The following is a 55,069-nucleotide window of genomic DNA, read 5'->3' as shown; positions in this document are numbered from 1 at the left end:
GCCGACCCACCGGTTCCAGTCGACGGAGTCGGCCGCGACGCACACCTGGTAGGTACCCGGCGTCGAGGCCGGCGTCGTCGCTCCGAAGCCGTGGGCGCGGCCGGCGGCCGGGTAGTCGCCCGGGATGTCGCCGCGGTCGCCGTTCGCAGTCTGCGTGCGAATCGTGCGGCTGCCATCCGGGGCGATGACGGTGACCGTGGTCCTCAGTGCGGCCTGCTGCGTGGTCGGGTCGACCACCCAGCCGGACACGCTGAGGGTGCTGCCGGAGATGCGTGGCGCATCGACGCGGCCGGCGGGCGCGATTCCGGCGTTCGCCAGAGTCCCGTTCGGGTTCCAGTCGCTGAACAGGTACCAGAAGTTGATGTTGCCGTAGGTCGCACAGTTCGCATCGCCGGAGTTGGTGAGCGCGTACGTGTTCGGCTGGTACGGCGTGTAGTAGTAGAGGTCGGCCGTGGCCTGGTTGCGGATGGTGACCGGCGAGGAGCCGCACGCGGTGCTCGGGTTGTACTGGATGTTCGGCGTCGTACCCGGAGCGAAGGCGGTGAAGTTCGAGCCCGAGCCGGGCGGGTTCGCGTAGCGCTTGAACTGGCGGGCCGCGCTGTAGACCTGCGTGAAGAAGCCGGCGGAGCCGGGGTCGCAGGCCGCGGTGTCCGGGCAGTTGTACCCGGTCGCCTTGGCGTAGTCGGCGGGGCCGGGCCTCGTCGTAGTGACGAGGCTCCGCTCCTTCTGCACAAGGACGACGAGCGCCAGCGGGTTGATCCCGCAGGCCGCTCCGACGCGCGTGAAGATCGCAGCCGACGACTCGCTGCCCGAGCCCTGGTAGGCGCTGCACATGGCGTCCGGCGCCTTCGACGGGGTCGCCTGCGAGAAGTTCTTGAGGCAGGGCGTGCCTGCGCCGGTCGTGCACCGGCTGCCCTTCTCGTTCAAGAGCGACTGCACCTGGCCGGCGCTCAGTGCGTCGCCATCGAAGAACTGTGCGTCGCTGATGATGAAGCCGGCGCGGAAGCTCTTCGTCTGCGCGGCGTCGTACTGCGTCGACTGGTCCGGGACGCCGTGGTCGGCTCGGTCGAGCGCCGGGTCGAGGGAGCCAGTCTCGACTGAGACGCTCGACGGCGCGTCCTCGGCGGCGGAAGCGGCGGTGAGCGGGACGACGGCGGTGCCGAGCCCGACTGCGAGGGCGAGCGCGGCGGTGAGCAGGCGCGGTGATCGACGATGATTCCCCATGATCGCGAAGTCTACGAGGCGGTGGAGCGACCCCGTGTCCCTCATTTGGCGGGCATAGCACGGCGATCCGAGGATGTCGGAGGTCCATGATGTCATCGGCGGCATGGATGTCTCCTTCGCCCTCGGTCTGGTGGTCGGCGCGCTCCTCGCGGGAGTCGTCGCCGCCCTTCTCGCCCGCTCCCGCACACCCGACGCCGCTCTCGCCCTCGACCTCGCGACCGCTCGCGCCCGCGCCGAGGGGCTGGAGGAGCGCCACGAGGCCGTCGTCGAGCAGCACCGTGAGCATCTCGGATCCGCGCGCGATCAGATCCGTGAGCTCCACGAGCAGCTGCGCGTCGTCGCCGAGCGCGAGCGGCACGACGCGCGTATCCTGCAGACCCTCTCCCCCGTCGCCGAAAGCCTGCGCGGCATGCAGGAGGCGGTGAGCCGGCTCGAGCGCGAGCGCGCCGCCCAGTTCGGCGCGATCACCGAGCAGCTGGAGGGCCAGCGGGCGGCGGGCGAGCAGCTTCGCTCGACGACCGAGACCCTCGCCACCGCGTTGCGCTCCACCACCAGCCGCGGCGCGTGGGGTGAGACTCAACTCCGCAACGTCGTCGAGGCCGCGGGGCTCACACAGCGGGTCGACTTCGACGTGCAGTTCGGGCTCGAAGGAGAAGCGGGTCGCGGCCGGGCCGACATGGTGGTGCGCCTCCCCGGTGGCAAGGCGATCGCGGTCGACGCCAAGGTCCCGTTCGACGCATACCTCGAGGCCAGCGCGATCCCGGCCGGGGCCGTCGGTGAGGAGGAGGCGCGGCGGGCGGCACTCCTGCGCGCCCACGTCCGCGCGCTTCGCGGCCACGTGGACGCGCTTGCCGCCCGCTCCTACTGGACGGGGCTCCCGGCGAGTCCCGAGTTCGTCATCGCATTCGTACCCAGCGAGCCACTGCTCGCCAGCGCGCTCGATGCCGACCCGAGCCTGCTCGAGTACGCGTTCCGCAAGCGCGTCGCGCTCGCCTCGCCGGTCACCCTCTGGTCCGTGCTCAAGACCGTCGCCTACACCTGGCAGCAGGATGTGCTCACCGACGACGCACAACGCCTGCTCGACCTCGGCAAGACCCTCTATGCGCGCCTCGGCACACTCGCCGACCACGCCGAGGGCCTGCGCCGCTCCCTCGAGAAGACGGTCGACTCCTATAACGCCTTCGCCGGCTCGCTGGAGAGTCGCGTGCTCGTCACCGCGCGCCAGTTCGACTCCCTCGACGAGTCCAGGGTCATCGCCCCGGTCGCGGGAGTCACCTCCTCCCCGCGCCGCCTGACCGCGGTCGAGCTGCTCGCGGACAAGACGGACGGGGAACGGAGTGCAGAGGGAGGCCGGGCCGCCCGAGCGGCGGGGCTCAGACCCACTTCTCCGCGAGGTGCTGAGCAGTGACGCGGCGGATGGTGCCCGAACGCGAACGCAGGACGATCGACTCCGTCGTGATGACGTGACCCTCCTTGCGCACGCCCTTCACGAGCCCGCCGTTCGTCACACCGGTTGCGACGAAGTAGGTGTTGTCGCTGCGGACCAGGTCGTTCGCGTGCAGCACGCGGTCGAGGTCGTGGCCGGCGTCGAGAGCGCGCTGGCGCTCGTCGTCGTCCTTCGGGCGCAGGATCCCCTGAATGACCCCGCCCAGGGCGCGGATGGCGCACGCCGTGATGATGCCCTCTGGGGTGCCTCCGGTACCGACGCACATGTCCAGACGCGAGTCGTGGCGCGCCGCATTGATGCCGCCCGCGACGTCGCCGTCGAGCAGCAGCCGGGTTCCGGCTCCGGCAGCGCGGATGTCCTCGATGAGCTGAGCGTGCCGGGGACGGTCCAGCACCGCGATCCGCATCTCCTCCACAGGTTTGCGCTTGGCGCGGGCGAGCGCACGGATGTTCTCGCCGATCGGTCGCTGGATGTCGATGATCCCGACGCCCTCGGGACCGGTGACGATCTTCTCCATGTAGAACACGGCGGAGGGGTCGAACATCGCGCCTCGGTCGGCCACCGCGATCATCGACAGCGCATTCTGCCGCCCGGCGGCGGTCAGCGAGGTGCCGTCGATCGGGTCGACCGCAATATCGGCGGCGGGCCCCGAGCCGTTGCCGACATGCTCGCCGTTGAAGAGCATGGGCGCGTTGTCCTTCTCGCCCTCGCCGATCACGACGACGCCGTCGAAGTTCACTGTCCCGAGGAAGGTGCGCATCGCATCGACGGCAGCACCGTCGGCGGCATTCTTATCACCCTTGCCGATGAACGGTACGGCGCGGATCGCGGCGGCCTCCGTAGCACGGACGAGCTCCATGCCGAGGTTGCGGTCGGGGTGGAGGTAGAGCGAGTCGTTGTCAGTCAGGTCGTGATCAGTCACTGAGCGGAGTCCTTCGTCGTCGAGTTCGTGCACGTCGTCGCAGGACCCGCGGAGCGGATCCCCATCCCACGGGAAGCCTAGTCCAGGGCCTTCCCGCCGCAGGAGGGAGTGCGCAGGGGCGCCTCGGTAGACTCGTCCGCGACGCGGGCCTCGCCCGACCCCCTTCGTTCATCCGTCAAAGGAGATGCCATGCCCGTCGCTACCCCGGACCAGTACGCAGAGATGCTCGACAAGGCGAAGTCGGGCGGCTTCGCCTACCCGGCGTTCAACGTCTCGTCGTCGCAGACCATCAACGCGGTCCTCCAGGGCCTGACGGAGTCGGGCTCGGACGGCATCATCCAGGTCACCACCGGAGGCGCGGACTACTTCGCCGGTCACACCGTCAAAAACCGTGCGGCCGGCGCAATCGCCTTCGCGAAGTTCGCAACCGAGGTCGCCAAGAATTACCCGGTCACCGTCGCGTTGCATACCGACCACTGCCCGCAGAACGCGCTCGAGGGCTTCGTCTACCCGCTGATCGCCGCCTCGGAGGAGGAGGTCAAGGCCGGTCGCGAGCCGCTGTTCCAGTCGCACATGTGGGACGGCTCCGCGGTCCCGCTCGACGAGAACCTCGCGATCGCGAAGGAGATCCTCCCCCGCGTCAAGAACATCAACGCGATCCTCGAGGTCGAGATCGGCGTCGTCGGCGGCGAGGAGGACGGCGTCTCGCACGACGTCAACGAGCACCTCTACACCACCCTCGACGACGCGATCGCAACCGTCGAGGCGCTCGGCTTCGGCGAGCAGGGCCGTTACATGGCCGCCCTCACCTTCGGAAACGTCCACGGCGTCTACAAGCCCGGCAACGTGCGCCTGCGCCCGGAGCTGCTCCGCGAGATCCAGGACGGCCTGCAGCAGAAATACGGCACCGACGCGCTCCCGCTCGACCTCGTCTTCCACGGCGGATCGGGCTCGACCGACGAGGAGATCGCCGAGGCGGTCCGCAACGGCGTCGTGAAGATGAACATCGACACCGACACCCAGTACGCGTTCAGCCGCTCGATCGCGGACACCGTACTGAAGAACTACGACGGGTTCCTCAAGGTGGACGGAGAGGTCGGCAACAAGAAGGTCTACGACCCGCGTTCCTGGGGCAAGATCGCCGAGACCGCGATGGCCGCACGCGTCGCCGAGGCCACCCGCCAGCTCGGTTCGGCCGGGAACTCCGGGAAGTAGGGCACCGCTCCGTGACGAATGCACACGATCAGCCGGGCGCCGGACGTCCGGAGCCGCAGTACGGCGAGTACGCGCCGCCCGGCTGGTCGTGGCAGCCGCCCGAGGACGCAGTTCTCGTCCCCGATCCGCGCGGCTCCGAGACCGATCCGCGCCCCGCTACCTCTCCGTCCGCGAAGGCCGTCGCGCACCCCGTCGACCGCCTGCTCACCGTCGTGCTGCTCGCACTCGGCGTGTTCTTCGCCGTACCGACGCTGCTCGACCCGTCCAGCTTCGCCACGACGCTGCAGGAGCTCTATCGCACCCAGGGCATCGGCACGTACGCGTCGCCCGAGCTCGCGCGCATCCTCGGCGTCGTCGTGGCGCTCGCCCAGTCGCTGATCGTCGCCTTCGCGGTGTGGATCTCGATCCGTCGCCTGCGGGCGGGCAAGCAGGCAGTGCTCGTGCCGATCCTCGGGATCGCAGCGACCGTGCTGCTCTCGCTGATCATCGCCGCGATCGCCATCCTGGGCGATCCGACGTTCGCCGACTACGTCACCCGCATGTCCTCCGGGCAAAGCGGCGCCACGACTGGCGCCTGAACCCCCGAGGCGACCGCTCGCGGACTCCGGCGCCGATCATCGTCGCGTCCTTGTGACGAGGTCCCGCTGCACAGTCTGAAGGGCAGGTCATCACTGTCGTGGTGGCCGTCGACGCCACTCAGGTGGAGGGCCTCCCCAGTGAGCGGCGACCACTTAAAGGAAAGCAAACAGACCCTCTAGAGGTTTAGCGGACACTGTACTGACCTGGACAGGAGCGCAACCATGACCGCAGACCTTCCCGCCGCAGTACGCGCCTCAGCGGTCGAGATCGGCGCCAACCTCGCCGGATGGCGGAAGATCCTCGGGCTGACCGCGGAACAGGTCGCGGACCGCGCGGGTGTGACCCGAGTGACTCTCCGGAAGGTGGAACACGGCGACCCGACCGTCGCCTTCCATGTCCTCCTCCGCGTCGCCCGTGCTCTCGGTGTTCGTGACACCCTCACCACTGCACTCGATCCCCTGAAGACCGATCTGGGACGCGCGCGCGCTGACCTCCTCCTGCGAAAGCGCGTCCGATGACCGCACACGACTCCCTCGACGTCCATGTCGAGATCGACGGCGCCACTGTGCTCGCAGGCCGAGCGCAGTTCCATCGCGGACGTACCGCGCTCTCGACGACGTCGACTTCCTGACGGGAGTCGCCGACACGACGAGGCAGGGCGCCCTCCGATTCCGTGGTTCTCACCCGGCCGCTTTCCTGAACCCGGACGACGGCGTACCGCGACTCCTCCAACTGCCCGCGCTGCTGTGCGCCGCCGAAGCCGTCACCGGCGACGAAGACGGATTCGAGTCGGTGAAGCTGCTCCTTGACGCGGGCGAGGCAGACGTCGATTGCAGGAGCGGACAACGGAGCGGATCAGGCGGAGGGTCTGGTCGTCCTCGCGGAACAGTGCCGACTCGCTCCCGATGAAGTGCGGGCAGAACTGCTCGCAGTGGTGGGAGCTCTCTCCGGCTGGCAGGACGCTGCTCGGTCGAACGGCGCACGCCCGGGCGACCTCGCACGCTTCGAGGAGGCGTTCGAGACGGGTCTTGGGACGCTGCGGGATGCGGCGCGTTAGGCGCCGGCTCCCGCGCTGATCCGGCCGCCGACTCCACGGGCATCGCGCTTGCCGGCGACGTCCTTGCGCAGCTCCTTGGGGAGCGAGAACATCAGGTCCTCTTCAGCGGTCTTGACCTCTTCGACCTCGCCGTAGCCGGCGGCGGCCAGGTCGTCGAGGACCTCCTGGACCAGCAACTCGGGCACTGAGGCGCCGCTGGTGACGCCGACGGTGCGGATGCCCTCGAGCCACTCCTGCTTGATCTCGCTCGCGTAGTCGACCCGGTAGGCCGCCTTCGCGCCGTACTCGAGGGCGACCTCGACCAGACGCACCGAGTTGGAGGAGTTGGCGGAGCCGACGACGATGACCAGCTCGGCGCCCGCGGCGACCTTCTTGATCGCGACCTGGCGGTTCTGGGTGGCGTAGCAGATGTCGTCGCTCGGCGGATCCTGGAGGTTGGGGAAGCGCTCGCGGAGGCGACGCACCGTCTCCATCGTCTCGTCGACCGACAGCGTGGTCTGCGAGAGCCAGACGACCTTATTCGGATCCTTCACCACAATGTTGGGCACGTCGTCGGGGCTGCCCACGAGGGTGACGTGATCGGGAGCCTCACCTGCGGTGCCCTCGACCTCCTCATGGCCTTCGTGACCGATCAGGAGGATCTCGACATCGTCGCGCGCGAACCGGACGGCCTCGCGGTGCACCTTGGTCACGAGCGGGCAGGTCGCGTCGATGGCCTGGAGGTTGCGATCGGCCGCGCCCTGCACGACCGCCGGCGAGACTCCGTGCGCACTGAAGACGATGTGCGAGCCCTCCGGCACTTCGTCGACCTCGTCCACGAAGATCGCGCCCTGGCTCTCGAGCGTCGAGACGACGTGCAGGTTGTGCACGATCTGCTTGCGGACGTACACGGGGGCACCGTAGTGCTCGATCGCCTTCTCGACGGCGACGACTGCGCGGTCGACGCCGGCGCAGTATCCGCGGGGGGCGGCGAGGAGAACGCGCTTTGCCCCGTCGACGGGGACGTCGCGCAGACGCCCGGTGGCGCGGGGCATGCGCGGCATGGGCAGGCTGATCGGGACGTGACTCACCCCCTGATCCTACGTGCTGTATCCCGTGCCCGGGGGGTCGCCGTGTCGGAGGCATCCCGTACCGTGGTCGGCGCGGGAGGGCACTTCCGCTCCCCCGTCCCTCCGAGCAGAGGCAGCGATGACCGACGCCCCACCCACCGCCGACGCCCCCTGGCAGATCGGCCTGCTCGCCAGCAAGATCAAGGGCTGGATCGAGCGGCTCGGCACCGCCTGGGTCGAGGGCGAGATCACCCAGTGGGGAGTCTCGGGCGGCAACGTCTACGGCAAGCTGAAGGATCTCTCCGGTGACGCGACGATCGGCTTCACGGTCTGGTCGTCGGTGCGGAGCCGACTCCCGTCCGACCTCAAGCAGGGCGACCGCGTCGTCGCACTCGTGAAGCCCAACTACTGGGTCAAGGGCGGCACGCTCTCGATGCAGGTGTTCGAGATGCGCCACGTCGGCCTCGGCGATCTGCTCGAGACGCTCGAGCGGTTGCGTCGGCAGCTCGCGTCGGAGGGGCTCTTCGATGCGACGCGGAAGAAGCCCCTGCCGTTCCTCCCGCACGGAATCGGCCTGATCACCGGGAAGGACTCGGACGCCGAGAAGGACGTGCTGCGGAACGCGCAGCTGCGCTGGCCCGCCGTGCGCTTCCGGGTCGTCCACTCCGCCGTGCAGGGCGATCGGACGGTGCCCGAGGTGCTCGCGGCGCTGAGAACCCTCGACGCCGACGAGAGCATCGACGTGATCGTGATCGCGCGCGGCGGCGGTGACTTCCAGAACCTCCTCGGCTTCAGCGACGAGGCCCTCGTGCGCGCGGTCGCCGCCTGCTCCACTGCGGTCGTCAGCGCCATCGGCCACGAGGCCGACCGCCCACTCCTCGACGACGTCGCCGATCTGCGCGCCTCCACGCCCACCGACGCGGCCAAGCGGGTCGTGCCGGACGTCTCCGACGAGCTGCTGCGGGTGCAGCAGGCCCGACTACGGATGACCGGGCGCGTGAGCGGACTGGTCTCGCACGAGATCGACCGGCTGTCGCAGCTGCGCTCGCGCCCTGTCCTCGCGCAGCCACGGGTCCTGGTGGATCGCCACTCCGAGGAGCTGACCCGATGGGTTGCGCGCGGCGCCGAGCTGGTTGAGCGCCGCCTCGAACGTGCGCACCTCGAGGTCGAGCGCCTCCACGGTCACCTGCGTGCCCTCTCCCCCCAGCACACCCTCGACCGCGGCTACGCGATCGTCCAGAACGCGACCGGTCACGTCGTCCGCGCTCCCGAGGACGCGCCCCCCGGCGGCGCGCTCGTGCTCACGCTCGCGGAGGGAGCCATCGGCGCCCGCTCCGAGGGCCCGGCCGGCGATCCAGCAGGCCGCTCCTGAGCACGCCGCACCCCACCTCCCCCCTCAGCCCCGATCGATAGGATCACCCCCATGTCCGACTCCCCCGACGCCCTGGCGACCGACTCCGACGTCTCGGGATTCTCGTACGAGCAAGCGCGCGACGAACTCGTTCGCGTCGTCTCCGAACTCGAGCAGGGCAGCTCGACGCTCGAGCGCTCGCTCGCCCTGTGGGAGCGCGGCGAGTCGCTCGCCGCCCGCTGCGAGGAGTGGCTGGTGGGAGCACGCGCCCGGTTGGACGCGGCCCGCTCGGGAGGGGCGAGCGCCGGATGAGCCGCAGCAAACCCGCACGGGTCGTCGCCGAGCTCGGACGTCCGGAGACCCCCGCAGAGACAGCCGCTCGCAGAGCAGAGAACTCCCGCCTCTACCGCCAGCGCAAGACGGTGAACAATCTGGTCTTCTCGCTGCTCGCCACCGTCGGCGCCGTGGCACTGATCGTGTTGCTCGTCCCCCGGGGCGACACCGTGGAGTTCTCCTCGGTCGATGTGTCACGCGTCGCCGCGCAGGTCCAGCTCGGCGAGCAGCAGACGCTCGCCGTGCCCGCCCTGCCCGAGGGCTGGAAGGCCAACGCGGCCGAGCTGCGCCGCGAGAACGGCACCGACTACTGGTACATCGGCCTGATCACCCCGAAGGCCGGCTACATCGGCCTGAGTCAGGGGCTCGACGCGGACGCGGCCTGGGTCGCGACGCAGCTGGACCGCCGCGCGGCGACGGGGGTTGAGACGATCGACGGCCGCGAGTGGACGGTCTACGACCATCGCGAGTCCGGTGGTGACACCGGCAACACGCCGTACGCACTCGAGACGACGGAGGGCTCCAGCACCTACCTCGTCTACGGCACGGCCCCGACGGACGAGGTCCGCCGGGTCGTCGACGCCATCAGCCCGCAGATCGGCCAGGAGGAGTCCCGATGAGCCTCGGCACCAGCAGCACCGTCCCCCGCGAGTCGCGACCGCCGGCGTGGGTCTGGAAGGAGATGCTCCGCGGCAACCAGCGCTTCGTCGCGGGCGAACCACGTCACCCCCGCCAAGACGTCGAGCGCCGCGCCGAGCTCGCCGCCGCTCAGGCCCCGCTCGCCGCGCTCTTCGGCTGCAGCGACTCCCGCCTCGCGGCCGAGATTATCTTCGACCTAGGGCTCGGCGACCTCTTCGTCGTCCGCAACGCCGGCCAGGTGATCGCCGACTCCATCATCGGCTCGCTCGAGTACGGGGTAGCCGTCCTCGGCGTGAAGGTGCTGCTCGTGCTCGGGCACGACGAGTGCGGAGCGGTCCGCGCGGCGATCCAGTCGCAGGCGCCCGGAGCCGAGCGGCTTCCTCCGCACATCGAGCACTTGATCGAGCCGATCATCCCCGCCGTGCGCCGCCACGTGGGCGCGCAGCCGGACGGCCGCGTGCTCGTCGACCCGTCGGCGACCGACGCGCTGGCCGTCGGCCGCGAGCACCTGCGCGACACCGTCGCCGAGCTGCTCCAACGCTCCCCGCTGATTGCGGACGCGGTCGCTACCGGGCAGCTCGCCCTGGTCGGCGCCAACTACCGACTCTCGGACGGCACCGTCATGTCCGACGTCGTGCTCGGGATCGAGCCGCCCGAGCTCAGCCCCTACGTCTCTGAGCTGGAGCGCGACTCCGGCTCGACCCCCTCCGCCGCTCCGAGCGCGGTGGGATCGGATCCCGCGTGAGCGGCTCCGGACAGCACAGCAGCAACCGATCAGATAAGGACGAACACAGCGTGGTGGATCACTCCCCGACCGACGACTCCGGCGACTTCCGGATCGAGCACGACACGATGGGCGAGGTGCGGGTCCCGCGCGACGCCCTCTACGCCGCGCAGACCCAGCGGGCGGTCGAGAACTTCCCGATCTCGGGTGCGGGACTCGAGCCGGCGCAGATCGCGGCCCTCGCCCGCATCAAGAAGGCCGCGGCGCTCGCGAACGCGGAGCTGGGCGTCCTCGACTCCGACGTCGCAACCGCCATCGCGGACGCGGCCGACCTGGTCGTCGGGGGCGGCTACGAGGCGCACTTCCCGATCGACGTCTACCAGACCGGCTCGGGCACCTCCTCGAACATGAACATGAACGAGGTGCTCGGCTCGCTCGCGACCACGGCTCTTGGCCGCACCGTGCATCCCAACGACCACGTCAACGCGTCGCAATCCTCCAACGACGTCTTTCCCACCTCCGTGCACGTCGCCGTCACCGGCGCGCTGATCGAGTCGCTGATTCCCTCGCTCGAGCAGCTCGCCGAGTCGCTCGAGGTCAAAGCGGAGCAGTGGGCCGAGGTCGTCAAGGCCGGTCGCACACACCTGATGGACGCCACTCCGGTGACGCTCGGCCAGGAGTTCGGCGGCTATGCCGCGCAGATCTGCCTCGGCATCGAGCGTGTGCAGTCCGCTCTCCCCCGCGTCGCCGAGGTTCCGCTCGGCGGCACCGCGGTCGGCACCGGCATCAACACCCCTGCCGGATTCCCGCAGAAGGTCATCGCGCGCCTCGCGGAGGAGACGGGCCTGCCCGTCACCGAGGCCCGCAACCACTTCGAGGCCCAGGGCGCGCGCGACTCGCTGGTCGAGGCCTCCGGCGCACTGCGCGTGCTCGCGGTGAGCCTGACGAAGATCAACAACGATCTGCGCTGGATGGGCTCAGGGCCGAACACCGGGCTCGGCGAGCTGCGGATCCCCGATCTGCAGCCCGGCTCCTCGATCATGCCCGGCAAAGTGAATCCGGTGATCCCGGAGGCGGTCCTCATGGTCTGCGCTCGCGTGATCGGCAACGACGCCACCATCGCGTGGGCCGGCGCCTCGGGTGCCTTCGAACTCAACGTCGCGATCCCGGTGATGGGCACGGCGCTGCTGGAGTCGATCCGACTGCTCTCGAACTCGGCCGTCCTGCTCGCCGACAAGACCGTCGATGGCCTCGAGGCCGACGTCGAGCACGCGCGGGCCCTCGCCGAGTCCTCGCCCTCGATCGTCACTCCGCTGAACAAGGTGATCGGCTACGAGGCCGCCGCCAAGGTCGCGAAGAACTCGGTCGCCAAGGGCATCACGGTCCGCGAGTCGGTCGTCGACCTCGGCTTCGTCGAGCGCGGCGAGGTGACACAGGAGCAGCTCGACAGCGCCCTCGACGTCATGTCGATGACGCACCCCGGCTGAGCCCGGCCCCCTGACGGCCCGTCCCTGCGCGTGCAGCGGGGCGGGCCGTCACAGCATCAACCAGAACGCCGCGAGCTGGAACGGGCCGAACGCGATCCGTCCCCGGCCGCGCAGCGCGAGCACCCACAGTCCGGCCAGCACGAAGGCGAGGGCCGGTGCTGTGGCGACCCGGTCGGGTCCGAGGGCGGCGAGCGGAGGCGCGAGCGCCGCTCCGAGCTTCACGTCGCCGAGACCCAACCCTCCCGCCGCGTGCAGCGTCCCGAGGCCCAGCGCTGTTGCGAGAACGGCGAGCAGTGTCCCCGGCGTCGGCGCCGACGCGACTCCCGCAGCCAGCAACGGCAGCGTGATCGCGTTCGGGAGGCGCCTCCCGCGCACATCCGCCAGCACCAGCGGCACACTGACGAGCGCCACTGGGACGAGGCCGGGCGCGTCTCCGAGGCGCGGTGCCGCGATGACGAGCAGCAGGGCGGCGCCGAGCAGGACGGCGGCGCGGTCGAGCAGGAGTCCGCGGATCATCCGCCGAGAGTAGAGCGCATCGCCCTCCGTCCGTCACCGTTCTCCACAGGCCGGGGGCAGCCCCGGGGACGGCGTCGACCGGGACGTTGGCGATCGCGCCCGCCGCCGGGCAGTCAGCCTCTCGGCGGCAGCGGTCCGAGCAGCAGCGCCGCCCAGGCACCGTGCGCCGAGGAGTCGTCGGAGGGGTGGAACTGCCCCGCCAGCACGTCGCGGTAGAGGCGGCCGAGCTCCGACCCGCGCGTGTAGGCCGAGCCGCCCGCGATCTGCACGGCGCTCTCGACCACGCGCAGCGCCGCCTCCGTGGTGCGGATCTTCACGCCCACGAGCGAGGGGAACCAGCGCGCACCCCGGTCGACAAGCGCGTCCACGTCGGCCGCCGCCGAGCGCAGTGGGGCTTCCACTCCGTCGAGCAGCATCCCGACCACGGCGACCCGGCGGCGCACGTCGGGGTCCTCGGCGAGCGGCCGCCCGCCCGAGCGGAGGGAGGTCCGGCGGTGCACCGAGGCGACGGCCACGTCCAGCGCCCGCTGCGCGACGCCGAGGTAGACCGAGGAGATCAGCAGCTCGAAGGCCGCGAAGACGGCGAAGACGAAGGGGTCGGCGCTCGGTCCGACGGGGAGCGAGCGGATCATCCGCTCGGCCGGGACGACCACTCCGTCGAGCACTGTCGTGCGACTCTGTGTCGCGCGCATGCCCAGTGTGTCCCAGTCGTCGCGGACCTCGAGTCCGGCGACGGGCGTCTCCGGGGTCTCCCGGTCGACGAAGCCGTGCACGAGGCGCGGCTGGGGGCCGCTGTCGTCGCGCCCGAAGACGCCGAGCCGCGTCCACGCGGGCGCGAGGGACGTGAAGACCTTCGTGCCGGTGAAGCGGTAGCCGCCGTCGCCGACCGGCTCCGCACGGGTCAGCGAGTCCGAGAGCACCAGATCGTTCCCCGCCTCACTGTTGCCGAAGGCGAAGACGTGACCCGCCGCAGCCTCGATGAGCACCGAGCGGAGGGAGTCGTCGCCACGGTCGAGCAGGAGGCGTGCGATCCCGGTCCAGACCAAATGCATGTTCACGGCGAGCGCCGTCGCCGGGGCCGCGGTCGCGAGGCGGGTCTGCTCATCGGCCGCCTGCTCGAGGCCCAGACCCGCGCCGCCGAGGTCCTCGGGAACGAGCAGCGCGAGGTAGCCGATCGTGCGCAATTCCTCCAGATCCTCGGAGCAGAACGCGTTGCGCTCGTCGTAGTCGGCCGCACGGACGCGGAAGCGCTCCAGGAGCGCGTCGTCGAGGATGCTCACCCGCCCCACGCTACGCCCCCGCGCCTCCGGCTCGCGGAACCGCATCCGGCTCGCAGAAACCAGCGGATTCAGCGAGCCGGACGCTCCCCGACGAGCCGGACGTCCGCTCAGGCGAGCTCGTGCGACTCCAGCATCTCGGTGACCAGCGCCGCGATCGCCGAGCGCTCGGAGCGGGTCAGCGTGACGTGCGCGAACAGCGGATGCCCCTTCAGCGTCTCGATCACGGAGGCGACTCCGTCGTGCCGACCGACCCTGAGGTTGTCGCGTTGCGCCACGTCGTGCGTCAACACCACCCGGGAGTTCTGGCCGACGCGCGAGAGCACCGTGAGCAGAACGTTCCGCTCCAGCGACTGCGCCTCATCCACGATCACGAAGGCGTCGTGCAGCGAGCGTCCACGGATGTGAGTGAGCGGTAGCACCTCGAGCATGCCCCGCTCGATCACCTCGTCGAGCACATTCTGTGAGACCAGCGCGCCGAGCGTGTCGAAGACCGCCTGCGCCCAGGGGTTCATCTTCTCGGCAGCGTCGCCGGGCAGAAAACCGAGGTCCTGGCCGCCCACCGCATAGAGCGGCCGGAAGACCATGATCTTCTTGTGCTGGCGCTTCTCGAGCACTGCCTCCAGCCCCGCGCAGAGCGCGAGCGCCGACTTGCCGGTGCCGGCGCGGCCGCCGAGCGAGACGATGCCCACCTCCTGATCCAGGAGCAGGTCGATCGCGAGCCGCTGCTCCGCCGAGCGCCCGTGCAGGCCGAACACGTCCTTGTCGCCGCGCACCAGCGTGATCTGCCGCTTCCCGGTCACCCGGGCGAGGGCGGAGCCGCGGTCGGAGTGGACGACGAGGCCGGTATTGACCGGAATGTCGGCCACGACGTCCGTGAACAGGCGCTCGCGGTCGTACAGCTCGCTCATCGCATCGCCGCCGAGCGTCACGTCGTCCATGCCGGTCCAGCCGGACTCGGGGGCCTGCTCGGCGAGGTACTCCTCGGCGGCGAGGCCGATCGACGCAGCCTTCACGCGCATCGGCATGTCCTTGGACACGACGGTGACCGTGGCGCCCTCGCCCTGCAGGTTGAGCGCGACGGCGAGGATCCGCGCATCGTTATCGCCCATCTGCAGCCCGCTCGGCAGCACCGACATGTTCGAGTGGTTCAGCTCGACCCGGAGTGTGCCGCCACGGCCGACCGCGATCGGGAAGTCGAGTCGCTCGTGCTGCACGCGCAGCTCGTCGAGGTGTCGCAGCGCCTGCCGCGCGAAGTAGCCGATCTCGGGGTCGTTGCGCTTGCCCTCGAGCTCGCTGATGACGACGATCGGCAGCACCACGGCGTGCTCCGCGAACCGGAACATCGAGGAGGGATCCGACAGCAGGACCGAGGTGTCCAGGACGTAGGTGCGCTGGAGCTGATCGGTCGGATCCGCGGAGCCGTGCTGCGCGTGGCGGTGGAGGCCGCCCTGCGCGCCGGTCTGCGGATCCATGCCCTGGGGAACTGTCACGATGACTCTCCACACTCCGGGGGCCGGAGCCCCCGGCTCATGTCCTCGAGCCGGCCTCTTCGGTGTCTGTCGTGCACCGCGCAGTATCCCTTCGGCGTCTGCGCGATGTCGAGCCGCGTCTGAGGCTGTCCCGACCAGGCGCTGTACCTGATGACTCGAACCTAACCCGGCGAATGACATCCGTGTGCTTCGCACCGCTACGAATATGTAACCAACACGTGAACGCGCGGAATCCGCAGCTCGTAGACGATGCTCGTCGCCGCAGAGATCAGGGCGGCCCGGAGCAGCGCGAGCGTCTCGTCGGTGGTGCCCGCGTGGGCGCTGAAGCGGACCGTGCCCGGCCGCAGGCGCGCAGTGACGCCGTGCGCGGCGAGGGAGGCGGCCAGCGGCGCCAGTTCCTCCGGCTCCGGCTCGACGACGACCATGCCCGCGCGCTCGTGCTCGCCGCGGGAACCCACGACCGCCAGTCCGAACTCGTCGGCCAGATCCACGATCGCGCTGACCCGCTCCGCCACGAGCGCGGCGATCGTCGATTGTCCGACCACCGCGACCTCCTCCAGCGCTGACGCGAGCCGCGCCTGAGCGATCGGATCCGGCTTGCTGATGCTGAACGCTTGGGCGTCTTCGCGTGGCGGTGCTACCTCGTCCCACGGCTCCGCCTGCTCCGATCCGCTCCAGCCGGAGAGCACCGGCGCCACCCGCGAGAGCGCCCGCTCGCTGAGCGCGAGAAATCCGGTGCCCCAGCCTGCTCGGAGCCACTTCTGGCCTCCGGTGACCACGACGTCGGCCAGCTCGTAGGGAGCGTCGACGACGCCGAAACCCTGGATGGCGTCGAGGACGAGCATCCGGTCGCCGATCACGTCGCGGATCGCCGCGACGTCCGCGAGGTAGCCGGTGCGGGAGTCGACCAGGCTCACCGCGACGGTTGTCACGTCGTCGGTGAGCTGCTCCCGGACCGCCTCCGGTGTCACTCGGCCCTGCTCCGTGCGCAGCCACCGGGGCTCCACCGACCCGAGGGCCTCCGCCGCGCGCACCGCCGCGAAAGGCAGGCTCGGGAACTCCGCGGCGGACAGCAGCACCGCACCGGATGTGCCCAACAGCGCATGCAGGAGGCCCGTCGAGGTGTTGGGCTGGAAGACGACGTGGTCGGCGGGGACGCGCACGAGCGCCGCGGCAGCCGTGCGGACGCGCTCATCCTGCCCGAACAGCCCGTCGAGGGTGCCACTGCGCGCGCGCATCAGCAGCTCGACCGCCGCCTCCTGCTCGGCGGCGACGGTCGCCGAGAGCGGGCCCACGCGGCCGAAGTCGAGGTAGCCGGGTTCCTCGCCGAACCCGGCGAGGTAGTCCTCGGTCGTGGTGAGGTGGGTGACCTCGTTCGAACTCATGCCGGCCCTTCCGGTCGGTACTGCGGGAGGAGCCGCGAGGTCAGCTGCCGAAGCGACGGTGGCGCCCGGCGTAGTCGCGGAGCGCGCGAAGGAAATCGACCTCGCGGATGTCCGGGCCCAACGCCTCCATGAAGTAGAACTCGCTGTGCGCACTCTGCCAGAGCATGAAGTCCGAGAGGCGCTGCTCCCCGGAAGTGCGGATGACCAGGTCGGGATCGGGCTGTCCGCTGGTGTACAGATGCTCGCCGATCAGCTCCGGCGTCAGCAGACCCGCGACGTCCTCGATCGAGGAGCCGCGCTTGCCGTGCTCCTCCAGGATGCTGCGCACGGCCTGCGCGATCTCGTGCCGACCGCCGTAGCCGACCGCGAGATTCACGTGCAGGCCGGTGTGGGAGGCGGTGCGCGCTTCGGCTGTGTCGAGGGCCGTGACGAGCGAGGCGGGGAGACCCTCGTCGGAGCCGACGTGCTGCACCCGCCAGTCCGGCTGCTGCGAGACCTCCTCGGCGAGGTCGGCGATGATCGCGATCAGCTCGGTCAGTTCGCTGCTGTCCCGGCCGACGAGATTGTCCTGCGAGAGCAGGTACAGGGTGACGTGCCGCACACCGAGCTCATCGCACCACTGGAGGAACTCGTGCACCTTCGCGGCGCCCGCCCGGTGCCCGTGCGCCGCCGTCTCGAAGGCCCGCTGCCGCGCCCACCGCCGATTGCCGTCGATGATCATCGCGACGTGGTTCGGTAGGGAGTCGGGGGGAAGACTCGACCGCAGACGCTTCTTATAGACGCCGTAGAGAAGGTCCCTTCCCACAGGCAGTCTCGGCTTCGGCACAGTGACACGGTAGCCGACCCGGACCGGTCCTCGAAGCCGGTGGACGCTCGGTGTCACACCGGCATCGCGTCGTAGTCTGTCCGCCATGAGCTCGCGGCCGACGCCTCCCCCGTCCGATCCCTCCGCACACGCCGCCGACGCAGCGGACCCGTCCGTGCTCCCCCTGGTCGAGGACGCGATCGAGCAGGGCCCCGCAGCCGAGGTGCGCCCGACCTGGCGGGGCTGGATCCATGCCGGGATCTTCCCGCTCGCGGCCGTCGCCGCAGTGGTGCTGGTCGTGCTCGCGGACGGGACCGCCGCGACGTGGGCGGCCGCGGTATTCGCGACCACGTCACTCCTGCTCTTCGGCACTTCCGCCCTGTACCACCGCTTCGACTGGACGCCGCGGACAAAGATGATCCTGAAGCGGATCGACCACGCGAACATCTTCCTGCTGATTGCCGGCACGTACACGCCGCTCGCCGTACTCGCCCTGCCGCCCGCGCAGGGCACGCTGCTGCTGGTCCTGGTCTGGGCGGGCGCGCTGCTCGGGATCGGCTTCCGCGTCTTCTGGATCGGCGCGCCGCGCTGGCTGTATGTGCCGCTGTACCTGCTGCTGGGCTGGGCGGCGGTGATGTATCTGGGGCCGCTCTTCCACGCCAGCGCGCCGATGATGGTGCTCGTCCTCGTCGGCGGGCTCTGCTACTCCGCGGGCGCCGTGATCTACGGCATCAAGAAACCCAACCCTGTGCCGGGCGTCTTCGGCTTCCACGAGATCTTCCACGCGCTCACGGCCGTGGCGTTCCTCTGCCACTGGACGGCGGCGTTGATCGTCACGCTGCATCCGGCCTACAACGTCTGAACGGGCTCAGCCGTCCCTGCGCTCCGCCTCCTCGGCGTCAAGCCGCTCCTTGACCTGCGCGGTGTAGGTGGTGCGGCGCACACGGCGCGCCATGTCGAGCGCGAGCAGGACCGCGGCGAGGGCGATCACGAGCATCGTGACGAAGCCGAAGAGGCCGGGGGTGACCGTGTCCTCGTTGAAGTCAGGGCCCGGGGTCGGCACGGGGCTCGAGGTGGCGGCGAGGACGACGACACGCTGGGCGCCCTCGAGCAGCGCGGCGATCACGCGCGCACCTCGTCGGCGATCGCGACTCCGGATCCGTCGGGCACCGGGGAAATGGGGGCCGCGCCCGACGTCGCGGGCTCGGGAAGGATCGGCGGGACGACCGCGCTCGGGCCGGGGGCGAGCTCAGCCAGGTCGAGGCCGGCGAAGAGGTCGGTCTCGGGAGTCGGAGCGTCGACGCGGCTGTCGATGAGCTGGAAGTCGTCGGTGGGCCAGGCGGCGTCGATCACCGCGTGCGGGAGGAAGAAGAAAGCGTTATCCGGAGCGACCTGGCTGGCGTGGGCGCGCAGGGCGGCGTCGCGCCGGTCGTGGAAGCCGGAGATCACGACGCGCGTGGTCGCGAGGAAGGGGGTGTTCTCGAACCAGCCCTTCATCTCATCCAGAACAGACACACGCGAATCGTCCGGGTCGATCGAGCGCAGATGCTCGGCGATCGCCCGCAGCTTCTGAGCACTGAAGACGCGGTCGTAGTACAGCTTCGAGACCGACCAGGGAGCGCCCGTCCCGCGGTACTCCTCGGCGAGGCCCGCCGCGCGGTACGCCTCAACGGCGACCTGGTGCGCGCGGATGTGGTCGGGGTGCGGGTAGCCGCCGTTCTCGTCGTAGCTGATGATCACGTGCGGGCGGAATCGCCGGACCAGGCGCACGAGCGGAGCAGCGGCGGTCGCCAGCGGCAGACCCGCGAACGAGGCACCATCGACCTTCCCGTCCTCCGGCATCCCGGAGTCCACGAATCCGAGCCAGGTGTGCTCCACGCCCAGCGCCTCGCGGGCGAGGACCATCTCTTCTCGGCGGAGGCCGCCGATGTCGCGCTCGGCGTGCGCGCGAGCCTCCAGGCCCTCATTCAGCACCGAGCCGGCCTCACCCCCGGTGCAGGAGACGACCATGACCTCAGCGCCTCGCTCGGCGTAGGCCGCCAGAGTCGCAGCACCCTTGCTCGACTCGTCATCCGGATGGGCGTGCACGGCGAGGAGGCGCGGAACGACCCGCACCTCCGAATCGACGGAGACCTCGACGGCCTGGGACACGATCGCTCGATTCCTCGGGGTTGAATAGAGTCCGGCGCTTCTGCCCTGGGGGATACTGCCCTGAGTGGATGCGCGCCGCCTGTCCAGAGTAGACGCATCATCGAGGGAGTTCCGTGGCCGCCCGCACGTCCGAGAGCGTCGACCGCCCCGGCGCGTCCACCCTCGACCCGGACTCGCTCCGCGCCGCCGGCCCCCTCGCCACGCGCTACGGCCGCACGAGCCGCACCCGCCTCGGCAACCGCTGGCTCTTCGGCGGAGTTGCGCTCGCCTTCGTCGCCGTCTTCGCAGCCTGGGTGATCTGGGCCGGACTCGACGGCGCCCGCGGCCAGGTGGACGTGCAGGACACTGCGCACGAGGTCGTCGACGACCGCACCGTGACCGTCTCCTTCGACCTCACCGCCCCGGTCGAGCGTGAGGTCGCCTGCGCCGTCCAGGCCCTCAACGAGCAGTCCGCAGTCGTCGGCTGGCTGGTAGTGGAGTACCCCGCCTCCACCGAGCGCTTCCGCTCGCACACCGAAACCGTCCGCACCACCGAGCTGGCGAACACAGGTTTGATCTCCTCCTGCTGGCTCCCGTAGGCTTGACCGAAGCCCTGACGGACTCGTCGGGGCGTCGCCATTTCCACCGCCGCCTGACGCCGGCCGTCCCGACCGCCGGACGCGGACACTCCGCACGGCACTGCCGGACGCCGCGAGCGCGGCCCTCAGAGCAGGAGCCCACCATGACGGACCAGTCACAGGTGACCTGGATGACCCAGGAGTCGTACGACCGCCTCGAGGCGGAGCTCACCGAGCTGTCCACCGCCGGACGCGAGGAGATCGCCAAGCGCATCGAGGTGGCCCGCGAGGAGGGTGACCTGAAGGAGAACGGCGGCTACCACGCCGCGAAGGACGAGCAGGGCAAGATCGAGGCCCGCATCCGCCAGCTGACCTCGCTCCTGCGCGAAGCCGAGATCGGCACGCCGCCCGAGAGCCACGGAGTGGTCGAGGCCGGCACGATCATCACCGCCGTCATCGCCGGCGACGAATCCCGCTTCCTCCTGGGCAATCGCGAGATGGCGGGCGAGAGCGACCTCGACGTCTACAGCCCGCAGAGCCCCCTGGGCTCGGCGATCATGGGCCTGAACGTCGGCGATACGACGCGCTTCACGGCACCCAACGGGCGGGAGATTGAGGTTCGCGTCGCCAACGTCGAAACCTGGTCGGGCCACTGATCGCGGTCCGCGGCGCTCTCCGCGGCGTTGTCGTCGGGCGCGATACCGCCGGTATCGCTTCCTCCTCCGCCTTGCGGAGAACACCGCGGACCACGATCAGACCAAACACCCCACGGCGTTGTCGTCGGGCGCGATACCGCCGGTATCGCTTCCTCCTCCGCCTTGCGGAGAACACCGCGGACCACGAACACACCACGGCGGGCGGCGACGTTTCGCGCGCCATCGGGGAGGGCGGCGGTACGCGCGTCCAGACGTGAGTACGGCAGAAGAGCCCACGCTGGCTGCTGGAGCGGCTGGACCGGCCTTCCGGGGCCGGGCGGCTCAGCCGCGGGAGATGCGGGGGGCGTAGCCGGCGTCGGTGAGGACCTGGATGACGCGGTCGGCGTGCTCCGGGCCGCGGGTCTCGACACTGATCTCGATCTCGACCTCGCTGATCTGCAAGCCGCGACCATGCCGGGTGTGCAACACCTCGACCACGTTGGCATTGGCCTCCGAGATCAGCTCAGCGATGCGGGCGAGCTGCCCCGGTCGATCCGGCAGGCCGATGCTCATCTTGAGGTAGCGCTCCGAGGCGGCCAGGCCCCGGCTGATCACCCGCTCCATCATCAGCGGATCGATGTTCCCGCCGGAGAGGATCACCACGGTCGCCCCCGCATCGCGGATCTTCCCCGTCAGGATCGCCGCGATGCCCACGGCACCGGCGGGCTCCACCACGAGCTTCGCCCGCTCCAGCAGCACCAGCAACGCCCGGGCGATATCGTCGTCCTCCACGGTGACGACCTCGTCCACCGTCTCGCGGATGATCGCGAAGTTCAGCTGACCCGGCTTCGCCACCGCGATGCCGTCGGCGATGGTCGGAGAGATTGTGATCGCGGTCGGCTCTCCGCTCGCGAGCGAGAGCGGATACGGAGCCGCGTTGGCGGCCTGCACACCGATCACGCGGAGGGTGCGCCCGGCCTCTGCCGCCTTCTGCTTGGCCGCCGACGCGACTCCGGCGATCAAGCCGCCGCCGCCGATCGGCACCACGATCGTGTCGACGGAGGGTGCCTGCTCGAGGATCTCGAGGCCGACCGTGCCCTGCCCGGTGATGACGTCCGGGTGATCGTACGGCGGTACGAAGACGGCGCCGGTGCGCTCGGCGAACTCGGCCGCCGCCGCGAGCGCCTCGTTGAAGATGTGACCGCTCAACACGACGTCAGCTCCGTAGTCGCGGGTGGCCGCGAGCTTAGGCAGCGCGACGCCGATCGGCATGAAGATCGTGGCCTTGATCCCGAGCTCCCTCGCCGCGAAGGCGACGCCCTGAGCGTGGTTACCGGCCGACGCCGCGACGACGCCGCGGGCGCGCTCCTCCGGCGTGAGCCGCGACATCCGGAACACCGCTCCGCGGATCTTGTACGAGCCGGTGCGCTGAAGATTCTCGCACTTCAGGAATACGGGCGAGCCGAGGACCTGCGCGAGGAACGTGCTCGTCTCCATCGGAGTGGCGGCGATGACGGGGGCGAGGACGGCGCGGGCCGCTTCGTACTCGTGCAGCGCGGGACCGACGACGTGACTAGTCTGCATGCTCTGCGGCAACTCTCTCGGGGGTTCGGGCGGGCGAGCGCCAGGCTCCGCTCGCAACGTAGTTGACCATGACGTTGAGCGTGGCCACGAACGGCACGGCGAAGAACGCGCCGGCGATCCCGGCGACGATCGATCCTCCGGCTACGGCGAGCACGACGGCCAGCGGATGCACCTTCACCGCCGAGCCCATGATCAGCGGCTGCAGGATATGGCCCTCGAGCTGCTGCACGCCGAGCACGACGATCAGCAGGATGAGGGCGATCAGCGGGCCGTTGTAGACCAGTGCGACGAACACGGCGAGCGCCCCGGTCGCCACGGCGCCGATGACGGGCACGAAGGAGCCGAGGAAGACGAGCACACCGATCGGGATCGCGAGCGGGACGCCGAGGAAGAAGGCACCGAGGCCGATACCGAGCGCATCGACGAACGCGACGAGGATCTGGACCTTGACGAAGTTGGTGAGGGTCACCCAACCGGCGCGTCCCGCACCGTCCACGGCTCCGCGAGCACGACGCGGGAAGAGGCGGACGACCCAGCTCCAGATGTTCGGCCCGTCGATCAAGATGAACAGGGTGGAGAACAGGGTGAGCAGGACGCCGGCCAGCACATGACCGACGGTGGAGCCGACACTGAGTGCCCCGCTGACCAGTATCCCGGAGTCCTGCTGCAGCGCTGTGAGGGCCTGCTGCGCGTACTGGTTGATGTCGCTCTCAGTGAGGTGGAGCGGCGACTCCCGGAGAAAGACCGTGAAGTCAGCGTAGGACTGCACTGTCTGACGGCCGAGGTCGTCGAAGCCGGAGTAGACCTGGGTGACGACGAGGAAGAGCAGCCCGCCGATCACGAGCACGATCCCGAGCTCCGCGACCACCACGGCCGCCCATTTGGGCCAGCGATGACGCTGGAGGAAGCTGGAGAACGGGATGAGGAGCGCCGCGATCACAATGGCGACCAGCAGCGGGATGACGATCAGCCGGAGCTCGATCACCAGCAGCGCGAGCACGGCCAGCGCCGCGACCACGACCAGAACGCGCCATGCCCACGCACCGGCGATGCGCATCCCATCGCTCACGAAGGCGGAGTCGGGGATTGATGCCGACCGATTCGAAGCGGTGGCAGCGGCAGGCGCCGCGGGCTCACCGGCGCGCGGGCCGGAGGTGCGGCGGGACCTGCCGAGTCTCATCTGCCCAGAATAGGCCCCGGTGCATTCCCCGCGCGGCATCCCCCCGGCGTGCTCAGCCGGTGGCGGTCGACGGCACCTCGTCTCGGTGAGCGCGCACTGCGACCGGCCGGCGCGCGAGCAGAACGCCGACGCGCTGCCCCGGTTCGAGCCGCTGCCCCGACGGGTGCTGCACGACCAGCTCCTCGCCGGTGGACAGCAGCACCCTCGAGCGGCGAACCGGCCCGAGAAAGCTGGAGGCGAGGACCGCGCCGACGAGCGCGTCAGGCGCACCCTCGGCCACGATCTCGAGGTCCTCAGGGCGGAGGAAGACCGAGACCGGTCCGCTCGGAGCCGCCCGGTCGACCAGCGGCAGCCGGGTGCCTAGAGCGGTGACGGTTCCTTCGGCGACCGCACCCGCGACGACGTTCGAGAGGCCGACGAAGTGGGCGACGAAAGCCGTCGCCGGACGCGCGTAGAGGTCCTCGGGCGCGCCCAGCTGCTCGATGCGGCCGGCGCTCATCACCGCGACCCGATCGGCGACGGCGAGGGCCTCCTCCTGATCGTGGGTGACGAAGAAGGTGGTGATCCCGATCTCGGACTGGAGCCGCTTGATCTCGTCGCGCAGCTGTACCCGGACCTTCGCGTCCAGCGCCGACAGCGGCTCGTCGAGCAGCAGCACCCGCGGCCGGGTGACCAGGGCGCGCGCGAGCGCCACGCGCTGCTGCTGTCCGCCGGAGAGCTCGTGAGCGTAGCGCTCGCCGAGCCCGCCGAGGCCGACGACGTCCAGGGCCTCCTGCGCGGCCGAGCGCCGCTCCCGGGCGGCCACTCCGCGGGTGCGCAGCCCGAACTCGACGTTCTCGCGCGCCCGCAGGTGCGGGAAGAGCGAGTACGACTGGAAGACCATGCCCATGTCGCGCTTCGCCGCGGGGACCTGCGCGATGTCCTCCTCGTCGACGAGGATGCGGCCCGCGTCGATCCGCTCGAGCCCGCTGAGGGCCCGCAGTGCCGTCGTCTTGCCGCAGCCGGACGGGCCGAGCAGGGCGACGAACTCCCCCGGCGCCACGTCGAACGAGACGCCGTCCAGGGCGCGCGCTGAGCCGTAGTGCCGCTCCACGTCGACAAAGCGCACGCGGGCGCCGGGCAGGGTGGGAGCGGTCACGAGGAGCCTTTCGAGGAGCGCGCCGCGCCCACCGGCAGACCGATCCGCGCGAGGCGGCCGATCCCGAGGAGGAGGGCGAAGGCGAAGAGGAGGGAGAGCAGCGAGAAGATCACGGCGACGTAGGCGTCCGACTTCGAGACCTGCACCAGTGCGGTCTGCAGGGTCGTGCGGCTGAGCAGCGAGGCGATCGTGTATTCGCCCAGGACCACCGCGACCGTGATCAGCGCGGCGGCGACGAGGCCGCGGCGCAGATTGGGCAGGAGCACCCTCCCGAGCACGGCGAGCGGGCCCGCACCGAGCGAGCGAGCGGCCTCCGAGAGCGTCACGGCGTCGAGTCCGGCGAGATCGGCCGCGACCGCACGGTAGGCGTAGGGCAGGACCAGCACGCCGTAGGCCAGCGCGAGCGTCCAGGGTGCAGAACCAGCGAGCCGGGTGACCACGGAGTAAACCGGCGCCAACCCGACGACCAGCACGATCGCGGGCACCGTCAGCGGCAGCAGGCACACCAACTCCAGAGCACGGCGCAGCCGCGGGAGCCGGATCTCGACGAGCAGCATCGTCGGCACCAGCAGCACGAGGACGATCACGGCGGTGACGACGGCGAGAATCAGCGAGTTGCCGATCCCCTGGAACAGGGAGCGGTACGCCCGCTCGTGTCCGGGATCGAGGATCGCCGTCCAGTGCGAGAGGTCGTAGCCGCCGGGGCCGCGGAGGGTGAACTCGGCCATCGCGACCAGCGGGACCGCGAAGACGAGCCCGGTGACGACCAGCACCGTCCGAGCGAGGAGCCGCGACGGCCTCACCGCTGCCACCGCCGAGTCCGGCGCTGCAGCAGGGCGTACCCGGACATCAGCACGACCATCACCGCGAGCATCCCGAGCGCGAGCACGCCGGCACGGTTCTCCCGCCCCAGCACCGTCTCGCTGACCAGCGCCGCGCGGATCTGCAGCGGCACGATCTGCGCGCCCTGGCTGATCAGCGCCGCCGCCGTGGCGAAGGACGAGAACGCGTTCGCGAACAGCAGCAACACACAGCCGAGGAACGAGGGGGCCAGCACCGGACCCGCGACGTGGAGCCAGTAGCCGAGCCAGCCGCCGCCGAGTACGGCGTTCGCCTCGGCCCATTCGGGGCGCAATCCCTCGAGCGCGGGGAGGAAGGTCAGCACCATCAGCGGGACCTGGAAGGAGAGGTAGGGCAGCACGAGCCCGGGGAGCTGGTAGAGCCACACCCCGTCGGAGTACAGGTCGACCCCCGCTCCGGCGAGCAGGGTGGTCACCAGCCCCTGCGCGCCGATCGTCGCGATGAACGCGAACGCCAGCATCACGCCACCGAACTGCGCGAGCACGCTCGCCGCCGCGTCGACCACGGTGCGCAGCGGGCCGCGCGGATCCGAACCCACCAGCGCCAGGCAGACGACGGCGCCCAGGACCGCGCCCACCACGGCAGTGACCGCCGAGAGCCCGAGCGACGCGCCAAAGGCGGAGAGGACGACGGGGTCGCCGAGCGCCTGGAGGTTCGTGAGGGTGAAGCGGCCCTCGCCGTCCGTGAATCCGGTCATCACCACGAGGACGGTGGGCACGGCCAGGAACAGCAGGACGTAGAGCGCGAAGGGGGCCACACCCAGCACGGCCGGAGCGCTGCGCCGTCCCCGGACCAGCGGCGCGGCGGGAACGGCTTCGGCACGAGCGCTCATCCCTGGATCGCCGCAGCCCACTTCTCGGCCAGGAGCGACGAGGCGGCCTTCGTCTGCTCCTCGGTGAACTGGACCAGGTCGGAGGGAGCAGCGCCGACGGCGGCGAGCGCGCCCTGGTCGAGCGTGCCGGCCTCAGTCATCGCGGCCAGGCGCACCGGGTACGCACCGGCAGCGAGGTAGAGGTTCTGCGCCGCATCGGAGTAGAGGTACTCCTGCCAGAGCCGTGCGGCCGCGGGATGCGGGGCGTGGGCGTTGATCGCCTGGCTGTAGTAGCTGCCGACAGCCGCGCCCGGCAGAACGGTCGTGCTCCACTCACGACTGCCCGCATTCGCCGTACCCGCCGCGAGATTGTTGTAGCTCCAGTCGAAGACCACCGGGGTTTCACCGGAGGCGATCGTGGCCTCGGTCGGGTCCAGCGGTAGGAAGTTCCCGGCGTCGTTGAGCGTGTGGAAGAAGTCGATCCCGGGTTGGACGTCGGCGGCGGATCCGCCGGTCTGGAGGGCCGCGAGCTCTACCGCGGCGGCGGCGGCGCCGGCCTGGGTCGGGTCGCCGTTGATCGCGACCGAGCCGCGGTAGCCGGAGCCGAGGAGGTCCTGGAGCGACGTCGGCGCGGGCACGGCCGCCGCGTCGTAGCCGATCGACATCAGCCCGGTGTAGTCGTTCACCCAGAGGCCCGACTGCTCCTTGTTCCCCTCCGGAATGTCGTCCCACGCTTCGACCTTGTACCGGGCGAACATGTCGGTGTTGGCCAGTGCGATGGCCGGTCCCAGGTCGAACACGTCAGGAGCGGTGTCCTGACCGGCGAGGTTCTTCGCCGTGCTGATCTCCTCGGCCGAGGAGGCGTCGGGGTCGGCGGCGTTCACGGTGATGCCGTACGTGTTCTCGAAGCCGCTGATCAGCTTGCCGTAGTTCGCCCAGGTGTCGGACAGGGCGATCACGCTGAGCTGCCCCTCGGCCTTCGCGGCCTCGACCAGGGCGTCGAGTCCGCCCAGGTCGGCGGCGGACGTGGCGGACGCGGCCGCCGCGCTGGAGCCTTCCGTGGAGGCGGTCACGCCGCCGGAACAGGCAGAGAGCGCGAGGACGAGAGCGGTGCCGGCCGCGGTGACGGCGGCGGTGCGCGAGAGTCGCTGAATGGTCAAGGGTCCTCCAGGAGTCGGCTGGGTCGACCCGGTGGGACGACCTCGGGCACGCTAGGAGCGGTGCGAAACGGCGAGGGTACGCGCCGGTGAATGCCGGGCGAACGCCGGGCGCCGAATCGGTGACAACGATGTCGGAGGTGTTCGCTAGCGTGAGCAGACCATGACCGAGCAGCTCTCCCCCGCGCTCGCGCGCCGGATCGCCCTGGTCGCGCAGGGCTTCGGCGCACCCCGGCCCTCAAGAGTGGGCGCGCGGCAGATCCGCGCCGCCGTCGACCGCATCCGCCCGCTGCAGCTCGACTCAGTCAACGTCTTCGAGCGGAGCCACTACCTGCCGCTGCTCGCGCGCCTCGGCCCCTACGACCGCTCCCTCCTCGACGCGGCCGCCTTCTCACCCGGCGGTCACTACCTCGAGTACTGGGCGCACGAGGCGGCCCTCGTCCGCCGCGAAGACCTCCCGCTCTACCGCTGGCGGATGCAGCAGTACCGCTTCGTCCGCCTCCCCGAGCACGAGGGCTGGGCCGCAGAGAACCGCGCTACCCTCGACTGGCTGCGGGCGGCACTCGCCGACGGCCCGCTGCGAGCCTCCGAGATCGAGCACGAGGCCAACGTCCGCACCGGACCCTGGTGGGGGTGGTCCGACATCAAGCGGGGTCTCGAGGTCCTGTTCCGCTGGGGCGAAGTGGTGACGGCGGGGCGGACGCGCTTCGAGCGCTCCTACGGCTTGGCCTCGCAGCTGCTCCCGCGCGAGGTGCTGGAGGCCGAGGTCGCTCTCCCGGATGCTGTCCGTGAACTCGTGCGGCGGGCCGCGCGGGCGCACGGCATCGCGACCCTCGGCGACCTGGCCGACTACCACCGACTGCTCCAGGCACCCACCCGCGTCGCGGTCGACGAACTGGTCGAGGCGGGCGAGCTCGAGCGCGTCGAGGTGCGCGGCTGGGAGCGCGGCGGGCGCCCGATCCCGCTCTGGCGGCACGTCGAAGCCCGCCGCCCCCGCACGCTCCGGGCGGACGCGCTGCTCTCACCCTTCGACCCCGTCGTCTGGCATCGTCCGCGCGCGGAGCTGTTCTTCGGGTTCCACTACCGGATCGAGATTTACACGCCGGCCGAGCAGCGGGTGCACGGCTATTACGTCCTTCCGGTCCTGCTCGACGACGTGATCGCCGCGCGGGTGGACCTCAAGAGCGATCGGCGGAGCCGGGTCCTGCTCGTGCAGGCGGCGTGGCGGGAGCCGGGGGCACCGGCCGATACGGCCGAGAGGCTGGCCGTGCTGCTCGCCGAGGCCTCCGCCTGGCAGGGGCTCGACGCCGTCGAGGTCGTCGGGCGGGGCGACCTCGCCGCCGACCTCGCCGTCGCGCTGAGGGCGAGAGCGTACTAGCGCTCAGCGGCGCAGTGTCCCGGCTCCTCCGATCCTCAGGCTCTGATCAACCGAAGTCTCCCCCGCTCGTCCACCTGCCGGAGTCCGCCGCGACGTGGATCCTGACGGTCGATGCGGATGCACCGATCACCGAGAGGTCATCGCGCTCCTCGAGCGGCATCAGCCGACGAACGTGTCGACGTTCTTGTATGCGGTCTCTTCCTCGCTGCCCCAGGGTACGAACCAGGAGATAACAGTATTCCCCAGGGTCTGGACGGAACTCGTGTTGCCGACCTGCGTTCCGTTCGGACCGCGCGTGGAGGCGTGGTACACGGGCCCTCCCGAGGATCCGGGCGGGAACTGGCACTGCATAAGGCCCAGGCGCCGAGGAGATCCGATGAAACGGCCGCCCTCACCCGAGCAGGTGACGAGGGGGGCCGGCGTGTAGCCAGAGACCTGGGAGTAACCGAACATCTCATAGTGCAGGCCCGGAGTTGCGAGAGCAAAGTCCACCCGAGGGGCACCGGCGACATCAGACAGGTACGTCTTCTTCCCGTCCCAATCCTCCCGAGGCTTCATCTTGATGAAGGCGGTGTCATGCTGAGCGTCCATCGATGCCTGCCACGAGGCCGTGACCTGGTAGAAGTCAGCACCCCAGGTGAGAAGCGGCTTGTTCGCTCCGTCCCAGGCGGGGATAAACCGCAGGTTGGTCGCGAATTCACGGTCGAAGGAGAGACAGTGAGCTGCAGTGGCCACGACGAGCCGAGAGTCCGACTTGACGACGGATCCCGTGCACGACCCCTCGAGTCCTCCGCGAACGAAGTACAACCGCCCGATCCAGTAGACGGGCTCGTGGTGCGTTACTCCGCTGGACTGTGCCAGGCTCGCGGCGGCGTCGGGGCCGTCCGCAGGGGCCGCCTCTGCCTTCTGCATGCGTTCGGGCGTCCAGTACGCGGCTGAGGCAGCGTCCTCCTCGTCGGAGAAGCTTGTACCCGTAACAGCATCGGCGTCCGTCGAGGTTCCGTCGAGACGCTCGGACGTCAGGGGTGAGGCATCCGCGGCCTGAACTCCGATGCCACTGAAGCTGGAACCTCCCACCGTTGCGGCGATGGCGCAGGCCATGACGAGCAGGCGAGCCGTGAACCGTCCACGTCGGTGTCCGGGGAGGAGAGAGAGGCGCATATGCATCCTTGACGTCGGGCTCATCACCAGAGCCGGGAGACGGCTGAACGATGCTGAGAGCGGCTGCTGGCCCTACCCAGGACTCGGCCGTTGCATCGACGTGCGAACGAGACCTCCCCGAGGCAGGGCGCCCGTGCGGGGCAGTCCCCCTGGGCGAGCACACCTTACCAATGCAGCCGGACCAGCGCTGAGACACACTTCACCACCGACGCCGTCGTCGTCACCGCCGCCATCTGACCGGACCGGAGGGCACTTCAACGGGGTCGCCGCGATGCTCGCCCGCCCTGCAGTCGCCGTAGCGGCCGAGGTCGCTGCAGCGATCCGTCGCCACGCGCACCACGGCGACGGCCTAGGCGACGGCGACGGCCTAGGCGACCTCGGGCGGCTCGGGTATCACCCGCAGGCCTGCGGGCGAGTTGGAGAGCCGCACAAGCTGTTCGATCCAGGCCCGATTGAGGCGCGGCTCGCGGCCACCGAAATAGTCGAATTGCAACGGAATCGCCGGGTGGATCCAGATCGTGCTGTGTCCCGAACCGGATTCCCGGGTGTACTCCCACGAGAACATGAAGCTCTCGCCCCGCCGCACTTTGGCCATAATCGCGGCTTTCAGATGCGCGAGGACACGATCGTCAAAATCGACGGAAATGGAGGGCGTGCCGTAGATGAATTTCCCCATGACTACTGACCCAATCCGTGCTCGATACGATCCATGACTGAGTTGATGTCGTCGGCAGTGCGAGCGGCGTCTCCGTTGCTCTCGACCGTTCCCGTGATTCCGACCTTCGGCATCACGGGGAGCGGGAATCGATCCGCCTCCGCCTCCGCGGCGACACCCCCCACATCGGCGACATCGAACTGGCTGGCGGGGCTCAAGAGAAGGGTGTGCACGGAGGTCTCGCCGTTCTCCTCCAGCACCGTAATCTCGACGGTCGTGCTGTTCTCTGCGTCGGCGACGGTGGTTGTGTACTCGAGCAGAGCGGCTGTGATCGCGTTGCTCGTGACGATCGATCCCCCGCTGTACGTGATTCTCTTCATCTCCGGACCGTAGCGGGTTACGACCGTCTTGAACGAAAAAGCCGATATGCGCCACGATGGATTCCGCGCGCCCCGGCTGCAGCGTTCACGAGACGCCGTCTCGGCCGCTGTCGCTGAGTCAGCCCTTCGCCGGGCGCTCGATGCCGTGCAGAAGCCGTGGTCCTGACGGGACGACGGGTTCGAGACCGAGCAGAGCTCGTGCTGAGTCTTCGACAAGGAGAGCGAGCGCGGGGTGAACGCCTCCTGGCTCTTCGAGAGCCTCGAGGAGAGCCTAGAGGATACGGACGGTCTCAGCGTCCGCTCCATCCGGTTCAGATGAGGCGCTCGGTGGATCCGGCTGGGTTGGTGCCATCCTCACGACTCCGCTCCTGATCGTCCCTCGGTGATCAGCGGCGAAGTCAGGGTCGCTGAGGGTCAGCGTAGGGGCGGGAGGGTCGCGGCGATAGCCCCGCGCCGAGCCTCGCGGCACCCACTGCATCGGGAACCACGCGGAGCCGACTCGAGGGTTCCCTCCGCACCGGTTTCACCCGATTGTGGGAGCAGGGCCCATTCGTCTGTCACACTGAGTCACTTCCGCCCATGACCCCGGCGAGTCTGCTGAGACGAGAGGTCCTGGGATGGGCGTTCTGCACGACGACCAACGGTCGTTCGATTTCGACGACCGGCTTTTCACTCATGTTGAGATCGTGGTGGGCCTGAAACCTCGCCGTTCAGAGCCTTTCTACCTTTCGTGGCTGCCGAGCAGGGAGACGGGCTCCGGCCGGCATTCTGTCTGGATCTCGACCGGTATGCCGCTGGGCATCGGCCTGAACCTCTCGGATGAGCACAGCCGCGAGCCGGGCCAGCTGAAGGCAACACCCATCGAGTCGATCAACCGATGACTCATCATTCCTACCGTCCCCCCACTGATGACGCGGCTGCAGTGAGCGATACCGAGGATCTCGCTGTGATGTTGGCTTCGCTGATCACGTTGCTTCCCTTCGAAGAGGCGGCCGCGTCCTCTCTCGGCCCCCCGTTCGATGTCGAGACGCTCGCGTCGAGCAGTCTCCGCGCCGCCTCACTAGACGAGGCGCAGCTCGACCTGGGTGAAGGGCCGGCCTGGGACGCTTTCCGCAGCCGGAGGCCGGTCCACGCCTCTCTCGCCGAGACGGGGAGCGACCCCGGCTGGCCCTTTCTCGCGTCCTCGTTCGGTCTCGCCGGCGTGTGCTCGGTGCTTGCACTACCCCTGTCATTCGGGCCACTGCGTATTGGCGCCGTCACGCTGTTCGCCTCTGACGTAGAGCACACCGACGACACCGCGGTGAAGCTGGCTCAGAGCATCGTCGCACTGATGGGACGCGCAGTAAGCTCCCGCGCTCTCGCCGAAACCCAGTCCGGGGCGGGGGAACGCGATGGGTCGCTCGCACGCCGTGAGGTCCACCAGGCAACCGGCATGATCCTCAGCCAGACAGGAACCGCCCCCGATGACGCGCTGCTCATCCTGCGCGCATATGCCTACAGCCACTCCCGAACTCTTCGGGACGTCGCCGCCGATGTCGTCGCCCGCCGCCTCGACTTTTCCCCTGACCACGATCACTGAAAGTAGGTTCTTCATGTCTGCCCCCGAACGCACGCAGCTGCTTCTCGAGACCCTCACTGCGGTTGCCGACACTCTTGTCGACGACTTCGATATCGTCGAGTTCCTGCACGACCTCGTCGAGCGGTGCGCCATGATCTTCGACGCCGTCGATGTCGGCCTCGTCCTGGGCGACGAGCATGACGAGCTCGTCGTCATGGCCTCGACCAGCGAGCGCACTCACCTCATCGAGGTCCTCCAGCTCTCAGCGGGAGACGGACCCTGCGTCGACTCGTACCACGCCGGCAGCGTTGTCACCGCGGGAACACTGGAGGACATCATCGCGCGATGGCCGGCATTCGCGGAAGCAGCACGGAACTCGGGCTACGAGTCGGTGCACGCCGTGCCGCTGCGGTTGCGCCAGAGCACCATCGGCTCGCTCAACTTCTTCAGAGACCGGCCCGGCGAGTTCGACGGGGATGATGTCCTCGCCGCGCAGACCATTGCCGACGTCGCCACGATCGGCCTCGTCCAGGAGCGAGCGATCCGCGAATCCGCGCTCGCACGCGAGCACCTGCAGCATGCCCTCGACACCCGGATCGTCATCGAGCAGGCCAAGGGAGTCATCGCTCATAGCCAGGACGTCGATATGGAGACTGCCTGGCAGGTCCTGCGTCAGCGCGCCCGATCCCACGGGGCCCGCGTCTCCGACGTCGCTACGAGCGTCGTTGCAGGCGAGATCGTCCTCTGATTGTCGCCACGCTTCGCCCTCACGCGATCGACCACCCGTGGCCGGCGTCCGACCCACCCCGCCACAGACGGCACTCAGCCCAAGGTCCCGCTTGGGGGCGCGCGGGCGGGCAGTTCGTGCACGCGCGCTAGGCGTCGTCTTTCCGAGCCGTGCGCCCGATGACATGAACAGAACGGCGAGCATCCGTAGCTTGCCAGTTCTCGAAATGACGTACGACAAACGCTCCGGCGATGAACGAGTATCCCGTTCCCTCTGCTAGTCGACTGAGCACTGGTATCGTTGAAAGGATCTGGCTGATCGTGGGAGAACCGTTCGCCTGGTAGGGAGCGATCCAGATCGGTACTATCAGGCCGAACGTCACACCTAGCGATACGCCGCTGACGCCGATCCAGAACATCGCGGTAGCTGACAGTGCTGTGCTCATGGGCTCCCTCGCCTGCGCCTCATAGCGTCGCTGCAATCATGGCACCTCGAGAGAGGCGACGTCAGCGCCGCCTGCGGACAGGTGGCGGACGTTCGCCCGGATAGCCGGAGGGGTCGACGGTGAGGCCGAGCGAGATGACCCGCTCCGCGTCCTTTCCTCCGACTCGACGAACGAGGAGACACTCCCTAGAAGCGCGAGCCCATCTCGGAGAGGCGGGCGACGCGGTCGGCGATCGGCGGGTGGGTCGCGAAGGGGCGCGCGACGACGCCCGGCTTCGACGGATCGGCGATCCAGAGGTGGGCCATCGAGCTGTTCTGGCGCTGCATCGGCCGCCCCGTGGACTCCAGCTTGAGCAGGGCGCGGGCGAGAGCATCGGGATGGCGAGTGGTCAGAGCACTGGTGGCATCGGCGAGGTACTCGCGCTGGCGCGAGATGGAGAGCTGCACCGCCGTCGCGACGATCGGCGCGAGGACCATCGACACCAGTCCGACGATCAGGAGCGCCGGATTGCCTCCGCCGTTGTTGGTGCCGCCGCGGCCGAAGAACGCGAGACGCAGGAACGCGTCCGAGAGGAAGCCGACCGCTACGACGAGCCCGAAGACAATCATCGAGACGCGGATGTCGTAGTTCCGGACGTGACCGAGTTCGTGGGCCATCACGCCCTCCAGCTCGGCGTCGTCCATGATCGCGAGGAGACCGGTCGTTGCAGCAACCACGGCGTGCTCCGGATCACGACCGGTCGCGAAGGCGTTGGGCGCAGGATCGTCGATGAGGTAGACCTTCGGCATCGGTGTGCCGGTCGCGATCGAGAGGTTCTCGACGATGCGGTACAGCCGCGGCTCTTGCGCCTTCTCGACGGGCACGCCTCCGCTCAGGGCGACCGCCTGTCCAGCGGCGAAGAAGTACTGGAACAGTGCGTATGCGGCAGCGATCACGAGCACCACCACCACGATCGCCGTGCTGCGGTAGACCGCGGAGGCGAGGGCGCCCAGGCCGCCGATGATCGCCAGGAAGAGAACGAGGATCAGGACGGTGTTGCGCTTGTTGCGGGCGATGGCACGGTACATGGGACCCGCCTAGAACTGGACGCGCGGGGGCTCCGAGATCGCGGCGAGAGTGCCGACCTCGAAGAAGTCGCGCTCCGAGAAGCCGAGCCGGCGAGAGAAGAGCGTGTTAGGGAACACCTTCACCTTGGTGTTCATCTCGCGTACTCCGCCGTTGTAGAAGCGACGGGCCGACTGGATCTTGTCCTCGGTGTCGACGAGCTCGCCCTGCAGCTGGAGGAAGTTCTGGCTCGCCTGGAGCTGCGGGTAGGCCTCTGCGACCGCGAAGATCGACTTCAGCGCGCTCTGCATGTGGTCCTCGGCGACGGAGGCCTCCGCCGGACCCTGCGCCTGCAGGGTCTCGGCGCGCGCCTGTGTCACCGACTCGAAGACCTGCCGCTCGTGCGAGGCGTAGCCCTTCACGGAGTCGATCACGTTCGGGATGAGATCGGCGCGCCGCTTCAGCTGAACGGTGATGTCGCTCCACGCCTCGTCCACACGGACGTTGAGGGTGACCAGCGAGTTGTACGTCGCCCAGAGGTAGACCCCGAGGATGACGACGAGCGCGACGACGACGATGAGCGGGACGAGCCATTCCATGCGGTCCAGTGTAGGGAGCACCCGGTGCCCGCCACCTGTCGATGAGGCGCATTCGCAGGGGCGGGGGCGGCCTACTTGAGCGTCTTCTGCAGCAGCACCGTGCTGAGCCAGCGCTCGAACTTGAAGCCGACTCGACCCATTCGGCCGACCTCGACGAAACCGAACTGCGCGTGCATCGCGAGCGATGCCTCCGCCCCCTTGTCGGCGATGACGGCCATGATCTGCCGGATTCCGACCGCCCTGGCCCGCTCGAGCAGCTCGGTCATCAGCGCCCTGCCCAGACCCTTGCCCGTCGACGCCGCGCGCAGGTAGATCGAATTCTCGACGGTGAAGCGGTAGGCGCGCTTGGACGACCACGGCGAGACCATCGCGTAGCCGAGGATCTGACCCGACGGCGAGACGGCAACGATGAAGGGGAGCCCGAGCTTCTGGTTGCGCGAGAACTTCGTGCGCCACTCCTTCAGCGTCGAGTCGTCCTCGTCGAAGGTGACCACCGTGTTGCGGACGTAGTGGTTGTAGATCTCCCGAATGTCCGGCAGGTCGACGTCGCGCGCCTCGCGGATCTCGAACGAGAAGTCGGGCTCGGGCGGCGGCGCCTTGCGCAGGTGCGGCGGCAGGACACGCCTCTGCTCGTACTCTTCCTCAAGCATCCGTGTCCCCTTCGGCTCCACCCATCGATCCGAGCCAGCGTAGCGGCCCCGTGGCCGCCGCCCCGCTCACGTGAGAGCGCTCCAGTCGACCGGCTCCGCGCCGCGCTCCACCAGCAGCGCGTTCGCTCGACTGAAGGGCCGGGAGCCGAAGAAACCGCGCGCGGCCGACAGCGGGCTCGGATGCGCGCTCTCGATCACTCCGGCCTGTCCCAGCATCGGGCGGAGCGACGCGGCGTCGCGACCCCAGAGGATCGCCACCAGCGGCGTCTCTCGCGCGGCAAGGGTGCGGATGGCGTGCTCGGTGACCACCTCCCAGCCCTTGCCGCGATGCGAGGCGGGAGCTCCGGGAGCGACGGTGAGCACGCGGTTGAGCAGCATCACTCCGCTCGATGTCCATCCGCTGAGGTCGCCGTGCGGGGGCGGTGCGACGCCGAGGTCGTCGCGCAGCTCGCGGTAGATGTTCTGCAGGCTCCTCGGCAGCGGGCGCACGTGGCGCTCGACGGCGAAGGAGAGGCCGATCGGATGCCCCGGCGTGGGGTACGGATCCTGCCCGACGATCAGGACGCGCACGTCGGCGAGCGGAGCGGCGAACGCGCGGAGGACGTCGCGGCCCGCCGGGAGGTAGGGCCGGCCGGCCGCGACCTCGGCGCGAAGGACGTCGCCCATCGCGGCGATTTCTCCGGCGACGGGAGCGAGCGCGTCGGCCCAGCCCTTATCGATCAGTCCCGCGGTGGCGAGTTCCTGAAGATCCATCGAGTCAGCCCGCCGCGAGCGTCGCGACGACGACTCCGGCATCGCTCCGGGTCACGCGCCACACCGATCCTGCGCCGCCCACGCGCAACGCGCCGGTGCCCACGATCAGCACGGTGGACTCATCGAGCGCGACACCACCGTCGACCAGGCCCGCCTCGACGGCCGCGACCAGGCGCCCGAGGGTGCCCCACTGCGCGGCGTGCACATCGACCGAGACGTCGATGAGGCCGATGCCCTCGAGCACCGTCACCTCGTCGAGCTCCTCCGCCGCGGCCTCCGGGGCGACCGCGACCGCTCCGATCCGGTGCCCGCCGACGATCGCGCGGTCGGCCGCGACCGCCGCTCCCGCCGAATAGCCGGCGTAGGGCACGCCGGAGGAGACAAGATCGCGCAGGCGCGGGAAGCAGTCGTGGAGCGCATCGCGGTAGGCGGGGGTGAGCCCTGCGCCGACGAAGATGCCGTCGACATTGTCGAGAACCGAGGGGTCGATCCTGCCGCCCTCCGGCTTCATCACGGCGAGCGGGTCGAGCGGGCCGACCGTCGCCAGCAGCGCCGCATAGCCGGAGTAGGCCTCCGGACCGAGCCCGTCGTGAACGACGACGATCGCGATGCGCGGCCCTTCGATGCGACCGGCGTCGAGGGCGTGCGTGCGCGCCTCCGCCAGGAACGCCCCGTACAACTCCTGGTCGTGCTCGGCGCCGCCTCCGCCGCCGATCAGGTGGACGCTCACTCGCCGTCCTCGGCGAGAGCTCCGTCCACCGGGGGCAGAGCCGACCAGGGGAAGACGATCCAGCGCGGGGTGCGGCGCCAGAAGAAGTCGGGCTCGAGAACGGTACGCGGCTTCGTGTAGAGGGTGACGGTGCGCACCTCGGCGCCCATCGCGCGAATGAGCGTCACCGAAAGGGCGAGGGTGTGGCCGGAGTCGGAGACGTCGTCGACCAGGAGGATGCGCTTGCCGCGGACCGACGCCTCGTCGAGCAGGGGCGGCAGCACGACGGGCTCCGCCAGACGCGCCTCGACGCCGGTGTAGAACTCGACGTTCAATGCCCCGCAACTCTTGATGCCGAGCGCGTAGGCCACCGCGCCCGCGAGCAGGAGTCCGCCCCGGGCGATGGCGACGACCAGCTCCGGGCGGTAGCCCGACGCCACCACATCGTCGGCCAAGTGGCGTGCTGCATCACCGAATTCGAGCCAGCCAAGCACCTCCTTCTCCGTAGCGGCGAGGAGGGCGGCGGAGTCGTCGGCGTCGGAAACCATGAGGGACAGGCTAGGCCGTCGCGGGCCGTCGCGTCACATCGGTCAGGCGCGCGGTGCCAGGGGCCTTCGTGCCACCTTGTGCGCGGCCGCCTGGGCGACCGGCTTGATGGTCACCAGGTCGAGGTTGATGTGGGCTGGCAGCTCGACGGCGGAGACGATCGCGGCCGCGACGTCCTCGGCGACGAGGGGATCGGTGACGCCCGCGTAGACGGCGTCGGCGCGCTCGCGGTCGCCGCGGAAGCGGACCAGCGCGAACTCGTCGGTGGCGACCATCCCGGGGGCGATCTCGATCACGCGGATCGGCTCCCCGGCCAGCTCGAGCCGCAGCACGGAGACGAGCGCGTGCGCGGCGAATTTGGAGGCGTTGTAGCCGCCTCCGCCTTCGTAGGCGGTGTGCCCGGCGATCGACGTGACCGTCACGATGTCGGCGGAGGAGCCGCTCCCCTGGATCCCCGCACGCAGCAGCGGGAGCAGCGCGCTGGTCACCAGCTTGACCGCCAGCACATTGATCTCGAACATACGGCGCCAGTCCTCGGCGTCGGACGTCTCGATCGGGTCGAGTCCGAACGCGACGCCCGCGTTGTTCACCAGGGCGTGTACCGGCCCTGACGCGGCCAGATGGTCGCGGAGCGCGTCGACCTGGGCGGCGTCGGTGAGGTCGGCGACGAAGAACCCGGCGCCCGTCCGGGCGGCGAGCGCCTGGAGTCGGTCGCGGCGGCGAGCGACAGCGACGACCTCCCAGCCGTGCTGCCGGAACAGGCGAACCGTCGCCGCTCCGATCCCCGAACTCGCTCCTGTCACCACAACGCGTCGATCCACGCCCGTTCCCTTCCGTCAAGCCTCGGACACCCTCGACTTCGTCGTCGCAGCCCAACGCTAGTCTGGCCGCGTGCCGCCCGCCGACCCGGCCCCCGCGACCACCGGGACCGCCGCTGCTCCCTCGCGCCGAGTGCCCCTCTGGGACAACGCGCGCTTTCTCTGCGTGACCCTCGTCGTGATCGGCCACGGGATCCAACGGCTGACAGCCCAGTCGGACACCGCGCTGATCGTCTACCTGGTGATCTATTCCTTCCACATGCCGGCTTTCGCGATCATCTCGGGCTACTTCTCGCAGAGTGGCGCGCCGAGCGCGCGGGCGATGCGCCGGGTGCTGACGGACATCCTGCTGCCCTACCTGATCATGGAGACGATCTGGACACTCGTGCAGTTCCTGGTCGAGGGCAAGCAGGAGTTCAATCCGACCAGGCCGAGCTGGACGCTGTGGTTCTTGCTCGCTCTGGGCATCTTCCGCCTGGTCCTCCCCTATCTGGCACTGCTGCGCTGGCCGCTGCTGATCAGCGTGGTGCTCGCGGTCGGGGTCAGCTACTACGACAACATCGACTCGACCTTCTCGCTCGCGCGCGCGATCGGGATCATGCCGTTCTTCATCTTCGGCTGGCGGCTGCGCGGTGTCACACCGGGTGGTCGTTCCGTGTTCGCGCGATGGCTGGCACAGCCGCCCGCGCGCGTACTCGGAGTCCGGATCGTCGCGGTCCTCTTCTTCGCGGTCGCGGTGGTCGTGATGAGCGTCAACATCGACGCGTTCCGCGCGGCCGACCTTCGGTTCTGGTTCTTCTACGACCGCCCCTACGACGCTCTCGGCGAGACGCAGTGGTGGGCCGGCCTCGTGCGCCTGGCGCTGATGGCGGCCGCCGCGGTCCTCTCACTCGCGCTGTTCGCCCTCGTTCCGCGCCGACGCACGCCGTTCACTGCGCGGGGCCGCTCGACGATGTACGTGTACCTGCTGCACAGCTTCGTCCTGTACCCGCTGCGGGAGTCAGGTGTCCTGTCCCGGACCGACAGCACGCTCGCGCTGGTGCTGATGATCCTGTTCTGCATCGGCGTCTCGATCGCCCTCTCGCTGGGTTGGACGCGCACCGTCTTCCACCGGCTGGTCGAGCCCCGCGCGGCCTGGCTGTTCGCCCCGGACGCCGACGCGCGGCCGGACCGCGCCGGCCCCACCGGAGCCGAGCGCGACCGGCAACCCGAGCGACGCTGACCGGCGTTACCCCGTGTGTCGGGGACCCTGGCCGCCGTTCAGGGGCGCGCGTACGCTCGTCGCGACGGAGACCGGCCCCGTCCTCGACCCCGACGATCCGATGGGAAGAATCATGACCGACTCCGAGAAGTGGCAGTTCGAGACCAAGCAGATCCACTCGGGAGCCGCACCGGACCCAGTGACCAGGGCCCGCGCGACGCCGATCTACCAGACCACCTCCTACGTCTTCGACAGTGCCGAGCACGCGCAGAACCTCTTCGCGCTCGCCGAGTTCGGAAACATTTACACGCGCATCCAGAACCCGACCCAGGCGGTTGTGGAGGAGCGCCTCACGGCTCTCGAGGGCGGATCGGGTGCCTTGCTGCTCGCGTCGGGCCAGGCGGCCGAGACCGCGGCCGTGCTGAACATCGCGCAGGCCGGCGACCACATCGTCTCGTCGTCCTCGATCTACGGCGGCACCTACAACCTGTTCAAGTACACCCTCGCCAAGCTCGGCATCGAGACCACCTTCGTCGAGAACCAGGATGACCAGGAGGAGTGGCGTCGCGCCGTCCGAGCGAACACCAAGCTGTTCTTCGCCGAGACCGTCGGCAACCCCAAGATCAACATCCTCGACATCCGCACTGTCGCCGATGTCGCACACGACGCCGGCGTGCCCCTGATCGTGGACAACACCATCGCGACGCCGTACCTGATCCGCCCCTTCGAGCACGGCGCGGACATCATCGTGCACTCGGCGACGAAGTTCCTCGGCGGGCACGGGACGGTCATCGGCGGCGCGATCGTCGACGGCGGCCGCTTCTCGTGGAGTAGGAACGCCAAGCGCTTCCCCGGCCTGACCACACCGGATGAGTCGTACCACGGCGCCGTCTACACCGCGGCAGTCGGCGACTCCCTCGCCTACATCATCAAAGCCCGCGTGCAGCTGCTGCGCGATTTCGGCGCCTCGATCGCCCCGGCCAGCGCCTGGCAGCTCATCCAGGGCATCGAGACCCTCTCGCTCCGGATCGAGCGCCACGTGCAGAACGCGCAGGAGATCGCGGAGCACCTGGAGAACCACTCGGACATCGCCTCGGTGAACTATTCGGGCCTGCCGACCTCGCCCTGGTACGCCGCAGCGAACCGCTACGCGCCGAAGGGTGTGGGCGCAGTGCTCTCGTTCGAGCTCAAGGGCGGAGTGGACGCTGGTCGCGCCTTCGTCGACTCGCTGGAGTTGTTCTCGCACCTCGCGAACATCGGCGATGTCCGCTCGCTGGTCATCCACCCCGCGTCGACCACGCACTCGCAGCTCTCGCCCGAGCAGCAGCTCACGGCCGGAGTCACGCCGGGCCTGGTGCGGTTGTCGGTCGGCCTCGAGAACATCGACGACCTCCGCGCCGACCTCGACCAGGCCCTCCGCGCTGCGCGCGCCGTCGTGGAGGCCTCGCGCGCGAACGCCTGAGCGTGCCGCCGACGCGGTGGGTTCCCCTGCCCCGTCCGGGGGATCCACCGCGCACTGGACCGGCCGAGGGCGAAGGCGCACGGGCAGGGCGTGACACCATAGACAGCGGTATGGACTGGCAGCAGACACTCGAGGACACGGTCCCATCGGCCTTCATCACGGAGCGTCAGCTCCTCTCGGTGATCGGCAAGCCGCCCGCCACCGGAGCGTGGCGAGAGGGCGACCACCCGGGCGGCCGCCGCTTCGTCGACCTCGGCCCGTTCGACTTCGAGGCCGGCGGACACCTCCCCCACGCCCGCATCGCCTACGAGAGCTGGGGCGAGCTGAACGCCCGGCGCGATAACGCCGTCCTCGTCCTGCACGCGCTGACCGGCGACTCCCACCTGATCGGCCGGGGCGACCCCGGCCACGCCACCGACGGCTGGTGGTCCGGACTGGTCGGCCCCGGGCTCGCGATCGACACGGACCGCTTCTTCGTGGTCGCCCCCAATATGCTCGGCGGCTGCCAAGGCTCCACCGGCCCCGCGTCCCTCGCTCCCGACGGCCGCGAGTGGGGCGCGCGTTTCCCCTACACGAGCATCCGCGACCAGGTGCGGGCACAGGTGCGGTTCAGCGAGCTGATCGGCGTCGAGTGCTGGCACACGGTCATCGGCGGCTCGATGGGCGGAATGCAGGCTCTGGAGTGGGGCATCGACCACGCCGAGCGCGTCGCCCGACTCGCGGTCCTCGCCGCTCCCCCGCGCGCCACCGCCGACCAGATCGCGCTCAACTTCGTGCAGCTGGAGGCGATCCGCACCGATGCGGCCTTCGCAGGCGGTGCCTACTACGACGCGGGCGACGGACAGGGGCCGTACCACGGCCTTGCGCTCGCCCGCAGAATGGCGCTGCTGAACTACCGCAGCCCCTCCGAGCTCAACGACCGCTTCGAGCGCAGCTGGCAGTCGGGGCTCAGCCCGCTCGGCGGCGGCGGCCGATTCGCCGTCGAGTCGTACCTCGACTTCCACGGCAACAAGTTCACCCGTCGCTTCGACGCGAACAGCTACATCACTCTGGTGGAGGCGATGAATTCGCATGACGTCGGTCGCGGCCGCGGCGGCGAGGCGGCGGCCCTCGGCCGGATCACCAGTCCCACGCTCGTGCTCGGCATCGACAGTGATCGCCTCTTTCCGGTCGAGGGGCAACGGATCATCGCCGCGCACGCTCCCGGCGCCCTCGACGGCGGAGCGGTCGCGGTGATCACGTCGCCGTTCGGCCACGACGGCTTCTTGATCGAGGACGACGCTGTAGGCGCCCACCTCGCCCGGCTGCTCGCGCACTCCGGCGACCGCCTCTCCGGCTGAGTCCGGCGCACTTCGACGTGCCGATCCGGTCCGACCGGCCCGGCCAGTGACTATCGTGTGTCGGGGGTGAGCCCCGCGCCACGATCGGAGGGGGCCAGAGCGTGCCGATGATCCGCAGCGCTCGCGAGCGCGACCGGCTACTGCGCCACTCCGCCTGCGGAGTCGGCCTGCTCACCGACGCGGGGGTACTGGGCATGGTACTCATTCCCGGGACCCTGCAGACCGCCGCCGTCCCCTTCGCCGTCGCCCTGCTCCTGGGCATGATGGCCGCCCATGTCGAGCTCGCGCGGTCGGGACGCCTCAGCCGCGTGATCGCCGTGGCGGTCGGCGGTGTGGTTCTGGTGTGGGGTCTCGCACTGGGGCTCGAATCGGGCGCGGACTTTGCCGGGTTCGTCCTGGTCAACACGGCGAACGCCGTGACCGCGAGTATCGCCGTGGTGGTGACGACCTCGTCGCGCCGCCTGGCCCTCGTGCTTCCGGTGCTGATCCCGAGCGTGATCCCCTCGGTGCTCGTCTCCACCGGTACCACGATCCCCGCCGTCCTCTTCCAGTCGCTGCTGCCCTGGGGCACGCTGTGCGGCTTCGCACTGTGGATCAGCACGGCGGTTCCCCGGGCGGTACGGCGGATCGACAGCATCGGCAACGCACACCGCGTCGAGCGACTGGCCAGCGAGACGGAGGCTCAGCGCCGACAGGGTGCTCGCCTCCTGCACGACACCGTCCTGGCCACGCTCACCCTCCTCGCACACTCGGGCCGCGGAGTGTCGGTCGACGCACTCCGGCAGCAGGCCGCCCAGGACGCGCAACTGCTGCGCCAACTGCGGCTCGGCGGAACACCGACGCCGAGCGCCTCCGGGTCCTACCAGCTGACCAGCGTGACCACCGCTCCGGCAGCCAACACCCTCGAGAGTGTCCGCCACCGCTTCGGCCGGATGGGTCTGGATGTCATCTGGCACGGCTCCGGCCAGGTGGCGCTCACGGGTGCCGCGCTCGACTCCTTCGTGCTCGCCCTCGCGGAATGCCTTGAGAACGTGCGCCGCCACTCCGGGGTCGCTTCGGCCGACGTGACGATCACCGAGGACGAGACGACCGTCCGCGCGATGGTCACGGATGCGGGCGCCGGGTTCGACATCGCGACCGTCCCGGACTCCAAGCTCGGCTTCAAGGAATCCGTGATCGCCCGGCTCGGTGATGTCGGTGGGCGCACCCGGCTGTTCAGCGCGCCGGGATCCGGGACCACGGTGGTGCTGGAAGTGCCCAAGTGAGCGCGGAACCCCGAGCGCCGGCGCCGCTGCTCGGCGGGGGCGGGTCCGGCCCGGCGGATCGCTCCGCCCGGTCGTGGCGGTCGGCGCGGTCGGCGCGCCGTCGGCAGGAGGGACTGGGCACCAATTACCTCGGCAGCGGCCTGAACGGCATCGCCGCCGCGATCCTGACCTTCCAGCTCCTGATCTTCCTCTCGACCTCGACCCGCTACAGCGACGTCGCACCCGCCGCGACCGCCTGGGTCCTCGTGATCCTCGCCTTCGGCTCCATCGTGCTCGCGATCCGCCTGAGCGGGCGGCGTCTCCCGCTCGCTGTCTACCTCTGCTTCCTCCTCGCGGTCGGCGTCGCCGTCGTGCTCGATCTGGTGGCGGTGATCGACTCTGGATCCGCGCGCACCGTCCCTACCGCCGCCGTCGCCGCGGCCGTCGCTCACGCCGCGCTGATCGTCCACCGGCGCGGAGTCGAGATCCTCGCGGTGGGCGTGCTCGTCTCGATCGCCGAGGTGGTCGTGTTCCTCTCGATGGAGTCCGGCGGCGCCGATGTGCTCTCGGTGCGGATCAGTGCACTCGTCGTGACACTCGCCCCGGCTGTCGTCGTGGTCGTGATGATGCGCGGGTTCCGCAGGATGGTGCAGCTCGAGACCGACCGCGCACTCGTGCAGAGCACCACCCTCGGCCCGCGCTACGCGGTCGGGATGCTCGCCTCCGAGGAGCTGGCACGGCTCGACCTGGCCGCCGAGCGCCTCCTCGCCGAGGTCGGGGACGGCTCGGTCCGCCTCCCCCTCGACGCCCAGCGCGCCGCCCATGCGACCTCGCTCGCCACGCAGCTCCGCCTCCACCTGATCGAGGGACGCCGCGAGACCTGGCTGCACCACGCCGTCCTCGAATCGGAGCTGCTCTCGCCCCTGGTCAACCTCGACGACCCGGACGGAACCGCCGGGCTCCTCGGCCACGACCAGCGCGACGGGCTCCTCTCAGCGATCTGGCTGATCGCCGACAGCGCGACCGGGCTCGCCGTGGTCCTGCACGTCGAATCGGGCAGCCCCCGTGATTCTGGAGCCGAGACGACGACCCGTGGCCTCCTCGTTCCGATCGTCCTTTACTCCTCAGGCGCGCCCTTGCGTGTAGTCGATCCTGCGACGTGGGAAGCTATCGCTCAGGTCGGCGTCTTTCGCGACACCTCGCGCGACGGGGAACTCCGAATCGAGATCGACTGCCTGGTCGACAACCCTGCCGACCGATGAGCAGCCGCCGTGAGGCCGTAGACGACCGACGACCGACGACCGAAGGACACCGATGACACCCACCGCTGAATCGAAGATCACGCTCGCAGTCGTGGACGACCATAAGATGCTCCTCGGGGCGCTGACGGAGTGGATTCGCGGAGCCGCCTCCGACATCCAGCTGGTCGCCGCAGTCGCCTCCTGGCCCGAGCTGCTCACGCACCCCGAGTTCCCCGTCGACGTCGTCCTCCTCGACCTCGACCTGAAGGACAACATCCCGATCTCGGTGAAGCTGTCGACGCTCAAGACCACCGGCGTCAAGACCGTCCTGATGAGCACCTACTCCGAGCCGGCCGTGGTGCGCGAAGCACTCGCCTCCGGCGCGCTCGGCTACCTGGTGAAGACCGAGGACGCCGACATGATCGTCGAAGCGATCCGCGCGGCCAAGGACGGCCACTCCTACATCTCCCACGAACTCGACATGGCGCTCTCCACCGGCGACTCCGACGGAGCCCCCAAGCTCAGCGCCCAGGAGCGGCGCGTAATGGCCCTCTACGGCGGAGGCGAACCGGTGAAGTCGGTCGCGTTCGAGCTGGGCATCTCGGAGGAGACGGCGAAGTCGTACCTCAAGCGGATCCGCGAGAAGTACCGCGTCGTCGGCATCGATGTGGGCACCAAGGTCGCGCTGCGCAAGCGCGCCATCCACGACGGCATCCTGATCGAGACGGACTAGGGGTCGGCCCCTCCGCGAGATGCCTCTTATGACGGGCCTCGCCGGCGTGTCGGCACCATAGGTGGCATCTCGCGGAGGATAGCGGTACCGGCACTCGGGCGGGCGAGGATGCGCTCGGCGAGGAGCGTCTTGCTCAGCCACGGGGGCAGGGACGGCAGGGTCCGGAGTGCGCGCCTCAGGGGTGAAGGACCGCGACTGTCATGCCGGGGGTGGTGGCGGGGGCGTCCATTGCGGCGAGGGCGGCGGGGAGATCCTCGAAGGGGATCGTGCGGCCGACGGACTCGGCGGGGCGCAGACGTCCGGCAACAACGTCATCCAGGAGGGCGGCGTAGCCACTGCGGGCGATGCCGTGGCTGCCGAGCAGCTCCAGCTCCAGGGCGATGACCCGGCCGAGTGGGATCGTCGGCGCCGCCTCGGGCCTGAGGAGCAGACCGACCTGCACGTGCCGGCCGCGCGGACGCAGCACGGCGATCGACGCCTCCGCTGTGACCCTGCTGCCGACGGCGTCGATCGCGAGATGCGCCCCTCCGCCGGTCGCCGCCCGAATCGCCTCGACGGCTCCTGAACCGCCCGCGACGACGACCGCACCGAGCGTCCGAGCAGCCTCGAGCGCCGCGGTCGACACGTCTGACGCCACCACCCGAGCCCCGGCCGCGAGCGCGACGATCACCGCGGACAGCCCCACCCCGCCGCAGCCGAACACCGCCACCCACTCCCCCGGGGCGACCCGCCCGCGCACGTGCAGAGCGTGGTAGGCGGTCCCGAAACGGCAGCCGAGCCCGGCAGCTTCGACGAAGCCGACTGCGTCGGGCAGGCGCACCAGATTCAGCTCCGCGTTCGGCACGACCAGCGCCTCAGCGAACGATCCATCGAGGGTAAAGCCCGGCTGCTCCTGGCGGAGGCACACCTGCGTCGCTCCCTCGCGGCACTGCTCGCAGTCACCGCAGGCGAACACGAAGGGGGCGGTGACCCGGTCGCCCACTGCAACGCGGGTGACGGCAGACCCGACCTCCGCTACCGTCCCCGCGAACTCGTGGCCGGGGATCTGCGGGAGCACAACGGAGTCGTCGTGCCCCTTCCACGCGTGCCAATCGCTCCGGCAGACCCCGGTCGCGGCGACCCGGACCACGGCCCCGTCGACGGGGCAGATCGGATCGGGCACCTCGACGATCTCGGGGAGGGCATCGAAGGAGGAGTAACTGACGGCGCGCATGACGCCAGTGTTCCAGAGCACCCGGTGCCGCCCCCGGACTCTGGCGCGCCCTGACCGTGCGAACCGCGCTCCGACGGCATCGCCGACGTTCGCAGCCAGCGACGTTCGCAGCCGATGCTGTCCTCAGGGACTCGCACTTCCTTCACCGGTTCTCTTCGTGCCGCCGCGGTCGCCGGAACAAGCGCCGCGACGCCGCTCGCCGCAGTGGCGAGAACACCGACTACGGCACAGAATCCAGCATCGGGCAGAGGATCGCCGGACGCCCTACAGCGCGTCGATGGGGATACCGTCGGTGCTCGGAGCGGTCGCCTCGCGGTGCACCGGGTAGACCGTCCCGCGGGCACGGTCGATAGCGATGCTGGTCAGCGCCAGCGCGATGCCCGCGGCGGTGAGGCCCACGCCGACCCAGATCGGCGAGAGATAGCCCAGGCCGACCGCGATCGTCAGGCCGCCGAGCGCTGCTCCGATCGAATTGCCGATGTTCAGGGCGGAGTGGTTGAGTGCCGCCGCGATGGTCTGGCTGTCGCGCGCGACGTCCATCAGCCGGGTCTGGATCGCCGGTGACGCGGCCGCCGAGAAGCCTGCGGCGAGGAACGCGAACACGACCAGGCCGACGATGGACGACGCCGAGAGGGCGAGCCCGATCAGCGAGACGCCGACACCCGCGTAGAACACCACGAGCGCGCGGCGTACGTCGCGGTCGGCCGCCCAACCGCCGACGAGGTTGCCCACGGTCATCCCGAGGCCGATAACGACCAGGATCCACGGCACCGCCCCCAGCGGCAGCCCGGTCACCTCAGTGGCGAGCGGCGAGATGTAGCTGTACATCGCGAAGAGGCCGCCGAAGCCGATGGCGCCCACCAGCAGTGTCATCCAGACCTGCAGGCGGCCGAAGGCGCGCACCTCGTTGCGGACGGTCGCGGCGGGATTTCCAGGCCGGGCGGGCACGAGCAGCTGCACGGCCACGACGGTCAGCGCGAAGAGAGCGGCGACGACGAGATAGGCGCTGCGCCAGCCCGCCACCTGGCCCACCCAGGTGATCGCCGGAACACCGACCACAGTGGCGATCGTGAGGCCGGAGAGAACGAAGGCGACACCCTTGCCGCGCTTGCCCGGGCCCATCAGGTCGGCCGCGACCAGAGAGGCGATGCCGAAGTAGGCGCCATGCGGCAGCGCCGCGACGAAGCGTGCTGCGAGGACGAGCGGGAAGCTCGGCAGCAGCGCCGAGCCGATCGTTCCGATCGTGAAGGCGACGAGAAGGGTCAACAGGAGGCGCTTGCGCGGCCAGCGCGCCGCTGCGGCCGCGATCGTGGGCGCACCGACCACCACCCCGAGCGCGTAGGCCGAGATCAGCATCCCGGCCTGCGAGACGGCCTGCTCCTGACTCTCGGCGTAGACACCGGGCAGGAGGTCGGCGGCTAATTGCGGGAGCAGTCCCATCGCCACGAACTCGGTGGAGCCGATACCGAAGCCCCCCATCGCGAGGGCGAGCAGGGCGAGTCGGGTTCGAGCGGGCGAGAGTGTCACCGGACAAGGTTACCGAGGATCGACAGGATGTCGAATCGATTCGAACCCGGCGCCGGCTCGCGCGCCACGAGTGCGCCCGGCGCTCTCCGGCTACTCCCCGAGCGCCTCGTTCAGCCGGGCGATCTTCCCGTCGATCTCGCCCGAGTACCCAGGGCGGATGTCGGCCTTGAGCACGAGCGAGACCCGAGTCCCGAATGCGCCCACCGCCTCCGTCGCCCGCCTGATCACGTCGAAGACCTCATCCCACTCGCCCTCGATCTCGGTGAACATCGACGTCGTGCGCGACGGCAGCCCACTCTCGCGGACGATGCGGACAGCGGCGGCGACCGCGTCGTGGACCGACGCGTCGGGCGCTTCGCCCCCGGACGGTGCGACCGAGAATGCGACGAGCATGGGAGCCTCCCTGACTGCGCCGCCGGGAGTCGGCCGCGCTCCGTCCGAGCCTACGAGCCCTGGGCCGCGAGGCGCGCCTGCCCGGTCAGCGCCGGCTCCGACAGCGTGATGCCGCGCGCCGTGCCGATCCGCCACAGCTCCCGCAGCAGCCAGCCGAGCAGCACGACGAGCAGGACGTTCCGCACGCTCAGCACGAGCACCATCCACCAGTGCGACCAGAGCAGGAAGAGATAGAGGTACGGGTAGACCACCTGGGTCAGCGCCGCAGTGAGCATCGTCAGCTTCGCCGGACGGTCGAAGGAGCCGTCGCGGCATGCGATCAGCCCCGCGATCACCGGCGGCGCGAGCCAGACGATGTATTGCGGCGAGAGCACCTTGTTGGTGTCGATGAAGACGACCACGAAGGTGAGCGCAAGCAGCGGGAACAGCCGTGCCGCGTCCGCTTGCCGCGCGAGGGCCCGCGCTCCGAGCACAGCCACGCCCAGCATTGCCAGGGCGAGCAGCGGAGTCATCAGGCTTGCCGCGAACTCGGTGCCCGGCCCGTGCATCTCGAACGTGTTGATGTCGGCCGCGTAGTAGACGTAGCTACCGGTGCCCGGGACGACCGACAGCCACATCCACGGGGTGCTGACGACGGCCTCAATCTGGAGGCCGCGGTCGGTCTGGTCGGTGACGAAGCTGAAGACCTGGTCACCGCCGCCGACGAAGACGACCGCGAGCACGAGGAGCACCGAGATGACCGCTGGCACGAGGATCATCCGCACCCGGCCGCGCAGCACGAGGACAGCGGCAGCGAGGATCGCGGCGGGCCACACCTTGATCCAGGTGGCGACCGTCAGCAGAGCTGCGGCGACGCCCGGCCGAGTCGCGGCCCAGAGCATCCCGGCGATGGCGGGAGGCGTGGTGAACGCGTCGATCCGGCCGATCGCGATCGGCCCGAGCAGGACGAGGAACAGCAGCCACCAGCGTGCCGCGGCGAGGCGCGGGGCCGAGCGGCGCCGCAGCAAAAGGGCGAACACGGCGGCGTCGGCGAGGGCGACGAGGACGAGCCACACGAGGTCGTAGCCCGCCGCGCCGAAGAGCCACGAGGCGGCGATCGGGCCCCAGGCGAGGATCGGGTAGACCCAGCCCGTGTCGATCCCGGCGATCCCGCCACCCTCGACGGCGGTTCTCATCCACTCGCGGTAGACGATGCTGACGTCGCCCATCGGAAGGCCGGGTGCGAACAGCGCCAGGAGCGAGAGCAGCACGTGCACGAGCGCGAAGCCGCCCCAGAGCACGGCGACGGAGTCGCGGTTCTCGCGCAGCCGGGTGAGGGGGCGGGAGAACGCTCGAGGAGGGGAGGACGGCACCGCGTCATTGTAGAGGGGCCGCTCAGCGGGACGCTGGCAGCGGCACTGCCCGCGCGGGAAGCGGCGCTCCCTGGACGCGTCAGTACCCGGCGAACGCGTCGGTGCGGATCCGTTTCGCCCCCGCGGCCCGCAGCGCACCGCGAACGGAGTCGACGAAGGACGGCGATCCGGAGACGTAGCCGACCCGTCGGCCCGCGTCCGGCACGGCGTCGGCGAGCAGTTCGGCGCTCAGGCGTCCGGACACGTGCGACCAGCCGCTGGGCAGGTCGGCCGGGGCCTCCTTCGAGCAGAGTACGACCCGCGCACCCGACTCCTGCAGCACATCGCGGTAGGCCACGTCCGCGAGGCTCGGCGCAGCGACCACGACGACCACGTCCCGCTCCGGCCCTCCCGCGAGGGAGCGCAGCTGGCTCGCGAACGGGGTGATCCCGATGCCGCCGGCCACCAGCAGCAGCGGCACGGAGGGGTCGGCCGGCAGGACGAAGTCGCCGCCGACGCTCGTCGCGCGCAGCGAGTCGCCGGGTTCCAGGGCGGCGAGCGCTCGCTTGAAGCTGCTGGCCTTCTCGGGCATCCGCAGCGCGATCGCGATCTCGCCGTTCGCGGGAGCCGAGGAGACGGAGAAGGTGCGACGGCTCCCCCGGCTGTCGGCGCGGTGCGGCAGGTCGAGCTCGAGCCACTGACCCGGCTCGAATGGCAGCGGAAAGCGGGAGCGGAAGCGGTACTCGGCGATGCCGGGGGCCAGCACGCGAGTCGAGGCCAGCTCGAGCGTGTGCCGACGGCGCTGGCGGTACGCGACAGCGAAGGCGAGCGCATTGCCGACGACGAGGCCCAGCTCCGGAGTGGCGGAGATCACGCCGATGTGGAACGGCACGCTCGCCACCAGTGCGGCGACAACCGCGATGATCAGCTGCTGCGAGCGGCGGGGTGCGAGCGTGAGCGGCTCGGTCAGCATGAAGGCGCCGGCGAAGACGAAGGGGTAGGCGGTGAAGACCAGGGAGGCCGCGGCCCCGAGCTCTTGACCGTTCAGGACGGCCTGCTGCACCGAGACTCCGCCCGCCACGAGCACGAAGACGGCGAAGACGGCGAAGCGCCGGACCCGCGCGACGACCAGAAGAGAACCCACGACGACGAACGGCCAGATCGCGCCGCTGGCGATCCACCAGGCTCCGGCGGTGAGCCCGGTGAATCCGATGATCAGCACGGCCACCGCGGCCGGATTGAAGAGGTGCCGACCGCGCCAGGCGAGGACGTACTTGGAGGCGGCCGCGATTGCGCCGACGAGAGCGATCACCGCCAGCCCGCGCGGATCCGCCGTCGGGAAGAGGAGGCACGCGATCAGCAGCCCCGTGACAAGGGAGGACTCGAGGTGCGCGCGGCTGCGGAAGAGCCTCGCGAGGACCGCGCTCACGAGGGCGGTCGAGGCGACCGCGACCAGAGTGCTGCCGAGGATCTCGAGCGGAGTCGAGAAGATCAGGCCGGCCGAGGCGTAGCCGACGGCGAGGAGCAGGAGCGCGGCGAGCGTCATCCAGACCAGCCGGTAGGTGGTGACGCGGCCGAGGGCGCGGTCGAGTGTGCCGATCATCGGAAGACCTCTCCGGGGAAGGAAGACGAGTAGTGGAGGGTGCCGTCGCTGCGGACGCGGACGAACTCGAAGTCGAAGCGCTCGGCGAGGGTCTCGGGCGGGCAGACGAACAGCGCGGTCGCGAGCCCGTCGGCGACGAGGGCCGTGTCGGCCACCGCCCAGGTGGCGACAATGCTCTCGACCGGAGCGCCGGTCCGCCCGTCAAGGACATGGTGGAGGCCGCTGCCCCAGGCCCGGCGGTTGCTCGCGGAGCCGCAGAGCGCGCGATCTCCGGGCAGGGCCACGCCGATCGCGCTGCTGGCGTCCCACGGGTGCTCGAGGCCGACCCGGTAGGCTCCGGCGCCCGTGCCGCGGAGGTCGCCGCTGGCGTCGACGAGGGCGGGCCCGACTCCGTCGAGCTCATCGAGCACGAGGTCGACGAGCTGCCCTTTGCCGGCCGCGCCGACGTCGACGACGGTGCCCGGCTCGATCCGGAGTCCTGCCGCGCCGTACCGGGCCGCTGCCCAGGCCGGGGCCGCGGCCGCGGGTCCGCGGGGCACGAGGGTGTAGGCGGGGTCGTAGCCGAGCTGTTCGAGCGGGCCGCCGACGAACGGAGTCACGGCGCCGCCGGTCAGCTCGTCGAGCACGTCGTAGAGGGCGAAGAGCTCGTCGGCCTCGGCGGGGAAGACGCGCTCGCCCCCCTCGCGCAGCTGGGAGACGGCGGAGTCCGCGCGGAAGCGCGACCAGGTGCGGTCGTACTCCGTGATGCGCGCCGTCACCCGGGCACGCCGGGACGCGTCGAGCGGCTCGGCAGTGTCGATGTGCCAGGTGGTGCCGATCGCGTCGAATCGCCACCCGTGATCGAGGGTGGGCGCCGGATCAGGCCGTGGCATCGGCCTTGATGGTCTCGACGGCGTCGTTGAAGCCGCCGGAGGTGAGGGAGGATCCCGACACCTTCGAGACCTTCAGGTCGTCGAGCGACTTGCCGACGACCTCGCCCGAGATACCGCTGGCGAAGCGCCCCTGGTACTGCTGGCCGGTCGGGTTCTCCGACTCCGGGGTCACGGTCACGTCGGTGACGACCCCGCCCGCGAGAGTCAGCGACACGCCGACCTTCTCGTTGCCGCCGGGCGAGGTGTAGGAGCCTTCGGCCTGGTAGGTGCCGTCAGCGTAACTGCTGCCGCTCGCGGCGGCGGTGTCGCTGTCGGTCGACGCGGGGGTCGAGCCGGTGGCGGTGGTCGGAGAGGTGGCGGTCGCCGCGTCGGCGTCGTTCCCGGTCGTGGTGGGGCTGGAGCAGGCGGCGAGGGCGGCGAGCGTACCGGCTCCGGCGAGGAGGGTCAGGGCGTAGCGGGCGGGAGTCGTGGTCTTCGCGGTCATGTCTGTTCTCCTGGTCAAGGCGGACGCGGCGGATCCGACGGTAGGGGTGCTCGCTTCGAGCATTCGATGAAGCGGCGGTGCGGGCCCGGTGAACCGGATTGCGGGTGTCGCTTCTCCTAGAACAACGGCGGCGGTTCCCCTTCGGTTCAGCGATCGCCGCCCGGGTGTGTCAGCGCAGGACGGCTGCGACGACTCCAGGCAGGTGCTCGGCGATGTCCAGGGCCGCGATCGGCCCGCCCGCGGAGGCGGCGCGGCCCGCTTCTGCGTGGAGCACCGCGGCGGCGGCGGCGAGCGGAGCGAGGTCCTCGGCCTTCAGCGTTGTGCCTGCTGTTTCGGCGTCGGCGGAGCGGCCGGCGACGAGCGCGCCGAGCACACCGCCGAGGACGTCGCCGCTGCCCGCGGTCGCGAGCCAGGGCGTGGATCCGGACACCTCGAGCTCCGTGCCACCGGCGACCACGTGGGTGGTGCTTCCCTTGAGCAGCACGCAGACTCCGAGGCGGTCGGCCGCGCGGCGCGCCCACTCCCCCGGCGCCGCCGCGATGGTGGCGGCGTCCACGTTCAGGCCCGCCCGGCTGAGAACTCGTGCGAGTTCGCGGTAGTGCGGCGTGATGACGACCGCTCCGGCGACCTCGTCGATCAGGTCGAGGGCGCCTGCGTCGAGCACGACTGGAACTCCCGAGTGCAGCTGCTCGATCAGCGTGCGCCGCTGGTCGTCGTCCCGGTCGTTCGCGCTGGTTCCGGAGCCGACCAGCCAGGCCTGCACGCGTCCCCCCGCAGTCACCACCTCCGGTCGCCGCGCGAGCACGAGCCCCGAGGGCCGCTCCGGCCCGAGGTACCGGACCATGCCGATCCCCGTCCGCACCGCCGCTTCGACACCGAGCACCGCCGCTCCCGGGTACTGCTCCGACCCCGTAGCGACCCCCAGCACCCCCCGCGTGTACTTGTCGTCACCCTCCCGCGGCACCCGAACACTCCGCACCGCCTCCGCCATCCCGACCCGCTCACACATCCACCTCAAGGACGTCCTCGACCTCGACGGCGACACCGAAGGCGCGAAGTTCCGCCTCCCCGTCCCCGCGAAACGGATCCGCCAACTCGCCTCGATCTTCGAAGCCACCGACCTCGAAGACGCCCTCGCGATCATGCGACGCACAGGAGCCCACCTCGCGCGCGCGTTCGACGAGACGGGCCGCGCCACGGGAGTGCTGTTCCTGGAGGACATTATTGAGGAGCTTGTCGGCGAAGTCGACGACGCCACCCGTCGCTAGGCGCGGGCGCTGGAGGGGGCATTCGCGGCGTTGTCGTCGGGCGCGATACCGCCGGTATCGCTTCCTCCTCCGCCTTGCGACTGCCCCCTCCAGCACCCGCGCCTAGCGACGGGTGGCGTCGTCGACTTCGCCGACAAGCTCCTCAATAATGTCCTCC

The 55,069-nt window shown here is 70.1% G+C and carries 59 protein-coding genes (1 of these 59 cut by a window edge); 24 read left to right on the top strand and 35 right to left on the bottom strand.

Features of this window, described 5'->3' with window-relative positions:
• A protein-coding gene (locus C5D07_RS08495) for a cell wall-binding repeat-containing protein (protein WP_170063528.1) crosses the window boundary here: on the bottom strand, positions 1–1,224 show its 5' portion. It extends 963 nt beyond the left edge of the window; only the first 1,224 of its 2,187 coding nucleotides appear in the window; the start codon lies at positions 1,222–1,224; its stop codon lies off the left edge, out of view.
• 73 nt (positions 1,225–1,297) lie between these two features.
• On the opposite strand from C5D07_RS08495, the gene C5D07_RS08490 reads away from it, so the two are divergent.
• On the top strand, positions 1,298–2,632 hold the full coding sequence (locus C5D07_RS08490; protein WP_104259138.1) for a DNA recombination protein RmuC: 1,335 nt from the start codon (positions 1,298–1,300) through the stop codon (positions 2,630–2,632).
• On the opposite strand, the gene glpX is transcribed toward C5D07_RS08490, so the two are convergent.
• Positions 2,598–3,530 carry a class II fructose-bisphosphatase gene (gene glpX / locus C5D07_RS08485; RefSeq protein ID WP_068257409.1) on the bottom strand — a complete coding sequence of 311 codons (933 nt, stop codon included), beginning with the start codon at positions 3,528–3,530 and terminating at the stop codon, positions 2,598–2,600. The two genes, C5D07_RS08490 and glpX, sit on opposite strands and share 35 nt — an antisense overlap.
• A gap of 252 nt (positions 3,531–3,782) precedes the next feature.
• On the opposite strand from glpX, the gene fbaA reads away from it, so the two are divergent.
• The 4 genes from fbaA to C5D07_RS08465 all read left to right on the top strand — a co-directional run bounded on the left by fbaA (position 3,783) and on the right by C5D07_RS08465 (position 6,444).
• Entirely contained in the window at positions 3,783–4,808 is a 1,026-nt protein-coding gene (gene fbaA, locus C5D07_RS08480; RefSeq protein ID WP_104259126.1) for a class II fructose-bisphosphate aldolase, read from the top strand.
• An 11-nt stretch (positions 4,809–4,819) separates the two neighbouring features.
• Positions 4,820–5,386 (top strand): DUF6264 family protein, encoded by a 567-nt coding sequence (locus tag C5D07_RS08475; protein ID WP_104259125.1) that lies wholly within the window; start codon positions 4,820–4,822, stop codon positions 5,384–5,386.
• A gap of 222 nt (positions 5,387–5,608) precedes the next feature.
• Positions 5,609–5,905, top strand: coding sequence for a helix-turn-helix domain-containing protein (locus C5D07_RS08470; protein ID WP_068254235.1), 297 nt, complete (start codon positions 5,609–5,611; stop codon positions 5,903–5,905).
• Between the two features lie 287 nt (positions 5,906–6,192).
• Positions 6,193–6,444 (top strand): hypothetical protein, encoded by a 252-nt coding sequence (locus C5D07_RS08465; RefSeq protein ID WP_068254236.1) that lies wholly within the window; start codon positions 6,193–6,195, stop codon positions 6,442–6,444.
• On the opposite strand, the gene C5D07_RS08460 is transcribed toward C5D07_RS08465, so the two are convergent.
• Complete coding sequence (locus C5D07_RS08460) at positions 6,441–7,487, bottom strand: 4-hydroxy-3-methylbut-2-enyl diphosphate reductase (RefSeq protein WP_068257411.1); 1,047 nt, start codon at positions 7,485–7,487, stop codon at positions 6,441–6,443. The genes C5D07_RS08465 and C5D07_RS08460 overlap by 4 nt on opposite strands.
• A 145-nt stretch (positions 7,488–7,632) precedes the next feature.
• On the opposite strand from C5D07_RS08460, the gene xseA reads away from it, so the two are divergent.
• Genes xseA through C5D07_RS08435 form a run of 5 tightly spaced genes read left to right on the top strand, consistent with a single transcriptional unit; the run spans position 7,633 to position 12,027 of the window.
• Positions 7,633–8,865: an exodeoxyribonuclease VII large subunit gene (gene xseA / locus C5D07_RS08455; RefSeq protein ID WP_104259124.1), complete on the top strand. Its 1,233-nt coding sequence runs from the start codon at positions 7,633–7,635 to the stop codon at positions 8,863–8,865.
• A 51-nt stretch (positions 8,866–8,916) separates the two neighbouring features.
• Positions 8,917–9,156: an exodeoxyribonuclease VII small subunit gene (locus tag C5D07_RS08450; protein WP_068254239.1), complete on the top strand. Its 240-nt coding sequence runs from the start codon at positions 8,917–8,919 to the stop codon at positions 9,154–9,156.
• Positions 9,153–9,797: a DUF4245 domain-containing protein gene (locus C5D07_RS08445; RefSeq protein ID WP_068254242.1), complete on the top strand. Its 645-nt coding sequence runs from the start codon at positions 9,153–9,155 to the stop codon at positions 9,795–9,797. Before C5D07_RS08450 ends, C5D07_RS08445 begins: the two co-directional genes overlap by 4 nt.
• Entirely contained in the window at positions 9,794–10,561 is a 768-nt protein-coding gene (locus tag C5D07_RS08440; RefSeq protein ID WP_211286366.1) for a carbonic anhydrase, read from the top strand. The genes C5D07_RS08445 and C5D07_RS08440 overlap by 4 nt, the downstream gene beginning before the upstream one ends.
• A gap of 50 nt (positions 10,562–10,611) precedes the next feature.
• A complete protein-coding gene (locus C5D07_RS08435; protein WP_104259123.1) occupies positions 10,612–12,027 on the top strand; it encodes a class II fumarate hydratase in 1,416 nt (471 codons plus the stop codon).
• Between the two features lie 48 nt (positions 12,028–12,075).
• Here the strand turns inward: C5D07_RS08435 and C5D07_RS08430 are convergent, their stop codons facing one another.
• The 5 genes from C5D07_RS08430 to C5D07_RS08410 all read right to left on the bottom strand — a co-directional run bounded on the left by C5D07_RS08430 (position 12,076) and on the right by C5D07_RS08410 (position 17,503).
• Complete coding sequence (locus C5D07_RS08430; protein ID WP_104259122.1) at positions 12,076–12,543, bottom strand: prepilin peptidase; 468 nt, start codon at positions 12,541–12,543, stop codon at positions 12,076–12,078.
• Positions 12,544–12,656: 113 nt separating this feature from the next.
• Complete coding sequence (locus C5D07_RS08425) at positions 12,657–13,868, bottom strand: acyl-CoA dehydrogenase family protein (RefSeq protein WP_104259121.1); 1,212 nt, start codon at positions 13,866–13,868, stop codon at positions 12,657–12,659.
• A gap of 62 nt (positions 13,869–13,930) precedes the next feature.
• Positions 13,931–15,295, bottom strand: a complete 1,365-nt coding sequence (gene phoH2 / locus C5D07_RS08420; RefSeq protein ID WP_084415936.1) for an RNA 5'-3' helicase PhoH2 — start codon at positions 15,293–15,295, stop codon at positions 13,931–13,933.
• 215 nt (positions 15,296–15,510) lie between these two features.
• Complete coding sequence (locus C5D07_RS08415) at positions 15,511–16,698, bottom strand: aminotransferase class V-fold PLP-dependent enzyme (RefSeq protein WP_104259120.1); 1,188 nt, start codon at positions 16,696–16,698, stop codon at positions 15,511–15,513.
• A 40-nt stretch (positions 16,699–16,738) separates the two neighbouring features.
• Entirely contained in the window at positions 16,739–17,503 is a 765-nt protein-coding gene (locus C5D07_RS08410; protein WP_282956658.1) for an isoprenyl transferase, read from the bottom strand.
• A 106-nt stretch (positions 17,504–17,609) separates the two neighbouring features.
• Here C5D07_RS08410 and trhA point away from each other — a divergent pair, with 106 nt between their 5' ends.
• Complete coding sequence (gene trhA / locus C5D07_RS08405) at positions 17,610–18,365, top strand: PAQR family membrane homeostasis protein TrhA (protein WP_084415938.1); 756 nt, start codon at positions 17,610–17,612, stop codon at positions 18,363–18,365.
• 6 nt (positions 18,366–18,371) lie between these two features.
• Here trhA and C5D07_RS08400 read toward each other — a convergent pair whose 3' ends face one another.
• Together C5D07_RS08400 and mca are read right to left on the bottom strand one after the other, a co-directional pair.
• A complete protein-coding gene (locus tag C5D07_RS08400) occupies positions 18,372–18,629 on the bottom strand; it encodes a hypothetical protein (RefSeq protein WP_068254262.1) in 258 nt (85 codons plus the stop codon).
• Positions 18,626–19,654 (bottom strand): mycothiol conjugate amidase Mca, encoded by a 1,029-nt coding sequence (mca, locus tag C5D07_RS08395; protein WP_068254264.1) that lies wholly within the window; start codon positions 19,652–19,654, stop codon positions 18,626–18,628. Before mca ends, C5D07_RS08400 begins: the two co-directional genes overlap by 4 nt.
• A 113-nt stretch (positions 19,655–19,767) precedes the next feature.
• On the opposite strand from mca, the gene C5D07_RS08390 reads away from it, so the two are divergent.
• Positions 19,768–20,232 carry a DUF4307 domain-containing protein gene (locus tag C5D07_RS08390; RefSeq protein WP_084415939.1) on the top strand — a complete coding sequence of 155 codons (465 nt, stop codon included), beginning with the start codon at positions 19,768–19,770 and terminating at the stop codon, positions 20,230–20,232.
• A gap of 143 nt (positions 20,233–20,375) precedes the next feature.
• Entirely contained in the window at positions 20,376–20,867 is a 492-nt protein-coding gene (gene greA / locus C5D07_RS08385; protein ID WP_068254265.1) for a transcription elongation factor GreA, read from the top strand.
• Between the two features lie 321 nt (positions 20,868–21,188).
• On the opposite strand, the gene ilvA is transcribed toward greA, so the two are convergent.
• From ilvA to C5D07_RS08355, 6 genes are read right to left on the bottom strand one after another with little or no spacing between them, the layout of a single operon-like run.
• Positions 21,189–22,430, bottom strand: coding sequence for a threonine ammonia-lyase (gene ilvA / locus C5D07_RS08380; protein WP_068254268.1), 1,242 nt, complete (start codon positions 22,428–22,430; stop codon positions 21,189–21,191).
• Positions 22,420–23,610, bottom strand: a complete 1,191-nt coding sequence (locus tag C5D07_RS08375) for an AI-2E family transporter (RefSeq protein ID WP_068254270.1) — start codon at positions 23,608–23,610, stop codon at positions 22,420–22,422. The genes ilvA and C5D07_RS08375 overlap by 11 nt, the downstream gene beginning before the upstream one ends.
• Positions 23,611–23,662: 52 nt before the next feature.
• A complete protein-coding gene (locus tag C5D07_RS08370) occupies positions 23,663–24,748 on the bottom strand; it encodes an ABC transporter ATP-binding protein (protein WP_068254272.1) in 1,086 nt (361 codons plus the stop codon).
• Positions 24,745–25,560 (bottom strand): ABC transporter permease, encoded by an 816-nt coding sequence (locus C5D07_RS08365; RefSeq protein WP_068254275.1) that lies wholly within the window; start codon positions 25,558–25,560, stop codon positions 24,745–24,747. Before C5D07_RS08365 ends, C5D07_RS08370 begins: the two co-directional genes overlap by 4 nt.
• Positions 25,548–26,441 carry an ABC transporter permease gene (locus tag C5D07_RS08360; protein WP_104259119.1) on the bottom strand — a complete coding sequence of 298 codons (894 nt, stop codon included), beginning with the start codon at positions 26,439–26,441 and terminating at the stop codon, positions 25,548–25,550. Before C5D07_RS08360 ends, C5D07_RS08365 begins: the two co-directional genes overlap by 13 nt.
• Positions 26,438–27,580 (bottom strand): ABC transporter substrate-binding protein, encoded by a 1,143-nt coding sequence (locus tag C5D07_RS08355; RefSeq protein WP_373408357.1) that lies wholly within the window; start codon positions 27,578–27,580, stop codon positions 26,438–26,440. The genes C5D07_RS08360 and C5D07_RS08355 overlap by 4 nt, the downstream gene beginning before the upstream one ends.
• Before the next feature lie 160 nt (positions 27,581–27,740).
• On the opposite strand from C5D07_RS08355, the gene C5D07_RS08350 reads away from it, so the two are divergent.
• Positions 27,741–28,955: a winged helix-turn-helix domain-containing protein gene (locus C5D07_RS08350; protein WP_068254278.1), complete on the top strand. Its 1,215-nt coding sequence runs from the start codon at positions 27,741–27,743 to the stop codon at positions 28,953–28,955.
• Positions 28,956–29,114: 159 nt separating this feature from the next.
• Here C5D07_RS08350 and C5D07_RS08345 read toward each other — a convergent pair whose 3' ends face one another.
• From C5D07_RS08345 to C5D07_RS15330, 3 genes are all read right to left on the bottom strand, one after another.
• Positions 29,115–30,056, bottom strand: a complete 942-nt coding sequence (locus C5D07_RS08345) for a trypsin-like serine peptidase (protein ID WP_146076697.1) — start codon at positions 30,054–30,056, stop codon at positions 29,115–29,117.
• A gap of 427 nt (positions 30,057–30,483) precedes the next feature.
• Complete coding sequence (locus C5D07_RS08340) at positions 30,484–30,792, bottom strand: DUF7882 family protein (protein ID WP_104259117.1); 309 nt, start codon at positions 30,790–30,792, stop codon at positions 30,484–30,486.
• Between the two features lie 2 nt (positions 30,793–30,794).
• Positions 30,795–31,457, bottom strand: a complete 663-nt coding sequence (locus C5D07_RS15330; RefSeq protein WP_146076698.1) for a hypothetical protein — start codon at positions 31,455–31,457, stop codon at positions 30,795–30,797.
• 311 nt (positions 31,458–31,768) lie between these two features.
• Here C5D07_RS15330 and C5D07_RS08330 point away from each other — a divergent pair, with 311 nt between their 5' ends.
• The 3 genes from C5D07_RS08330 (at position 31,769) to C5D07_RS08320 (ending at position 33,457) form a co-directional block, all read left to right on the top strand.
• Positions 31,769–32,032, top strand: coding sequence for a DUF7882 family protein (locus C5D07_RS08330; RefSeq protein WP_068254283.1), 264 nt, complete (start codon positions 31,769–31,771; stop codon positions 32,030–32,032).
• Between the two features lie 68 nt (positions 32,033–32,100).
• Positions 32,101–32,730, top strand: coding sequence for a GAF and ANTAR domain-containing protein (locus C5D07_RS08325; RefSeq protein ID WP_249028206.1), 630 nt, complete (start codon positions 32,101–32,103; stop codon positions 32,728–32,730).
• A 13-nt stretch (positions 32,731–32,743) separates the two neighbouring features.
• On the top strand, positions 32,744–33,457 hold the full coding sequence (locus C5D07_RS08320) for a GAF and ANTAR domain-containing protein (protein ID WP_104259114.1): 714 nt from the start codon (positions 32,744–32,746) through the stop codon (positions 33,455–33,457).
• A gap of 127 nt (positions 33,458–33,584) precedes the next feature.
• Here C5D07_RS08320 and C5D07_RS15325 read toward each other — a convergent pair whose 3' ends face one another.
• The 8 genes from C5D07_RS15325 to C5D07_RS08285 form a co-directional block, all read right to left on the bottom strand.
• On the bottom strand, positions 33,585–33,881 hold the full coding sequence (locus C5D07_RS15325) for a hypothetical protein (protein ID WP_146076699.1): 297 nt from the start codon (positions 33,879–33,881) through the stop codon (positions 33,585–33,587).
• Between the two features lie 185 nt (positions 33,882–34,066).
• Positions 34,067–34,948 carry a M48 family metalloprotease gene (locus C5D07_RS08315; RefSeq protein ID WP_104259113.1) on the bottom strand — a complete coding sequence of 294 codons (882 nt, stop codon included), beginning with the start codon at positions 34,946–34,948 and terminating at the stop codon, positions 34,067–34,069.
• A 9-nt stretch (positions 34,949–34,957) separates the two neighbouring features.
• Positions 34,958–35,524: a LemA family protein gene (locus C5D07_RS08310; RefSeq protein WP_104259112.1), complete on the bottom strand. Its 567-nt coding sequence runs from the start codon at positions 35,522–35,524 to the stop codon at positions 34,958–34,960.
• A gap of 71 nt (positions 35,525–35,595) precedes the next feature.
• The gene (locus C5D07_RS08305) at positions 35,596–36,174 is read right to left on the bottom strand and encodes a GNAT family N-acetyltransferase (protein WP_104259111.1); all 579 of its coding nucleotides are present in this window, start codon (positions 36,172–36,174) and stop codon (positions 35,596–35,598) included.
• A gap of 66 nt (positions 36,175–36,240) precedes the next feature.
• Entirely contained in the window at positions 36,241–36,927 is a 687-nt protein-coding gene (locus tag C5D07_RS08300) for a uracil-DNA glycosylase (RefSeq protein WP_237358158.1), read from the bottom strand.
• A 4-nt stretch (positions 36,928–36,931) separates the two neighbouring features.
• Positions 36,932–37,657: a type 1 glutamine amidotransferase family protein gene (locus tag C5D07_RS08295; RefSeq protein WP_084415942.1), complete on the bottom strand. Its 726-nt coding sequence runs from the start codon at positions 37,655–37,657 to the stop codon at positions 36,932–36,934.
• A complete protein-coding gene (locus tag C5D07_RS08290) occupies positions 37,654–38,184 on the bottom strand; it encodes a phosphoribosyltransferase (RefSeq protein ID WP_068254299.1) in 531 nt (176 codons plus the stop codon). The genes C5D07_RS08295 and C5D07_RS08290 overlap by 4 nt, the downstream gene beginning before the upstream one ends.
• Before the next feature lie 42 nt (positions 38,185–38,226).
• A complete protein-coding gene (locus C5D07_RS08285) occupies positions 38,227–39,003 on the bottom strand; it encodes an SDR family oxidoreductase (protein ID WP_249028205.1) in 777 nt (258 codons plus the stop codon).
• A 70-nt stretch (positions 39,004–39,073) separates the two neighbouring features.
• Here C5D07_RS08285 and C5D07_RS08280 point away from each other — a divergent pair, with 70 nt between their 5' ends.
• From C5D07_RS08280 to C5D07_RS08255, 6 genes are all read left to right on the top strand, one after another.
• Positions 39,074–40,222, top strand: coding sequence for an acyltransferase family protein (locus tag C5D07_RS08280; RefSeq protein ID WP_249028204.1), 1,149 nt, complete (start codon positions 39,074–39,076; stop codon positions 40,220–40,222).
• Between the two features lie 112 nt (positions 40,223–40,334).
• Positions 40,335–41,663, top strand: a complete 1,329-nt coding sequence (locus C5D07_RS08275; protein ID WP_104259110.1) for a bifunctional o-acetylhomoserine/o-acetylserine sulfhydrylase — start codon at positions 40,335–40,337, stop codon at positions 41,661–41,663.
• Between the two features lie 110 nt (positions 41,664–41,773).
• Positions 41,774–43,003: a homoserine O-acetyltransferase MetX gene (metX, locus tag C5D07_RS08270; RefSeq protein WP_104259109.1), complete on the top strand. Its 1,230-nt coding sequence runs from the start codon at positions 41,774–41,776 to the stop codon at positions 43,001–43,003.
• A gap of 107 nt (positions 43,004–43,110) precedes the next feature.
• Positions 43,111–44,268 (top strand): sensor histidine kinase, encoded by a 1,158-nt coding sequence (locus C5D07_RS08265; RefSeq protein ID WP_068254308.1) that lies wholly within the window; start codon positions 43,111–43,113, stop codon positions 44,266–44,268.
• Positions 44,265–45,509 carry a hypothetical protein gene (locus C5D07_RS08260; protein ID WP_104259108.1) on the top strand — a complete coding sequence of 415 codons (1,245 nt, stop codon included), beginning with the start codon at positions 44,265–44,267 and terminating at the stop codon, positions 45,507–45,509. The genes C5D07_RS08265 and C5D07_RS08260 overlap by 4 nt, the downstream gene beginning before the upstream one ends.
• A gap of 52 nt (positions 45,510–45,561) precedes the next feature.
• On the top strand, positions 45,562–46,221 hold the full coding sequence (locus tag C5D07_RS08255; protein WP_068254310.1) for a response regulator: 660 nt from the start codon (positions 45,562–45,564) through the stop codon (positions 46,219–46,221).
• A gap of 175 nt (positions 46,222–46,396) precedes the next feature.
• On the opposite strand, the gene C5D07_RS08250 is transcribed toward C5D07_RS08255, so the two are convergent.
• From C5D07_RS08250 to C5D07_RS08215, 8 genes are all read right to left on the bottom strand, one after another.
• On the bottom strand, positions 46,397–47,434 hold the full coding sequence (locus tag C5D07_RS08250) for an alcohol dehydrogenase catalytic domain-containing protein (RefSeq protein WP_068254311.1): 1,038 nt from the start codon (positions 47,432–47,434) through the stop codon (positions 46,397–46,399).
• Between the two features lie 264 nt (positions 47,435–47,698).
• Positions 47,699–48,913 carry an MFS transporter gene (locus tag C5D07_RS08245; RefSeq protein ID WP_104259132.1) on the bottom strand — a complete coding sequence of 405 codons (1,215 nt, stop codon included), beginning with the start codon at positions 48,911–48,913 and terminating at the stop codon, positions 47,699–47,701.
• Between the two features lie 138 nt (positions 48,914–49,051).
• On the bottom strand, positions 49,052–49,354 hold the full coding sequence (locus C5D07_RS08240) for a thiamine-binding protein (protein WP_068254312.1): 303 nt from the start codon (positions 49,352–49,354) through the stop codon (positions 49,052–49,054).
• Between the two features lie 50 nt (positions 49,355–49,404).
• Positions 49,405–50,706 (bottom strand): glycosyltransferase 87 family protein, encoded by a 1,302-nt coding sequence (locus C5D07_RS08235; protein ID WP_104259107.1) that lies wholly within the window; start codon positions 50,704–50,706, stop codon positions 49,405–49,407.
• A 79-nt stretch (positions 50,707–50,785) separates the two neighbouring features.
• Positions 50,786–52,288, bottom strand: a complete 1,503-nt coding sequence (locus C5D07_RS08230) for an oxidoreductase (protein ID WP_104259106.1) — start codon at positions 52,286–52,288, stop codon at positions 50,786–50,788.
• A complete protein-coding gene (locus tag C5D07_RS08225; protein ID WP_104259105.1) occupies positions 52,285–53,160 on the bottom strand; it encodes an FAD:protein FMN transferase in 876 nt (291 codons plus the stop codon). The genes C5D07_RS08230 and C5D07_RS08225 overlap by 4 nt, the downstream gene beginning before the upstream one ends.
• Positions 53,147–53,644 carry an FMN-binding protein gene (locus C5D07_RS08220; protein ID WP_068254315.1) on the bottom strand — a complete coding sequence of 166 codons (498 nt, stop codon included), beginning with the start codon at positions 53,642–53,644 and terminating at the stop codon, positions 53,147–53,149. Before C5D07_RS08220 ends, C5D07_RS08225 begins: the two co-directional genes overlap by 14 nt.
• A gap of 169 nt (positions 53,645–53,813) precedes the next feature.
• Positions 53,814–54,572, bottom strand: a complete 759-nt coding sequence (locus C5D07_RS08215) for an ADP-dependent NAD(P)H-hydrate dehydratase (protein WP_428839188.1) — start codon at positions 54,570–54,572, stop codon at positions 53,814–53,816.
• Here C5D07_RS08215 and C5D07_RS16425 point away from each other — a divergent pair.
• Positions 54,487–54,912, top strand: a complete 426-nt coding sequence (locus C5D07_RS16425) for a hypothetical protein (protein ID WP_428839189.1) — start codon at positions 54,487–54,489, stop codon at positions 54,910–54,912. The genes C5D07_RS08215 and C5D07_RS16425 overlap by 86 nt on opposite strands.
• Positions 54,913–55,069: the final 157 nt, after the last annotated feature.

The sequence above is a fragment of the Rathayibacter tritici genome, assembly GCF_002932875.1.
GTDB classification, from domain to species: Bacteria; Actinomycetota; Actinomycetes; order Actinomycetales; family Microbacteriaceae; genus Rathayibacter; species Rathayibacter tritici.
The sequence above is the reverse complement of the archived record's forward strand: the minus strand, read 5'-3'. Positions and strand labels throughout refer to the sequence as shown.

Coding starts and splice junctions, on each gene's coding strand:
- C5D07_RS16425 (WP_428839189.1), top strand. CDS start 54,487: ATGCCGATCCCCGTCCGCACCGCCGCTTCGACACCGAGCACCGCCGCT.
- C5D07_RS08240 (WP_068254312.1), bottom strand. CDS start 49,354: ATGCTCGTCGCATTCTCGGTCGCACCGTCCGGGGGCGAAGCGCCCGAC.
- C5D07_RS08245 (WP_104259132.1), bottom strand. CDS start 48,913: ATGGGGGGCTTCGGTATCGGCTCCACCGAGTTCGTGGCGATGGGACTG.
- C5D07_RS08440 (WP_211286366.1), top strand. CDS start 9,794: ATGAGCCTCGGCACCAGCAGCACCGTCCCCCGCGAGTCGCGACCGCCG.
- C5D07_RS08230 (WP_104259106.1), bottom strand. CDS start 52,288: ATGATCGGCACACTCGACCGCGCCCTCGGCCGCGTCACCACCTACCGG.
- C5D07_RS08330 (WP_068254283.1), top strand. CDS start 31,769: ATGGGCGTTCTGCACGACGACCAACGGTCGTTCGATTTCGACGACCGG.
- C5D07_RS08460 (WP_068257411.1), bottom strand. CDS start 7,487: ATGCCGCGCATGCCCCGCGCCACCGGGCGTCTGCGCGACGTCCCCGTC.
- C5D07_RS08220 (WP_068254315.1), bottom strand. CDS start 53,644: ATGACCGCGAAGACCACGACTCCCGCCCGCTACGCCCTGACCCTCCTC.
- C5D07_RS08255 (WP_068254310.1), top strand. CDS start 45,562: ATGACACCCACCGCTGAATCGAAGATCACGCTCGCAGTCGTGGACGAC.
- C5D07_RS08445 (WP_068254242.1), top strand. CDS start 9,153: ATGAGCCGCAGCAAACCCGCACGGGTCGTCGCCGAGCTCGGACGTCCG.
- C5D07_RS08305 (WP_104259111.1), bottom strand. CDS start 36,174: ATGCTTGAGGAAGAGTACGAGCAGAGGCGTGTCCTGCCGCCGCACCTG.
- C5D07_RS08320 (WP_104259114.1), top strand. CDS start 32,744: ATGTCTGCCCCCGAACGCACGCAGCTGCTTCTCGAGACCCTCACTGCG.
- C5D07_RS15325 (WP_146076699.1), bottom strand. CDS start 33,881: ATGAGCACAGCACTGTCAGCTACCGCGATGTTCTGGATCGGCGTCAGC.
- C5D07_RS08415 (WP_104259120.1), bottom strand. CDS start 16,698: ATGAGTTCGAACGAGGTCACCCACCTCACCACGACCGAGGACTACCTC.
- C5D07_RS08265 (WP_068254308.1), top strand. CDS start 43,111: ATGATCCGCAGCGCTCGCGAGCGCGACCGGCTACTGCGCCACTCCGCC.
- greA (WP_068254265.1), top strand. CDS start 20,376: ATGACGGACCAGTCACAGGTGACCTGGATGACCCAGGAGTCGTACGAC.
- C5D07_RS08250 (WP_068254311.1), bottom strand. CDS start 47,434: ATGCGCGCCGTCAGTTACTCCTCCTTCGATGCCCTCCCCGAGATCGTC.
- C5D07_RS08425 (WP_104259121.1), bottom strand. CDS start 13,868: ATGCGGTTCCGCGAGCCGGAGGCGCGGGGGCGTAGCGTGGGGCGGGTG.
- C5D07_RS08490 (WP_104259138.1), top strand. CDS start 1,298: ATGTCGGAGGTCCATGATGTCATCGGCGGCATGGATGTCTCCTTCGCC.
- C5D07_RS08300 (WP_237358158.1), bottom strand. CDS start 36,927: ATGGATCTTCAGGAACTCGCCACCGCGGGACTGATCGATAAGGGCTGG.
- C5D07_RS08360 (WP_104259119.1), bottom strand. CDS start 26,441: ATGAGCGCTCGTGCCGAAGCCGTTCCCGCCGCGCCGCTGGTCCGGGGA.
- trhA (WP_084415938.1), top strand. CDS start 17,610: ATGAGCTCGCGGCCGACGCCTCCCCCGTCCGATCCCTCCGCACACGCC.
- C5D07_RS08450 (WP_068254239.1), top strand. CDS start 8,917: ATGTCCGACTCCCCCGACGCCCTGGCGACCGACTCCGACGTCTCGGGA.
- C5D07_RS08315 (WP_104259113.1), bottom strand. CDS start 34,948: ATGTACCGTGCCATCGCCCGCAACAAGCGCAACACCGTCCTGATCCTC.
- ilvA (WP_068254268.1), bottom strand. CDS start 22,430: ATGCAGACTAGTCACGTCGTCGGTCCCGCGCTGCACGAGTACGAAGCG.
- metX (WP_104259109.1), top strand. CDS start 41,774: ATGGACTGGCAGCAGACACTCGAGGACACGGTCCCATCGGCCTTCATC.
- C5D07_RS08275 (WP_104259110.1), top strand. CDS start 40,335: ATGACCGACTCCGAGAAGTGGCAGTTCGAGACCAAGCAGATCCACTCG.
- C5D07_RS08430 (WP_104259122.1), bottom strand. CDS start 12,543: ATGATCCGCGGACTCCTGCTCGACCGCGCCGCCGTCCTGCTCGGCGCC.
- xseA (WP_104259124.1), top strand. CDS start 7,633: ATGACCGACGCCCCACCCACCGCCGACGCCCCCTGGCAGATCGGCCTG.
- C5D07_RS08345 (WP_146076697.1), bottom strand. CDS start 30,056: ATGGCCTGCGCCATCGCCGCAACGGTGGGAGGTTCCAGCTTCAGTGGC.
- fbaA (WP_104259126.1), top strand. CDS start 3,783: ATGCCCGTCGCTACCCCGGACCAGTACGCAGAGATGCTCGACAAGGCG.
- C5D07_RS08310 (WP_104259112.1), bottom strand. CDS start 35,524: ATGGAATGGCTCGTCCCGCTCATCGTCGTCGTCGCGCTCGTCGTCATC.
- C5D07_RS08350 (WP_068254278.1), top strand. CDS start 27,741: ATGACCGAGCAGCTCTCCCCCGCGCTCGCGCGCCGGATCGCCCTGGTC.
- C5D07_RS08470 (WP_068254235.1), top strand. CDS start 5,609: ATGACCGCAGACCTTCCCGCCGCAGTACGCGCCTCAGCGGTCGAGATC.
- C5D07_RS08225 (WP_104259105.1), bottom strand. CDS start 53,160: ATGCCACGGCCTGATCCGGCGCCCACCCTCGATCACGGGTGGCGATTC.
- C5D07_RS08325 (WP_249028206.1), top strand. CDS start 32,101: ATGTTGGCTTCGCTGATCACGTTGCTTCCCTTCGAAGAGGCGGCCGCG.
- C5D07_RS15330 (WP_146076698.1), bottom strand. CDS start 31,457: ATGGAGCGGACGCTGAGACCGTCCGTATCCTCTAGGCTCTCCTCGAGG.
- C5D07_RS08375 (WP_068254270.1), bottom strand. CDS start 23,610: ATGAGACTCGGCAGGTCCCGCCGCACCTCCGGCCCGCGCGCCGGTGAG.
- C5D07_RS08290 (WP_068254299.1), bottom strand. CDS start 38,184: ATGGTTTCCGACGCCGACGACTCCGCCGCCCTCCTCGCCGCTACGGAG.
- glpX (WP_068257409.1), bottom strand. CDS start 3,530: ATGGAGCTCGTCCGTGCTACGGAGGCCGCCGCGATCCGCGCCGTACCG.
- phoH2 (WP_084415936.1), bottom strand. CDS start 15,295: ATGGATCCGCAGACCGGCGCGCAGGGCGGCCTCCACCGCCACGCGCAG.
- C5D07_RS08340 (WP_104259117.1), bottom strand. CDS start 30,792: ATGGGGAAATTCATCTACGGCACGCCCTCCATTTCCGTCGATTTTGAC.